The organism is Streptomyces sp. NPDC002577 (assembly GCF_053594815.1).
Map to the genome: position 1 here is coordinate 1 of NZ_JBSFWK010000036.1, position 57,671 is coordinate 57,671.

Consider the following 57,671-nt stretch of genomic DNA (forward strand, 5'->3'; position numbering starts at 1 on the left):
GGGTTACCCCCCCCCCCCCCCCCGCCGCCGCTCGGCGGGCGGCCGGCCCGGCCCCTGCTGGGGGCCGGGCCTCGCGCCGTTTCCGGTCACCACCGTTTCCGGTCACCACCGTTTCCGGTCACCACCGTTTCCGGTCACCACCGTTTCCGGTCACCACCGTTTCTGATCGCCGTCGGCCGGGAGCTCGGGCCGGGTCGGTTGTCGGTGGGGTCTGGTAGGAATGCTGCTGTGAGCAGCGAGAACGGGCAGGGTGCGGGCGCGGGGGGCGCGCCGCCGGAGCAGCTCGCGCTGATTCGGGAGAGTGTGCGCAAGGCAAAGGAGCCACGGGCCAAGCCGCGGACCTGGCGGGGGGCCGCGCTGGCCAGGGAGCGGCCGGTGGCGCGGGTGCTCGTCGACAAGGGCGTGCTGCACCTCGACCGGTACTTCGACTATGCGGTGCCGGAGGAGCTGGACGACCAGGCGCAGCCCGGGGTGCGGGTCCGGGTGCGGTTCGGTGCCGGGCGGCATCGGGTGCGCGAAGGGCGCCGCGAGGGCGGCGGACTCGTCGACGGGTTCCTCGTCGAACGGGTCGCCGAGTCGGAGTACTCCGGGCCGTTGGCCGCGCTCGCCCAGGTGGTGTCCACGGAGCCCGTGCTGAGCGAGGAGCTGCTCGGGCTCGCGCGGGCCGTCGCCGACCGGTATGCGGGCAGCGTTGCCGATGTGCTGCAGCTCGCTGTTCCGCCGCGCAACGCGCGGGCGGAGGCCAAGCCCTCACCGGACCCCCTGCCGGCGCCGCCGGCGCCCGAACCCGGATCGTGGGGGCGGTATGCGCAGGGGCCGGGTTTTCTGGATGCCCTCGCCAAGGGGATGTCACCGCGGGCGGTGTGGAACGCCCTGCCGGGGCCGGAGTGGGCCGACGAGCTGGCGCGAGCCGTCGCCGCGACGCTCGCATCGGGGCGCGGGGCCCTGGTCGTGGTGCCGGACGGCCGGGCCGTGGCCCGTGTCGATACCGCACTGACCGCGCTGCTCGGCACCGGACGGCACTCGGTCCTGACCGCCGATGCCGGGCCCGAGAAGCGGTACCGGCAGTGGCTCGCCGTGCGGCGCGGCTCCGTGCGGGCCGTCGTGGGTACGCGCGCGGCGATGTTCGCTCCCGTCCGCGACCTGGGACTCGTCGCGATCTGGGACGACGGGGACAGCAGCCACAGCGAGCAGCACGCGCCACAGCCCCACGCACGCGAGGTGCTGCTCCTGCGGGCCGCACACGAGAAGTGCGCCTTTCTGCTGGGGAGTTGGAGCTGCACCGTGGAGGCCGCCCAACTCGTGGACAGCGGCTGGGCGCTGCCCCTCGCCGCCGACCGCGAGCAGACACGGCGCGCGGCCCCTCTCGTACGCACGGTGGGGGACGCGGAGCTCGCACGCGACGAGGCGGCGCGGACCGCACGCCTGCCCACGCTGGGCTGGCAGGTCGTCAGGGACGCGCTGCGGCACGGGCCCGTGCTGGTGCAGGTGCCGCGGCGCGGCTATGTGCCGAGGCTGTCGTGCACGCAGTGCAGGGCCCCTGCCCGCTGCAGGCACTGCGCAGGGCCGCTGGAGGCCCAGGACGCCGGGCCGCTGCGGTGCGTGTGGTGCGGGCGGGACGAGACCGCCTGGCACTGCCCCGAGTGCGGGGGGTTCGGGCTCCGGGCCCGGATAGTCGGGGCCCGGCGTACGGCGGAGGAGCTGGGACGCGCGTTCCCCGCGGTGCCGGTGCGCACGTCGGGGCGCGAACACGTGCTGGACACGGTGCCGGCGGGCCCGGCCCTGGTGGTGAGCACGCCGGGCGCCGAGCCCGTCGCCGAAGGCGGCTATGCGGCAGCGCTGCTGCTCGACGGCTGGGCGATGCTGGGGCGGCCCGATCTGCGGGCGGGCGAGGAGGCACTGCGTCGGTGGATCGGGGCTGCCTCGCTCGTACGGGACCAGGGTGCGGGCGGGACGGTCGTGGTCGTCGCCGAGCCGACACTGCGGCCCGTGCAGGCGCTGGTGCGGTGGGACCCGGTCGGACATGCGGCGCGCGAGCTCGCCGAGCGCGCGGAGCTGGGCTTTCCTCCGGTGTCCCGGATGGCGTCGGTGTCGGGGACACCGGATGCCCTGGCGTCCTTCTTCGCCGGGGCCGAACTGCCCGGTGACGCCGAGGTGCTGGGCCCTGTGCCGCTGCCGGTGACGGGCCCCGGCCCTTCGCGCCGCCCGGGCGCGCCGCCGCCCGGCGAGCACTGGGAGCGCGCGCTCGTCCGTGTGCCGCCCGGCCGTGGAGCGGCACTGGCGTCCGCGCTGAAGAAGGCACAGGCTGCGCGCATGGCGCGGGGCGGAACGGAGCCGGTGCGGATTCGGGTCGATCCGCCGGACATCGGGTGACGTCGGCTTCCGGCCGGGGGCGGTGCGCCGGCGGGCGGTGCGCTGGTGCGCCGACTGTCGGTGGTGCTCGGGGCTCGTGCGCGGCTTCCCGGCCGGTGGGGGCTGGTGCGCCTACGACCGGTGGGTGGGTCGGGGCCGCGCCGGGATGTACTCCCCCAGTGCCTTAAGGGCCTGGGAGGTACCCCCAGCGGGCGCACATCCCGGCACGTCCCCTTCGGCACGTACGCGGCTAACGGCCGGTGGCCGGTTTCGGCTGGCCTGTGCCGCGCCATGCCTTCCAGACGGAGACACCGACATGCGTCTGCCTCCCGCCCCGCGCGCGGCTGGCGCGTGGGGCGGGAGGCAGACGCCGGGATCAGCCGTTGCGCGGGCCGGGGAAGGCCCCGGGACGCGCTTCGTCGCGCAGTCCGGGGCTGCCCGCCGTCGGCTGGGTCGGCATGGATCGTGCGGCGGGGACGGCCGGGATCGCCGTGCCCAGGGGAACGGCGCGGGCGCTCGACGACTCCGCCGCGCGCTCGGCGTTGGCCGCTGCCTGGGCCGCGGCCCGCCGGGCACCGTACCGCCGGTGCACCGCCTGCTTCGTCACCCCGAGGGCCGAGCCCACCGCGTCCCACGAGAAGCCCAGTGAGCGGTCGAAGTCCACAGCGGCCGTGACCAGGGTCTCGACGCTGTCCCGCAACTCCTGGGCGAGACGGACCGTCGGTGCGGGTGCCCGTCCGTAGACGACGAAGCCCGTGGAGGGGCCGGAGCGGCGCGGGCGGTAGACGTTGCCCAACTGGGCGGTGAGGGTGCGCAACGCGTCCACCTGCCGGCGGACCCGCTCGATGTCCCGCACCAGCAGGTGCAGGCTGGCCCGAGCCTGGGCGTCGTGGGTTGCATGGTCGGCCATGAACAAGCCTCTCGAACCGGCGTTGAAAGGGATCGGGCCGTGTCGGCGGCCCAAGGGGTCAACTCTTTCTTGACCAACGCGCCGAGCGGTGTGTGGTCACGCTGAAAGGGCGTAAGGGAATATGCGCAGGGCGCACATCTGCGCGTACGCCCCCGCGGTTCCCGCCCGACGCCGGAGGGTTCCTGCCTTGCGTCACCGACCGGCCACGCGGGGGCCTGCCTCCGGCCCATAGACTGGTGCGCTGCCGTCACAGACCCCGGCCCCCGGCCGGACACCTGTGGGCCTGCACGAGAGATGCGAGGTATTTCCGAGTGAAGCTGGTCTTCGCAGGCACCCCCGAGGTCGCCGTTCCCGCTCTGGACGCTCTGATCGCCTCCGGACGGCACGAGGTGGCCGCCGTCGTCACCCGGCCGGACGCACCCGCCGGGCGCGGCCGCCACCTGGTCGCGAGCCCGGTCGCCGTACGCGCCGAGGAGGCCGGCATCGAGGTGCTCAAGCCCGCGAAGCCGCGCGACGAGGACTTCCTGGCGCGGCTGCGGGAGATCGCGCCCGACTGCTGCCCGGTCGTCGCCTACGGGGCGCTGCTGCCCAAGGTCGCCCTCGACATCCCGGTCCACGGCTGGGTCAACCTGCACTTCTCGCTGCTGCCCGCGTGGCGCGGCGCCGCCCCCGTGCAGCACGCCCTCATGGCGGGCGACGAGATCACCGGCGCCTCCACCTTCCTCATCGAGGAGGGGCTGGACTCCGGGCCCGTCTACGGCACCGTGACGGAACAGGTGCGCCCCACCGACACCAGCGGCGATCTGCTCACCCGGCTCGCCTTCGCCGGATCCGGGCTGCTCGTCGCCACCATGGACGGCATCGAGGACGGCACGGTCAAGGCCGTGCCGCAGCCCGCCGATGGCGTCACCATCGCGCCGAAGATCACCGTCGAGGATGCACAGGTCGACTGGTCGGCGCCCGCGCTGCGCGTGGACCGGGTGGTGCGCGGCTGCACGCCGGCCCCCGGTGCGTGGACCGTCTTCCGCGGTGAGCGGCTCAAGCTCATTCAGGTTGCGCTCACCCCCGACCGGCAGGACCTCGCGCCGGGTGAGCTGTCTGTCGGCAAGAACAACGTGCACGTCGGGACCGGGTCGCACGCCGTGGAACTGCTGTGGGTGCAGGCCCAGGGCAAGAAGCCGATGAAGGCGGCGGACTGGGCCCGAGGTGTCCGGAGCGCAGCCGGCGAGCAGCTCGGGGGACAGGGCGTGCGGTAGGGCGTCCCGGTCCGCGGGGCGGGGCAGCGGGGCTTGGGCGTCCGCCCGCCCGCGACGCAGGACGAGGTGCACGTAGGCTTGACGGGTACGTCATCCAGGATCCGGAGCACCTTTTTCGTGAGCGAGTCACCTCGTCGTCCCCGTCCGCAGGGCAAGGGCAAGCCGTACCGCCGTCCCAAGAAGGACCCCGTCCGCATCCTCGCCTTCGAGGCGCTGCGCGCCGTCGACGAGCGCGACGCGTACGCCAACCTCGTCCTGCCCCCGCTGCTGCGCAAGGCCCGTGAGAAGGACGGCTTCGACGGGCGGGACGCGGCGCTGGCCACCGAGCTGGTGTACGGCACGCTGCGCAGGCAGGGCACGTACGACGCGATCATCGCGGCCTGCATCGACCGGCCGCTGCGCGAGGTGGACCCGCCGGTCCTGGACGTGCTGAGCCTCGGCGCGCACCAGCTGCTCGGCACGCGTATCCCGTCGCACGCGGCGGTCTCCGCGACCGTGGAGCTGGCGCGGGTCGTCCTCGGCGACGGGCGCGCCAAGTTCGTCAACGCCGTGCTGCGCAAGGTCGCCCAGCACGATCTGGACGGCTGGCTGGAGCAGGTCGCACCGCCCTACGACGAAGACCCCGAGGACCATCTGGCCGTCGTGCACTCGCATCCGCGGTGGATCGTCTCGGCGCTCTGGGACGCGCTCGGCGGCGGCCGGGCCGGGATCGAGGACCTGCTGGAGGCCGACAACGAGCGGCCCGAGGTGACGCTCGTCGCGCGACCGGGCCGCGCGACCGCCGAGGAGCTGCTGGGGGGCCTGGGCGAGGAGGCGGCCCTGGCAGGCCGCTGGTCCCCCTACGCGGTACGGCTCACGGAGGGCGGCGATCCCGGTTCGCTCGACGCCGTGCGGGAGGGGCGCGCCGGCGTCCAGGACGAGGGCAGCCAGCTCGTCGCGCTCGCCCTTGCGAACGCGCCCGTCGACGGGCCCGACCGGGCATGGCTCGACGGCTGCGCGGGCCCCGGCGGCAAGGCCGCGATGCTCGCCGGTCTCGCCGCCCAGCGGGGTGCCGTGCTCCTCGCCTCCGAGAAGCAGCCGCACCGCGCCGGACTCGTGGCCAAGGCGCTGGCCGGCAACCCCGGCCCGTACCAGGTCATCGCCGCGGACGGCACCCGCCCGCCGTGGCGCCCCGGCGCCTTCGACCGCGTCCTGATGGACGTGCCCTGCACCGGGCTCGGTGCCCTGCGCCGCAGGCCGGAGGCCCGGTGGCGGCGCCGCCCGGACGACCTGGAGGGTTTCGCGCCCCTGCAGCGCGCACTGCTGCGCACCGCCCTCGCCGCGGTCCGTGTCGGCGGCGTCGTCGGCTACGCGACCTGCTCACCGCACCTTGCCGAGACCCGCGCCGTCGTCGACGACGTGCTCAAGCACGACGGTGGTGCCGAGCTCATCGACGCCCGCCCGCTGCTGCCGGGCGTACCGGCGCTGGGCGAGGGGCCGGATGTACAGCTGTGGCCGCATCTGCACGGCACGGACGCGATGTATCTGGCGCTGCTGCGACGCACCGTCTGAGGGCCGGACGGTCGTCGCCGAGGGAGGCCGGACGGGCCCCGTCCGCCGCAGCCGCCCGGCGGCCGGCGGCGGTCCCTGACGTACTCACGGTCGTACTGAGGCACGGACCGAGGAGAGCAACCTGCACCGGGCATGGCAGGCTTGGGGCATGGCCGTGCAGATCAACCCCAGCATCCTGTCCTCGGACTTCGCCCGCCTCGCCGATGAGGCGAAGGCCGTCGAAGGCGCCGACTGGCTCCATGTCGACGTGATGGACAACCACTTCGTCCCGAACCTCACCCTCGGGGTGCCGGTCGTGGAGTCCCTGAGCCGTGCGACGGACACTCCGCTGGACTGCCATCTGATGATCGAGAACCCCGACCGCTGGGCCCCGCAGTACGTCGAGGCCGGTGCCGGCTCGGTGACCTTCCACGTCGAGGCGGCGGCCGCACCCGTGCGCCTCGCGCGCGAGATCCGTGCGAAGGGCGCCCGGGCCTCCATGGCCCTGAAGCCGGCCACGCCCATCGAGCCGTACGAGGACCTGCTCCCCGAGCTGGACATGCTGCTGGTCATGACCGTCGAGCCGGGCTTCGGCGGGCAGGCGTTCCTCGACATCATGCTGCCGAAGATCCGCCGCACCCGTGAGCTGATCAGCAAGCACGGCCTTGAGCTGTGGCTGCAGGTCGACGGCGGTGTCTCGGCCTCCACCATCGAGCGCTGCGCCGAGGCCGGCGCGGACGTCTTCGTCGCCGGTTCGGCGGTGTACGGAGCGGACGACCCGGCCGAGGCGGTACGTGTACTACGCACCCAGGCGGAGGCGGCGACCGCCACCGCCGGATGGGCGTGCAACCACTGACCGACGAGTACGTGAACGCCGCCCATCAGGGCTGATCAAGCACGCCGGATCTGCAAGGATGAACGGCGAATCCAGAGTGTGAACAGCAGTGAGGAGAGCGCCGTGACTGGCATGTCGGCGGGACGGCCAGCCCTGCGGATGGGACCCGCTGAGCTGGTGCAGGCGGCGGCCATGGCCCGTCGCTTCTACCTCGAGGGCAAGTCCAAGATCCAGATCGCCGAGGAGTTCGGCGTCAGCCGGTTCAAGGTGGCCCGGGTTCTGGAGACGGCGCTCGAGCGTGACCTCGTACGGATCGAGATCCGGGTGCCGGCCGAACTGGACGCCGAGCGCTCCGACGCGCTGCGCTCCCGGTACGGCCTGCGGCACGCCGTGGTCGTCGAGTCCCCGGCCGAGGCCGAAGAGTCGCCCGACCCCGAGAACCTCGGCGAGGTCGCGGCGGACCTCCTCGGCGAGCTCGTCAACGAGGGCGATGTCCTCGGCCTCGCCTGGGGCCGTTCGACGATCCACATGGCGGCCGCCCTCGACCGGCTGCCGCCCTGCACCGTCGTGCAGCTGACGGGCGTGTACGACGCCGGGACGGCCGAACGCGGCTCCGTCGAGGCCGTCCGGCGCGCCGCGCAGGTGTCCGGCGGGGACGCGCATCCCATCTACGCGCCGATGCTGCTGCCCGACGCGGCGACGGCCGCGGCGCTGCGCAACCAGACCGGCATCGCCCGCGCCTTCGAGTACTTCGACAAGGTCACCGTGGCCTGTGTGTCCATCGGGTCCTGGGAGGCGGGTATCTCCACGGTCCACGACATGCTCAGCGACGAGGAGCGCGCCCACTACGCGTCGCTCGGTGTCGCCGCCGAGATGTCGGCCCACCTCTTCGACGCGGAGGGGCGGCGGGTCGGCCGGGACCTGGGCGAGCGGTGCATAACTGTCGAGGCCGACCGGCTGCGGCGCATTCCCGAGGTCGTCGCCATCGCGGGCGGTCAGCGCAAGGCGCCGGCGATCGACGCGGTGCTTCGGTCGGGGCTGGTCACCAGCCTCGTCACGGACACGGCGGCTGCGGACTTCCTGATGACCGCCGGCCCCACGCCGCGGCCGGCCCTCGACCGGGCGGACCCGGACGGGCCGTGACCTTTGAGTTCTCCCCACCCCGGACGGGCTGGAATTCAGCCCGTCCGGCGCTTGAGGACCGGGGTCCGGGGCGGAGCCCCAGTTACGGGAAGGGGCGGGGTGGGGGAACGAGACAACCGAGGCGGTGCGAGATGACCGAGCACGGCTGGGCCACCGCCGTCCTCGACCTCACCGGGGTCGAGGACAAGGTGGAGTTCATGGAGCGCTGCGCACGGGCGCTGGAGCTGCCCGCATGGTTCGGGCGGAACTGGGACGCGCTTGCGGACAGCCTCACCGACGCCACCGTATGGCCGTCGGCCGCCGAACGCGGCCTGCTGGTGGTCGTCACGGGCTGGCAGACGTACGCCGCGGCACAGCCGGGGGAGTGGGCCGTCGCGCAGGAGGTCTTCACGGAGGCCGTGGACCGCATGCGGGAGCGGGGCCCGGCGCTGGCGGTGGTCCTGGCGCTCGGAGGATCCGACCAGCCCCTCATCGATATGACTGGATGATTGTCCCGCCCGCTGTACAGCCCTCCCATGGGACAATGAAGTACGTGCTTCTCCCCCTCGGCTGACCTGCCCGGGGGCCACTCTGATCGACTGGGATGTGCAGCACGTGCGTTTCCTCAACGACATCCAGCCCCCGTACGACCTGACGTACGACGACGTCTTCATGGTGCCCAGCCGCTCCGCGGTCGGCTCGCGGCAGGACGTGGACCTCGCGTCGCTGGACGGCTCCGGCACCACGATCCCGCTGGTCGTCGCCAACATGACCGCGATCGCGGGCCGCCGGATGGCGGAGACCGTCGCCCGTCGCGGCGGACTCGTCGTCATCCCCCAGGACATCCCGATCGAGGTCGTCACCGAGGTCGTCTCCTGGGTCAAGCAGCGCCACCTCGTGCTGGACACCCCGATCGTGCTGGCCCCGCACCAGACCGTCGCCGACGCGCTGGCCCTGCTGCACAAGAGGGCGCACGACGCCGGTGTCGTGGTGGACGAGGCCCACAGGCCCATCGGCGTGGTGACCGACGCCGACCTCAGCGGCGTCGACCGCTTCACGCAGCTGACCGAGGTCATGTCGAAGGACCTGTTTCTCCTCGACGCCGACATAGACCCGCGCCAGGCCTTCACCACGCTCGACGGCGCCAACCGCCGGTACGCCCCCGCCGTGGACGGCGACGGCCGCCTCGCCGGCATCCTGACCCGCAAGGGCGCCCTCCGCGCGACCCTCTACAAGCCCGCCGTGGACGGGCAGGGCAGGCTGCGCATCGCCGCCGCCGTGGGGATCAACGGGGACGTGGCGGGCAAGGCCAAGCAGCTCCTCGACGCGGGCGTCGACGCCCTCGTCGTCGACACGGCGCACGGTCACCAGGAGTCGATGATCACCGCGCTGAAGGCCGTGCGGGCGATCGACCCGCAGGTGCCGGTCGTCGCGGGCAACGTCGTCGCGGCCGAGGGCGTCAGGGACCTGATCGAGGCCGGTGCGGACATCGTCAAGGTGGGCGTGGGCCCGGGCGCCATGTGCACCACGCGCATGATGACCGGTGTCGGCCGCCCCCAGTTCTCCGCCGTCCTCGAGTGCGCCGCGGAGGCCAGGAAGTACGGCAAGCACGTGTGGGCCGACGGCGGTGTGCGGCACCCGCGCGACGTCGCCATGGCGCTGGCCGCCGGCGCGTCGAACGTGATGGTCGGCTCGTGGTTCGCGGGCACGTACGAGTCGCCGGGCGATCTGCAGCAGGACGCCGACGGGCGGCTCTACAAGGAGTCGTTCGGCATGGCCTCCGCGCGTGCCGTCCGCAACCGTACGAGCGAGGAGTCCGCGTACGACCGCGCCCGCAAGGCGCTGTTCGAAGAGGGCATCTCCACCTCCCGGATGTTCCTCGACCCGGTCCGTCCGGGCGTCGAGGACCTGATCGACTCGATCATCGCGGGCGTCCGCTCCTCCTGCACTTACGCCGGGGCCAACTCGCTCGAGGAGTTCGCCGAGAAGGCGATCGTCGGTATCCAGAGCGCGGCGGGCTACGCGGAGGGCCAGCCGCTGCACAACAGCTGGAACTGAGCCGGGACCGAGCCGCAACCGAGTCGTCGGAGCGCCGTGACGGCTCTCGACGGTGCGTGCCGCGACGGCTCCCGTGGTCCTGGCCTTGGGGGCCGTCGGACCCGTGTTCTACTTGACTGCCCGCACGCGCACCACCACGCCCGTCTTCCGGCCGCCCCGGCCGCCTGACGACCTCTCCCGGAAAAGTGATCCACCCGCAGTGCTGAACGATCTCGACGAACGCATCGTGCACGCCCTCGCCGAGGACGCCCGCCGCTCCTACGCCGACATCGGCCAGCTCGTCGGACTGTCCGCGCCCGCCGTGAAGCGGCGCGTGGACCGGCTGCGCGCCACCGGCGCCATCACCGGATTCACGGTCCGCGTCGACCCGGCCGCCCTCGGCTGGGAGACCGAGGGGTTCGTCGAGCTCTACTGCCGGCGCAACACCTCGCCCGAGACCATCCAGCGGGGTCTCGAGCGCTACCAGGAGGTCGTGGCCGCCTCGACCGTCACGGGTGACGCGGACGCCGTCGTGCAGGTGTTCGCCTCCGACATGCGGCACTTCGAGCGGGTCCTGGAGCGGATCGCGGGGGAGCCGTTCGTCGAGCGCACGAAGTCCGTGCTGGTCCTGTCGCCGTTGGTGCGCCGGTTCTCGTCGGGTTCGCCGGCGTAGGACACAGGTGCCGGTCGGCGCCATCTGGGCCGGACGCGCGAGCCCGTCTAGCATCGGTCCCATGACCTGGCGACATTGATCCACCAGCCGTGCCTCCCGAGGGCCGCCTCGGACGCCGTACCTCCGGTGTCCGAAACGTCCCTGTGGGAAGGCCTCATGACTCTTTCACCTGCGCGTGTGTCCGGCACCGGTGTCCGGCGGCTGACGACCACGCTGTACGGCTACGCGTTCCTCGACGACTTCGTCCTGCTCTACCCGGTGTACGCGCTGCTGTTCCGCGACACCGGTCTGACGGTCTGGCAGATCTCCTCGCTGTTCGCCGTGTGGTCGCTGACCGGTGTCCTGCTGGAGATCCCGTCCGGCGCCTGGGCCGACGCCGTGTCGCGGCGCCTGCTGCTGTGGCTCGGGCCGCTGCTCACCGCCGCCGGCTTCGCCCTGTGGGTACTCGCCCCGTCGTACTGGGCGTTCGCCCTCGGCTTCGTGCTCTGGGGTGCCAAGGGAGCCCTGAGCTCCGGCGCGCTGGAGGCGCTGGTGTACGAGGAACTCGACCGGCTCGGCGCGGTCGACCGGTACGCGCGCGTGATGGGCCGGGCACGGGCCGCCGGGCTGGTGGCGGTGACGGCTGCGATGGGGCTGGCCGGGCCGGTGTTCGCGGCCGGCGGCTATCCCGCCGTGGGGCTCGCCAGCGTGCTGGCCTGTCTGCTGGCCGCGTTCGCCGCGTACCGGTTCCCGGAGCACCACGTCGCGACCACCCCGCACGAGGCCGCGGACGACGAGCCCGGCGACGGGTGGGTCCGCACCCTGCGGGCCGGTCTCGCCGAGGCCCGCGGCGACCGGTCCGTGCGCGGTGCCCTGCTGCTCGTCCCTGCCGTCACCGCCGTGTGGGGCGCGCTCGACGAGTACACGCCGCTGCTGGTACGCGACACCGGCATATCCGAAGGCGCCGTACCGCAGTTGCTGCTGATGGTCTGGGCCGGGGCGACGGCGGGCGGGCTGCTGGCCGGCGTGGGACAGAGGCTCGGGACGTCCGGACTCGCCGGGCTGCTCGCGGGCTCCGCGCTGGCCCTGGCCGCGGGCGCGGCGGCGCGCACCCCCTCCGGCATCGCGCTGGTGGCCCTCGCCTTCGGCGGTTTCCAGCTGGCGAGCGTCCTGGCCGACGCCCGGCTCCAGCAGCGCATCGAAGGAACAGGACGGGCCACCTTGACCTCGGTCGCAGGGGTGGGCACGGACCTCACCACGGTCGCCGTATACGGCGCTTACGCGGTGATCGGATCGACCACCGCGCACAGCACCGTATTCGCGCTGATGGCGGTGCCGTACCTGGTCACGGCGCTGCTGCTGGCGTCCCGAGCGCATCCGTGACCTGCGGCTTCCGCCGCGCAACGAATCGCCGCCAGACCCCTGTACGACGCAACGATTCGTTCACCGATGCGCAACGGCTCCTGCTTGTGACGCCACGGCCGCCGCCCGTACGGTCTATCCGGCCCCCCAATCCCCGTCCCACGGTGAGGAATCACGCATGCGCACCGCCCTGCTCCAGAGCTCCGGCCGGCCCGGTTCGGTCGTCGAGAACCTCAAGGTCCTCGACGAGGCCGCGGGCCGGGCGGCAGCGGCGGGCGCAGGGCTGCTGGTGACGCCGGAGATGTTCCTGACCGGGTACGCGATCGGCGACGGCGTCGCCCGGCTCGCCGAGCCCGCCGACGGCGACTCCGCCGACGCGGTCGCGGAGATCGCCGGACGGCACGGGCTCGCGATCGCCTACGGCCATCCCGAGCGGTCCGGCGACCGGGTCTTCAACTCCGTCCAGCTCATCGCCGCCGACGGCACCCGCCTGGCGAACTACCGCAAGACCCACCTCTTCGGCTGTTTCGAACGCGACCACTTCACGCCTGGGGAGCAGCCGGTGGTGCAGGCGGAGCTGAACGGCCTCCGCGTCGGCCTGATGATCTGCTACGACGTGGAGTTCCCGGAGAACGTCCGTGCCCACGCCCTCGCGGGCACCGACCTGCTCCTGGTGCCCACGGCCCAGATGCACCCGTTCCAGTTCGTGGCCGAGTGCGTGGTCCCGGTGCGGGCCTTCGAGAGCCAGATGTACATCGCGTACGTCAACCGCGTCGGCCAGGAAGGGGAGTTCGACTTCGTCGGGCTCTCCACGCTGGCCGGGCCCGACGGGGTCGCCCGGGCGCGCGCCGGACGCGGTGAGGAACTGGTCCTCGTCGACGCCGACCCCGTCCTTCTCGCGGCTTCCCGCGAGGCCAACCCGTATCTGAAGGACCGCCGCCCCGGCCTCTACGGGTCCCTCGTCTGAACCCCAGACCTCCCCCTTTTTTTCTGATTTTTCAGACTTTTCGCGCAAGGAGTCCGTACCCCATGACGTCCACGGTGCCCAACGCCGTCCAGCACACCGGCGGCGCGCAGCCGCCGATCACCATGTTCGGGCCGGACTTCCCCTACGCCTACGACGACTTCCTCGCGCACCCCGCGGGCCTCGGGCAGATGCCCGCGACCGAGCACGGCACCGAGGTCGCCGTCGTCGGCGGCGGACTGTCCGGCATCGTGGCGGCGTACGAGCTGATGAAGATGGGCCTCAAGCCGGTCGTCTACGAGGCCGACCGGATCGGCGGGCGGCTGCGGACCGTGGGCTTCGACGGCTGCGACCCCTCGCTCACCGCGGAGATGGGCGCGATGCGCTTCCCGCCGTCCTCGACTGCGCTGCAGCACTACATCGACCTGGTGGGCCTTCAGACCCAGCCCTTCCCGAACCCGCTCGCCGAGGCCACCCCGTCCACGGTCGTCGACCTCAAGGGCGAATCGCACTACGCCGAGACGCTCGACGACCTGCCGCAGGTCTACCGGGACGTCGCCGACGCGTGGAACGCCTGTCTGGAAGAGGGTGCCGACTTCTCCGACATGAACCGGGCCATGCGCGAGCGCGACGTCCCGCGCATCCGCGAGATCTGGTCCCGGCTCGTCGAAAAGCTCGACAACCAGACCTTCTACGGCTTCCTCTGCGACTCGGAGGCCTTCAGGTCCTTCCGGCACCGCGAGATCTTCGGCCAGGTCGGCTTCGGCACCGGCGGCTGGGACACCGACTTCCCCAACTCCATCCTGGAGATCCTGCGCGTCGTGTACACCGAGGCCGACGACCACCACCGCGGCATCGTCGGCGGCAGCCAGCAGCTTCCGCTGCGGCTGTGGGAGCGCGAGCCGGAGAAGATCGTGCACTGGCCCTACGGCACGTCTCTCAAGTCGCTGCACGTGAACGGCGAGCCGCGCCCGGCCGTGACCCGGCTGCACCGCACCGCCGGCAACCGCATCACCGTCACGGACGCCTCCGGAGACATCCGCTCCTACCGAGCCGTGATCTTCACCGCCCAGTCCTGGATGCTGCTGTCCAAGATCGCGTGTGACGACGAGCTCTTCCCGATCGACCACTGGACGGCGATCGAGCGCACCCACTACATGGAGTCCAGCAAGCTCTTCGTACCGGTCGACCGGCCCTTCTGGCTGGACAAGGCCGTCGACGACAGGGGAAATCCGACGGGGCGGGACGTCATGTCGATGACGCTCACCGACCGTATGACGCGCGGGACCTACCTCCTCGACAACGGCCCCGACAAGCCCGCCGTCATCTGCCTCTCCTACACCTGGTGCGATGACAGCCTCAAGTGGCTGCCGCTGTCGGCCGGCGAGCGCATGGAGGTCATGCTCAAGTCGCTCGGCGAGATCTATCCGAAGGTCGACATCAGGAAGCACATCATCGGCAACCCGGTGACCGTCTCCTGGGAGAACGAGCCGTACTTCATGGGCGCGTTCAAGGCCAACCTGCCCGGCCACTACCGCTACCAGCGGCGCCTGTTCACCCACTTCGTGCAGGACCGCCTGCCCGAGGACAAGCGCGGCATCTTCCTCGCCGGTGACGACATCTCCTGGACGGCGGGCTGGGCCGAGGGCGCCGTCCAGACGGCGCTCAACGCGGTGTGGGGCGTCATGCACCAGCTGGGCGGGGCGACCGATCCGACGAACCCCGGCCCGGGCGACGTGTACGACGAGATCGCGCCGGTCGAACTGCCGGAGGACTGACGGGAAGCGGAAGCGGTCTCCGGGCGGGAAACCACGGGTCTCCCGCCCCCCGGCCGAGCTCCCGCACTGCTCAGCCCCCGGCCGAGCTCCCGTCCTGCTCAGACCCCGGCGGCCCGCGCCGCCTCGTACACCTCCGCTGCCACGTCCTTGAGCTCCTCCGCGTTCCGGACGGAGCTGCTGAGGTCGACGAAGATCTCGTCCAGACCGACCTCGGCATGCGCGACGAGGTCCTCGACGATCTGTTCGACGTTCCCCTGGAAGGGGGCGCGGTCCTCGCCTTCGTACGCCTTCGCCGAGTACCGCGTGTTCACCCGGAGCACGCTCTGGACCGGCTCCGTGCGGCCCTTCTCCGCTGCCGCGTCCTGCACCTGGCGCCACTGTGCGGCGAGCTGGTCGGCGCCCATGGCGGCCGGCATCCAGCCGTCGGCGCGCTCCACGAGCCGGCGCAGCGCGCGCGGGCTGCTCGCCGGGAGCAGGATCGGGATGGGACGGGCGGGCTTCGGGCCCACCTCCGACGGCGCGATCGTGGTCAGTGTTCCCTCGTACGACACGGGGTCCGGGCCCCAGACCGCCCGGCACACGTCGAGGAGTTCGTCGAGGACCTTGCCGCGCTGCTCGAACGGGGCCACCGACGCGGCTGCGTACTCGTCGTGAGACCAGCCCGTGCCGAGCCCGGCCACCACCCGGCCGTCGCTCGCGGCGTCCAGCGTGGCGAGGGAGCGGGCCAGCTGGAAGGGCACGTGCAGCGGGGCGATCAGCACGCTGGTGCCCAGCCGCGCGCGTTCGGTGACGGCGGCGGCCAGCGTCAGCGTCACCAGCGGGTCGGCCACCGAGCGGTACTGGTCGGGCCAGGGCAGGCCCGGGATCCCGTAGAGGCCCTGCGTCGCCGGCTCGGGGAACAGGATCCGCTCGAACACCCACAGGCTCTCGTACCCGATGGCCTCGGCCGCCTTCGCCACCGCGGGCACGTCGCGGCCGATGTCGTACTGCTTCATCTGCGGGAGTGCCAGTCCGAGTGGAATCGCCATGCCTGTGCTCCTTCGCATCAGTGACCGGTCGCTGTCGGCGGGCGCAGCGCTCGCCCGGCCGGCGCACACGGCGCGGTGTCGTCCGCGTCACCGTCCGGCTCGTCAACGTACAGCGCACACACAGATTCCCCATGTCGACGACCCGGCACGGCTGGATCTGTGCGTACGTCAAGGCTGGACCGGTACGGCGGCGGCCCGCCGCAGTGACCCGTCAGCCCGGCAGCGGAGTGAGCAGCATGCGGCCCACCAGCCCCACGCCCGTGTCGAGCCGCTGAGTGAACTCCTCCACGACCTCCGGGAGTTTGCGCAGTGCCCAGAGCGTCCGGGCCGCCGCCCATGCGCCGTCCCGCGCGCGTTCCAGACTCCACGAGCCGACCAGATGCGTCAGCGGGTCGGCGATCTGCAGCAGATCGGGACCGGGCATCAGATCTTCGCGGATGCGCTCCTCCAGCGACACGAGGAGGTCGCCCACGCGATCGAACTCGTCCTCCAGCTCGGCCGGTTCGCAGTCGAGCGTACGACAGGTGTCCACGACGGCGAGCGCCAGATCGTGCCCGATGTGCGCATTGATGCCCGCGAGTGCGAACTGCAACGGACGTACGCCGGGATGGCGCCGATACTCGAACAGCGGCCGCCAGCATGCCGGAGGGCGGCGTTCTTCGGCCACCGCGTCCACCGCCGCGAGATAGCGCTCGGCGAACCGAACGTCCAGGGTGGCGGCGGCGCGCGGGTCCGGGAACTCATCTGTGTCGATACGCCGGTCGACCTCTTCCGTGACGGTCAGGTAGACGTGGTTGAAGACCGCTACGCCGTCATCGACCGGCCACGCCGCGCCCAGCGCGCGCATCCGCGCCACCACCGCGTCGACCCCGTGCGGCGGCGAATATGTGAACTGTTCCAACTGCGCCATGGGGGCAGGGTCCCAGCCCTAGGCTGGCGCGGGTGCCGCCGGGCCGCGGGCTTCCCCAGAACGGGGGAACGCGCGCCGCTTCCTGCGGACCGGGCCAGGACATGACCTGGCACCGGCAGGCCAGGACATGGCCCCGCCCGGCACCGGCAGACATGGACCGACCACGGCGCAGGGGACCGCCGGACCAGGCCGTGGCGCGAGAGAGCGCCACGGAGAAGGGGGAACAGCACGTGTCAGGCCCACGCGCGCAGCGCCTGGCGGAACGCAGGAGGCGGCGCGGGCGCACCGGCCGCGCTGCCATGGCCGCGGCGGCATCGGTCGTGGTAGCGGTCGGCACGGTCACCGGCCTGGTCAACGCGCTTGACCAGGGCGGCGGAACGGACGAGGCGCGGCCGACGGTGACCAGGTCGCCGAGTCTGCTGCCGCTGCCCGCGGTGCCCAGCACGTCCCCGTCCACCATCTCGGCCTCGCCGTCGCCCTCCAAGTCCTCGCCCAAACCGTCGCCCAAGGCCAAGGTCACCACCAAGGCGCCGAAGACGTCCGCTCCCGCAGCGCCCGCTGTGTCCACGCGGCTGTATCTGCACAACGACTCGCAGGTGCTCGACTGGGTACGGGCCAACCGCGGCGATCCGCGGCGGCCGCTCATCGAGTCCCGGATCGCCGACCAGCCCGCTGCGGTGTGGTTCGCCGACTACACGCCTTCGACGATCACCTCACGCGTGCGTGCGGTCACGTCGAGGGCCGCGGCGAGCGGCCGGGTGCCGGTCGTCGTGCCGTACGCGATTCCGCAGCGAGACTGCGGGGGTGCGTCCCAGGGTGGGGCGCCCGACCTCGACGCGTACGACGCGTGGATCGACAAGTTCGCCGCCGGGCTCGGCTCCGGCGAGGTCATCGTGATCCTGGAACCCGACTCCCTCGCGCAGATCGACTGTCTCTCGGCGGGCGACCAGGCGGGGCGGTACGCCTCCCTGGCCCGCGCGGGCCGCGTCCTCAAGGCGGCGGACCCCCGGGCCAGGGTCTACTACGACGCGGGCCACTCCGACTGGAACCCGCCCGCCACACAGGCGGCCCGGCTGCGGCAGGCGGGCGCGGCGTCGGCCGCCTCCTCCGACGGCATCTTCACCAACGTCTCGAACTTCCACCGCACCACCGAGGAAGTGGCCTACGCCCGCCAGGTCCTGTCGGCGCTCGGCGGGCCGGCCGGCCTGGGCGCGGTCATCGACACCAGCCGGAACGGCAACGGTGCCCCGGCGGACGGCGAGTGGTGCGACCCGGCGGGCCGCAAGCTCGGCCAGGCGCCGACGTTGCATACCGGACTGGCCCGAATCGACGCCTACCTCTGGGTCAAGCTGCCCGGCGAGTCCGACGGCTGCAAGGGCGCACCGGGCACATTCACCCCGGACTACGCCTACGACCTGGTGACGGGCGGCTGACCCCCCGACGCGTCGCCGCCCCGTGGCGTTGATCGAGATCTGGGCGCCGGGCAGGCCGATCATGCCGTGGACAAGGACGGCGGTCCGAGGATGGGCGCTATGAACATCGCAACCTGTTTGCATCGCTGAATGGGGGGTGCGAACGAGCCCCCCGTACCATTGTCGACGTGGAACCCGGTACATCCCCGACGAGCGGCCAGGTCACGCGGATGACGGTCCGGGTTGGGGGCGACACCGGGTCGATTCGAACGGTTGACCACTGATCTTGTACTTTCCGTTCGGTAAGTACACGAACGGAGAGTGCTGAATGTCGGGTTTCGGGTGGAAGCTGCATGGCGATGGCCGGCATCTGAAACCAGGTGAGGTCGTCAAGCCGAACGAGCGGCTCACCTGGACCCGGACGGTCGGGTTGGGTGCGCAGCACGTCGTCTCGATGATCGGTGCCTGCTTCGTCGCCCCGGTGCTGATGGGGCTCAACCCGAGCCTCGGCCTCATGGCCTCGGGCGTCGCGACCCTGCTGTTCCTGGTCATCACGCGCGGACGAGTCCCCAGCTACCTGGGATCGTCGCTCTCCTTCGTCGGTGTCGCCGCTGTCATCGGCAGCCAGGGCGGTGGGCCGGCGGAACTCACCGGCGCGCTGTTCGTGGTGGGCCTCGCCCTGGCCGTGGTCGGTGTCGTGGTCCAGCGCCTCGGCGCGCGGGTCATCCACGCGGTGCTGCCGCCGGCGGTGACAGGCGCCGTCGTCATGCTGATCGGCTTCAATCTCGCTCCGGTGGCCGCGGGAACCTACTGGCCGCAAGACCAGTGGACGGCGCTCGCCACGATGCTGTTCACCGGTCTCGCGCTCGTCGTCCTGCGCGGATTCTGGTCACGTATCGCCATTTTCCTGGGCCTGGTCTTCGGTTATCTGCTCTCCTGGATCCTCGACCTCGCACTGGGCAAGATCCACTCTGCCGACGGCAGCGGCAAGGTCGTGGACCACTGGCGTCTCGACCTGAGCTCGGTCAAGGAAGCCGCCTGGATCGGCTTCCCCGACATGCACGCGCCCACGTTCAGCGCGTCGGCGATCGTCGTCGCCCTCCCCGTCCTGATCGCTCTGGTCGCCGAGAACACCGGCCACATCAAGGCGGTCGGCGAGATGACCGGCGACCCCCTCGACGACAAGCTCGGCACTGCCATCGCCGCGGACGGCGCGGCCACCATGCTCTCCACCGTCGCCGGTGGCCCGGCCACGACCACGTACGCCGAGAACATCGGCGTCATGGCCGCCACCCGCGTCTACTCGACCGCCGCCTACATGTGTGCCGCGTTCTTCGCGCTTCTCTTCGGCCTGTGCCCGAAGTTCGGGGCGTTCGTCGTGGCCATCCCGGGCGGTGTGCTGGGCGGCATCACCGTCATCCTCTACGGCATGATCGGCCTGCTCGGTGCCCAGATCTGGATCCGTAACAAGGTCGACTTCAGCCAGCCGCTCAACCTGATTCCGGCAGCCGCCGGCGTCATCGTCGGCATCGGCGGCGTATCGCTGAAGATCACCGACAACTTCGAGCTCAGCGGCATCGCCCTCGGCACCCTCCTGGTGCTCACCGGCTACCACTGCCTCCGTTGGCTCTCCAAGGCAGCGGGCACGCCGCAGGGGGCGCTGCTGGACGCGGGCACGACGAGGTACGACGACTCGGTGGCGTAGGCGGGGAACGCGCGCTGACGGAGACGTACGGGCGCGGGCGGGGCTCTTCGAGCCGCCGTTCGCGCCCGTTCCCGTTACCGGTTCTGTCGGGCCGGCGGAGTGTGGCGAGGCGTCGTTCAGGCGTCCTGCCGTCGGCTGCCGGTGCGCAGGAAGGTCGCGGCGATCAGGGCGCCGAGCAGGACGAGCGCGGCGTTGACGGCGATCGCGACGGCGACGCCGTGGTGGATGGCGGCGGCGGTGGTGGCGCCGGCGGTGGCCGAGGTGACGACCGCGGACATGATCGGCGTACCCATGGTGATGCCGACCTGCTGGGACATCGAGGTGAGCCCGGTGGCGAGGCCCTGCTCCCGGTCGGGCAGGCCGCTGGTGGCGGTGACCATGAAGCCGACGATGGTGAGCATGTTGCCGACCCCGCCGAAGAAGGTGGCGGGCAGCAGCAGTGCCATGGACGGGCCGGTCGAGGTGCCGAGAAACAGGAGCGCGGCGGTGCAGACGGTCTGGATCAGCCCCCCTGCGACCAGCGCGGTCAGGGTCGAGGTCTTCGCGATCACCTTCGGCGCGACGAGGCCGCCGAGGACGGTGCCGAGCCCCAGGACGCCGAAGGAGATTCCGGCGGCGAGCGGGGAGAAGCCGAGGGTCTTCTGCAGGTAGAGCGTGAGCAGGTAGACGAGTGAGGTCTCGGTGACGAAGGCGACCAGGCCGAGGACATTGCCCCAGGCGACATTGCGGCGTGAGAGGACGTCCAGCGGGACCAGCGGCTCGGTGACGTTGCGTTCGATCAGGACGAACACCGCGAGCAGCACCGCGCCGGAGATCAGGCCGGTCAGGGCGTGCGCATCGGTCCAGCCGTACTCGCCGGCCTGGGTGAGCCCGTAGACCAGGCCGAGCAGGCCCAGGGTGACGGCCAGGGCGCCGGGCAGGTCCAGCCTCGGACGGATGGCCGGCTCGGACTCCTTGATGACGGTCGGGGCGATCGCAACGACGACGAGGGCGACGGGCAGGTTGATGAAGAACGCCCAGCGCCAGGAGAACAGGTCGGTCAGGATGCCGCCGAGGATGGCGCCGGTGGTGAAACCGGCCGACATCAGCGCGCCGTTGATGCCCAGCGCCTTCTGCCGCAGCGGGCCCTCGGGGAACGAGGTGGTCAGCAGGGACAGGCCCGCCGGGGTGGCGGCGGCGGTGGCCAGACCCTGCGCGACGCGGGCGGCGATGAGGATCTCCGGGCTGGTGGCCAGGCCGCCGGCCAGCGAGGCGAGCCCGAGCAGTGCCAGGCTGCCGAGGAAGATCTTCTTACGGCCGACCAGGTCGCCGATGCGGCCGAAGAAGAGCGTGAAACCCGCAGCGCACAACGCGAAGGCGGTGGCGATCCACTGCAGGTTCGCCAGGGAGAAACCAAGGCTGTCGCCGATCGCGGGCAGCGCCACGTTCAGGATCGAGAAGTCGACGGCCAGCATGAACTGGGCCACCAGCAGCACCGCGAGGACGAGCTTCGACCTGCCGGTCAGCGGCTGGGACTGATCCGGTGCTGCAGCAGCATGCACCGTGCGTCGCGACGCCGTCTTCGGCGTGGACATGGCGATCACTTCCTTTCATCTCCGCCCGCACGCCGACATCGGAGCCGAGAGACGGCGGAGAGAGGGGGCCGAGGAGATCACGGATGGAACAGTTAATGGCACTGTGGTTCCGTTACGGTGGCGAAGGTAGCACGACTGCAGTCGTAAGGGAACTGGGGTCCCGTTATGCTGGGCGTGGCATCGTGGAGCGCTGCTCGAAAGGAGGTCGCATGTCCGCCACCCCTGCCCCCGGCACCGTCCGCCCCGGCGGCCGCACCGCCCGCGTCCGCGAGGCGGTCCTGCAGGCCACCGGCGACGCCTTGGCCCAGGACGGCTTCGAGGCACTCGACTTGGCGGACATCGCGCACCGCGCCGGCGTCGGCAAGACCACCCTCTACCGACGCTGGGGCACCCCCGGCGCCCTTGCCGCGGACCTGCTCGCCGACATGGCCGAGCAATCCCTGCCGCGCACGGACACCGGTTCCCTCGAAGAAGACCTCACGGCGAACGCGCGCCTGGTCGTCAAAACCCTGACCGACCCCCGTCAAGCGCGCCTGTTCAAAGCCCTGATCGCCGCATCCCTCTGCAACGAACAGGCCGCCGAAGCCCTCCACCGTTTCTACGACGTACGCATCGCCGAATGGGCCGGCTGTGTCACCGACGCCATCCGGCGCGGCGAACTCCCCGACGACACCGACCCGCACGCCGTCATCGCCGCCGTATCGGCCCCGCTCTACTACGCCTTCCTCAACACCGGACGCACCCCGACCACCCTCGACGCCGACCGCGCCGCGCGCGCCGCCACCGCCGCCGCGCGCGTCGGCACCTGGACACAGCTGCCCGTGAAGTCGCCCGCCGCCTCACCCGGGGCCAAGGGCGAGAAGAGCCTGCCCCAGCCTCCCGCCGCTCCGGTCAGGCTTCCGCAAGCGGACTGAACTCAGAGGTCGTACGAAAGCCTCGTCATGCAGGTGCACGTGCGGCAGGGAACCGTTGTACTTCCGCCATGGTCGACTACCTGCAAAGGGACACCTCCGACCGGCTTCAGTACTTCACCCACCGTGGCTTCCGCGGCGCCAGGCCCTTGGCTCGCCACCAGCTGCCCTACGACACACCGCAGATCCTGAACGTCGAGGAACGAGAGGGCGTCCTCATCACCTACGAGCGCGAGTTGACCGGGGCACCGCTCCGGCCGGGCTCCGCAGTCCGGCCACCCGAACGGGACGTGCCCTCCAGAGAAACCGATGCCCTCCTCACCGTTCTGTCCGGCCTCGCCACCGTCCCAGGCACCGAAGCCATGCGACGCCTCACGGTGCAAGGCGACGACCGCCCGTTCTGGAGGGGCCATACGCGCTTCCCCGACGCCCGCGCCGCCTGTGAGCGAACGGCGCTACGGGACTTCAGCGCAGCCAATGACCGGCGACCTTGCGCAGACCGTCGAGGAATCGGTGCCGCCGTCCGCTCAGGGGCGCGGATCAGGCGCGGTCGTAGGCGTCGGTGCGCCGGACCGGGTGCTCTCCCGGACGCTCGTGCGCAGCACGCCCGCGAACGCGACCAGGCCGAACGCCAGCACGGTCACCACCCCGAAGGAGACCACCAGGCTGGTCGCCTGGGCGAGCGAACCGATCGCCGACGGCGCGATCAGGCCTGACGTGTACGTGATGGTGGCGACGCCCGCGATGGCCTGGCTCGGGTTGGGCCCGCTGCGTCCGGCCGCAGCGAAGGCCAGCGGTACGACCACCGCGATGCCGAGGCCCATCAGCCCGAACCCGGCCATCGCGACCACCGGGTTGGAGGCCGCGACGACCAGCAGACCGCCGAGGGTGGCCAGCGCCCCGCCTGCGCGCACGGTGCGTACCGCGCCGAACCGGTTCACCACCGCGTCGCCCGCGATCCGGGCGACCGCCATGGTGAGCGTGAAGCCCGTGGTGCATGCGGCCGCGAGGCCCGCCGACGTGTCGAGCACGTCGCGAAGGTAGACCGCGGACCAGTCGAGGCTCGCGCCCTCCGCGAACACCGCGCAGAACCCCACCGCGCCGATCAGCAGCGCCGACTTCGGCGGCAGGGCGAACCGGGGCGGCGGCGCCTCGCCCTCCGTGGGCCGCAGATCCAGTACGCCCTGGCAGGCGGTCAGCCCGGCGGCCGTGAGGACCGCCGAGGCCAGCAGGTGGTGGAGGCGGGCATCTGAGCCCAGATGGGCGGCGAGCGTGCCGGCCGCGGAGCCGATCAGGGCGCCCGCACTCCACATGCCGTGCAGCCCGGACATGATCGACTTGCCGAGCCGGTTCTCGACCTCGACGCCCAGCGCGTTCATCGCGACGTCCGCCATGCCGGCCGCCGCTCCGTACACGAAGAGTGTCGCGCACAGCGTGAGCAGGTTCGGGGAGAGCGAGGGCAGCGCGAGCGCGAGCGTCCAGAGCGTGATGAGGCCGCGCAGGGCGGTACGGGCGCCGAAGCGGTGGCTCACCCAGCCGGCCACGGGCATCGCCGTGGCCGCGCCCAGGGCGGGGAAGGCCAGGGCTACACCGAGCTGTCCCGCGCTCACCGACGCATGGTCCTGGATCCAGGGCACGCGGGTCGCGAACGAGCCCGTGACCGCGCCGTGCACGGTGAAGACGGCGGCCACTGCGTACCGCGCGCGACTCACCTGGCGCTTGTCGTAGAGCACGTCACTCATGCGGTGGTACCTCCCCGATTCACCGGTGTTTTCCCTTCCCTCACCGTCGGCTCCCTGCCCATCGCCGCGTAAGCTAACAGAACTATTAGGGACCCTGCCTGATAATTATCGGCAGGGAAAGCCCCGTGCACGACCGAGTCGCGGCAGAGCGCGACGACGAGCACGACGAGAAGGCGAGCGATGGCGATCTGGAAGGATCCCGGCATGCCCGCATCACCGAGTACCGCCAGGGCCATCAACGACCGGCTCGCGCTCCGCCTGCTGCAGCGACAAGGCCCGCTGACGGCAGGCCAGTTGAAACAGCTGACCGGCCTGTCCAGGCCCACGGTCGCCGACCTCGTCGAGCGGCTGCAGAGCGCCGGGCTGATCACGGTGGTCGGCGAGGCGGGCGCCGAGCGCCGGGGGCCGAACGCACGGCTCTACGGGATCATCGCCGACCGGGCGCATCTCGCCGCCCTCGACGTACGCACCGACGGCCTCAGCGTCGTCGTCGCCGACCTGCTCGGCAGCGTACTGGCCGAGGCGTCCGTGCCGATCGGCGGCGACACCGGCACCGGGTCCGCCGTGGAACAGGCCGTCGCCCTCGTCGAGCGCACCGTCAAGGAGGCCGGCGCGGAGCGGCTGCACAGCATCGGCGTCGGCGCGCCCGGCCTGATCGACCCGGCGACCGGCGAACTGCGCGACTCCACCGGACTGCCCGCCTGGCACCGCCGCCTCGCGGGCACCCTCGAGGAACGGCTCGCGGCGCGCGTGCTCGTGGAGAACGAGACCAACCTCGCCGCCCTCGCCGAACAGCGCGACGGCGCCGCCGCCGACCGGGACACCTTTGTCCTGCTCTGGCTCGGCCACGGCGTGGGCGCCGCCGTCGTGCTCGACGGCGCCCTGCGCCGCGGCGCCTCGGGTGGCACCGGCGAGATCGGCTTTCTGCCGGTGCCCGGCACGGCCGGACTGCCGTCGGCGACCGCCTGCGACGGCGGCTTCCACTCCCTTGCCGGTGCGGCGGCGATCGCCGAACTGGCCGTGGAACACGGCCTGTTGGCACCGCCGGCCCCGGTCTCGCATGAGCCACCGGCTGCGGCACTCGTTCGGCAGGCGGCCGCGGCGGAGCGGGGCGAAGGGCGCGCCTTCCTCGACGCTCTCGCCGGCCGGCTCGCCATCGGCGTGGCCTCGGTGACGGCGGTCCTCGACCCCGGATGCGTCGTCCTCGGCGGCGAGGTCGGACATGCGGGTGGCGAGGCTCTGGCCTCTCGTGTCGCGGACCGGCTCGCCTCGATGTCACCACTGCGCACAGAGGTCCGCGCGAGCGTACTGGGGGGTGCGGCGGTGCTGCGGGGCGCACTGCTCACCGCCCGCGACGCCGCGCAGGAGGAGTTGTTTCCGGGGCAGGGATGAGGCGACACCTGTGCCCGGCCGTGGAGCGGCGTCTGTGAGCCAACCCACAGCAACCCGCTCGCATGAGTGACGATCAGCCGTGGCACACTGTCCGTGTACCAGAAGCAGCGCACTCCGGGGTCGGTGAAAGTCCGAACCGGCGGTTAAAGTCCGCGACCCGGCCGCATCCAGTGGCCGGTTGACCAGGTGAAATTCCTGGACCGACGGTTAAAGTCCGGATGGGAGGCAGTGCGCGGCGGGCGGACACATCCATGTGTACGCCGCCGTCGGTCCGTCCAGCGAGGACGGCCGCCGTCCGGCGCTCCCCGTGGAGTCACGCTCGTAGATTCTGTCGTCATCGACAGCCCCGGAGTCCGTGCCCGAAGAGGCAGGAGGACCCGGTGGCCCCCACCGCAGCCGAAGCAGCAGCGATGCGTCGCGCCATCGCGCTCGCCGCACGCGGACTAGGCTCCACCAGCCCCAATCCCGTCGTGGGCGCCGTCATCCTCGATGCCTCGGGCGAAGTCGTCGGCGAGGGCTTCCACCAGCGTGCGGGCGGCCCGCACGCCGAGGTCCACGCCCTCCGGGCGGCCGGTGACAAGGCCCGCGGCGGCACCGCCGTCGTGACCCTCGAACCGTGCAACCACACCGGCCGTACGGGCCCGTGCGCCCAGGCACTCATCGACGCGGGCATCGCCCGCGTCGTCTACGCGGTCGGCGACCCGAACCCCTCGGCGACGGGCGGTGCGGAAACCCTGCGCCGCGCCGGCATCGACGTCGACGGCGGCCTCCTGGCCGAAGAGGCGGAGGCCGGCAACATCGCCTGGCTCACCTCCGTACGCCTCGGCCGCCCCCACGTCACCTGGAAGTACGCGGCCACGCTCGACGGCCGGATCGCCGCCGCCGACGGCACGAGCCGCTGGATCACCTCCGCCGAGTCCCGCGCCGACGTGCACCGGCTGCGCGCGGAGTGCGACGCGGTCGTCGTCGGCTCCGGCACCGCCCGCACCGACGACCCGCACCTCGCGGTGCGCGGTATCGACGGGGCCGTCCAGCCGCTGCGCGTCGTCCTCGACACCCACGCCACGATCCTGCCGACCGCCCGCGTCCTCGACGACGCGGCGCCCACGCTGGTCGCCGTCGCCGAGGACGCCGACACGCGCCATCTGCCGGGCGTCGAACTGCTCCGGCTGCCCCTGCACGACGGCCGTATCGGCGTGCACGACCTGCTCACGAACCTGCACCTGCGCGGCATTCGGTCCGTGCTGCTCGAAGGCGGCCCGACTCTCGCCGGAGCCTTCGTCGCCGGGGACGCCGTCGACCGCGTCATCGGCTATCTCGCACCCGTTCTGCTCGGCGCGGGGCCCGGGGCCCTCGCCGAGGCCGGAATCACCACCATCGCCGACGCGTTGAGGCTCGACGTCACCGAGACCGTGCGCATCGGGCCCGATCTGCGTATCACCGCCACCCTCGCAACGAAGGAGCACTGAACGTGTTCACCGGAATCGTCGAAGAGCTGGGAGAGGTCACCGCCGTCGAGAATCTCGGCGACGCCTCCCGCTTCCGGCTGCGCGGCCCCGTCGTCACCGAAGGCGCCAAGCATGGCGACTCCATCGCCGTCAACGGCGTCTGTCTGACGGTCGTCGAGCACGAGGGCGACGAGTTCACGGCGGACGTGATGGCGGAGACGCTGAACCGGTCGAGCCTCGGCGCCCTCGCCGCCGGCTCCCGGGTCAACCTGGAGCGGCCCACCGCGGTCGGCACGCGCCTCGGCGGGCACATCGTGCAGGGTCACGTCGACGGCACCGGCGAGATCCTCGAGCGCAAGCCCTCCGACAACTGGGAGATCATCAAGATCTCGCTGCCCGCGGACCTCTCCCGGTACGTCGTCGAGAAGGGCTCCATCACCGTCGACGGCGTGAGCCTCACCGTCGTCGACGCCGGCCCGGACTACTTCACCATCAGCCTCATCCCGACCACGCTCGCCCTGACGACGCTCGGCATCAAGCAGCCCGGCGCCCCGGTCAACCTCGAGGTGGACGTCATCGCCAAGTACGTCGAGCGGCTGCTGGCCCACAACAACCCCACCGAGAACGGCGAGAACGCCGAGGCCAAGGAGAGCACCCGGTGAACTGGCTGAACTCCGAGGCGTTCACCGTCCTCGGCCAGCAGATCAAGTGGTCCGACATGATCGGCAACACGGTCGGCCTCATCGCCCTGGCGCTCGGCTGGCGCCGCTCCATATGGACCTGGCCCGCCCAGCTCCTGTCCGGCGTCATCCTCCTCGCGGCCTTCGCCTCCGCCCACCTCTCGGGCAGCGCCGGCAAGCAGCTGGTCGTCATCGTGGTGGCCGTGTTCGGCTGGCTGCAGTGGAACCGCGGCAGGCAGCAGGCCCAGGACGGCTCGATCGCCGTGCGGTTCGCCACCTGGCGTGAGCGCGGTTACCTGGCCGGCGGCGCCGCGCTCGGCACCCTGGCGGTCGGCGGCCTGTTCACGGCCTTCCCGACGCTGTCGTGGGACCCGTGGCCCGACGCGTACATCTTCGTCGGCACGATCGTCGCCATGTACGCCCAGGCGCGCGGCATGGTCGAGTTCTGGTTCGCCTGGCTGCTCGTCGACGTCGTGGGCGTCCCGCTCAACTTCGCCAACGGCTTCGCCTTCTCCGGCTTCGTCTACATCGTCTACGGCGCTCTCGTCCTGTGGGGCATGCGCGACTGGTGGCTGCGCTCCCGTGAGGCCGGCCGGCCCATCCCGGAAGGAGCTACGGCATGACATCGACTCTCTGGTACGGCACCGACGAGGTCGAGGACTTCACCCTCGACCCGGTCGAGCAGGCCATCGCGGACATCGCGGCAGGGCGGCCGGTCGTCGTCGTGGACGACGAGGACCGGGAGAACGAGGGCGACCTCGTGATCGCCGCCGAGAAGGCCACGCCCGAGATCGTCGCGTTCATGATGAGCGAGTGCCGCGGGCTGATCTGCGCCCCCATGGAGGGCGACGAGCTCGACCGCCTCGAGCTGCCGCAGATGGTCCAGCACAACACCGAGTCGATGCAGACGGCCTTCACGGTCTCCGTCGACGCGTCCGCCGCGCACGGTGTCACCACCGGCATCTCCGCCGCGGACCGCGCCACCACGCTGCGGCTGCTGGCCGACGGCGTGGCCGGCCCCGCCGACTTCGTGCGCCCCGGACACATCTTCCCGCTGCGCGCCAAGCCGGGCGGCGTGCTCGTCCGCAACGGCCACACCGAGGCCGCCGTCGACCTCGCGCGCCTCGCGGGACTGCGCCCCGCCGGAGCGATCGTCGAGATCGCCGGCGAGGACGGCACCATGCTGCGCCTGCCCGAACTGATCCCGTTCGCCCGCAAGCACGGCCTGTCGATCATCTCCATCGAGGACCTGATCGCCTACCGCCGCTCCTCCGAGCCGACGGTCCGCCGCGAGGCGGAGGTCCAGCTCCCCACCGCCTTCGGCGACTTCACGGCGTACGGCTACCGCTCCACGGTCGACGGAGTCGAGCACATCGCGCTCGTCCACGGCGACATCGGCGCCGGCGAGGACGTACTCGTCCGCGTCCACTCCGAGTGCCTGACGGGCGACGTCTTCCACTCGCTGCGCTGCGACTGCGGCCCCCAGCTGCAGGCGTCCATGCAGCGCATCACCGCCGAGGGCCGTGGCGTCGTCGTCTACCTGCGCGGCCACGAGGGCCGCGGCATCGGCCTGATGTCCAAGCTGCGCGCCTACGAGCTCCAGGAGCGCGGCCGCGACACGCTCGACGCCAACCTCGAACTCGGCCTGCCGGCCGACGCCCGGGACTACGGCGCGAGCGCGCAGATCCTCAAGGACCTCGGCGTACGGGGCCTGCGGCTGCTGACCAACAACCCGGACAAGACGGACGCGCTCGTCCGCCACGGACTCAAGGTCACCGGCCGCGAGCCGATGCCCGTCCAGGCAGGCGAGCACAACCTCCGCTATCTGCAGACCAAGCGCGACCGCATGGGCCACGACCTGCCCTGGCTCGACACCGCCCCGGCGTCGTCGCCCTGCGGCAGCCAGTGATCCCGCACCACCCAGTCACACCCACATCGACAAGTACGACACCTACGAGGAGCAGCGCGTGAGCGGCAAGGGCGCACCAGAACTGAGCGTGAAGAACTGCAGCGACCTGCGGGTCGCGGTCATCGCCGCCCAGTGGCACGAGAAGGTCATGGACGGGCTCGTCGACGGCGCCCTGCGCGCCCTGCGCGAGCTCGGCATCGACGAGCCCACCCTGCTGCGCGTGCCGGGCAGCTTCGAGCTTCCGGTCGTCGCCAAGGTCCTGGCGTCGCGCGGCTACGACGCCGTGGTCGCGCTCGGCGTGGTCATCCGCGGCGGCACCCCCCACTTCGAGTACGTGTGCCAGGGCGTCACCCAGGGCCTCACGCAGGTGTCGATCGACACCGGTGTGCCCATCGGCTTCGGCGTGCTGACCTGCGACACCGAGGAGCAGGCGCTGGACCGCGCGGGCCTCGAGGGCTCCAACGAGGACAAGGGCCACGAGGCGGTCACCGCGGCCGTCGCGACGGCGATGACGCTCCGCACCGTCTCCGAGCCCTGGCGCTAGGGGGAGCGCGCGGCCGCGTAGAGTAGGCACCACCATGTCCAAGAAGACGTTCGAGGAGCTCTTCACCGAGCTCCAGCACAAGGCAGCCAACGGCGACCCCGCCACCTCCCGTACCGCCGAGCTGGTCGGCAAGGGTGTCCATGCCATCGGCAAAAAGGTCGTCGAGGAGGCCGCCGAAGTGTGGATGGCCGCCGAGTACGAGGGCAAGGAGGCGGCCGCCGAGGAGATCTCGCAGCTCCTGTACCACGTGCAGGTGATGATGGTCGCCCGCGGCATCTCCCTCGACGACGTCTACGCCTACCTGTAGCCCGGCAGACGCACAGACCAGCAGACCCGCACCCCAGCTCCGTACCGAACACCCCTTCGCACCAAAGGAATCCGACCTCATGCTGCGCATCGCCGTCCCCAACAAGGGTTCACTGTCCGGCCCTGCGGCGGAGATGCTGCATGAGGCCGGATACCAGCAGCGCAGGGACTCCAAGGAGCTGGTGATCGTCGACCCGGACAACGAGGTCGAGTTCTTCTATCTGCGCCCGCGCGACATCGCGATCTACGTGTCGTCCGGCCGCCTCGACATCGGTATCACCGGCCGCGACCTGCTGATCGACTCCGGCGCCAGCGCCGAGGAGATCCTCCCGCTCGGCTTCGCCCGCTCCACCTTCCGCTACGCCACCAAGCCGGGCACGGCGAAGGGCGTCGAGGACCTGGGCGGCATGACGATCGCCACCTCGTACGAGGGCATCGTCGCCAAGCACCTCGCGGACAACGGCGTCGACGCGTCCGTGGTCCACCTGGACGGCGCCGTCGAGACCGCCATCGAGCTCGGCGTCGCGCAGGTCATCGCGGACGTCGTGGAGACCGGGACGTCGCTGCGCAACGCCGGCCTCGGCGTCATCGGTGAGCCGATCATGAAGTCGGAGGCCGTCGTCATCCGCCGCACCGGCGCGGACGCCGACGAGCCGAAGGTCCAGCAGTTCCTGCGCCGCCTCCAGGGCGTCCTCGTCGCACGTACCTACGTGATGATGGACTACGACTGCCGCGCCGAGCACCTGGAGAAGGCCGTCGCGCTCACCCCCGGTCTCGAATCGCCGACGGTCTCCCCGCTGCACAACGAGGGCTGGGTCGCCGTCCGCGCCATGGTCCCGGCCAAGGAGGCGCAGCGGATCATGGACGACCTGTACGCACTCGGGGCGCGGGCCATCCTCACCACGGCCATCCACGCCTGCCGCCTCTGAAGGATCCGGTAGCCATGACTGAGATGCGGGATGTGCCGGCCGTGCCGGATACGCCTGCCGGGCCCGCCGCGCCCGCGCTGCCCGTCACCTTCCGGCCGTCCCGCACCCGGGCCGTCCTGCTGACCGCCGCACTCGCGATCTTCGTGGTCCTCACGGTGATCGCGATGATGCTGCCGAAGCTCGGCCCGGGGGAGCGGCTCAGCTTCGTCTTCACCGGCGCGCTGCTCTCGGGTGTCCTCGTCCTGCTCAGCAGGCCCAAGGTCGCCGCCGACGAGTCCGGCGTCACCATTGTGAACATCGTCACCCGGCGGCGCCTTGACTGGGCCGAGATCCTGCATGTCAACCTCCGGGTGGGCGACCCCTGGGTGTTCATCGACCTCAGCGACGGCACCAGCCTGCCGGCCCTCGGTATCCAGCCCGGCATCGCCAGGGAGCACGCGATCCGCGACGCCCGCGCCCTGCGGGCACTTGTCGAGACGCGGAGCGTCGGCACCTCGCAGAAATAACTGCAATCCGGACAATTCGCCCAAATGGCGCCAGGGGTCGGCGTGGGGGAACAGTCGACGTGAGGAACATCAGTGCCGACTCGGGGGGTTCACCCTGACGTACCGGGGCTTGTCTTGATTAATCTGTTGACGGGGTGCGCTGTATGCCGCCCCGCCCCTCCGTCGGCTGCCCGGCCGGCGTGGGGGTTCCTGCTATCCGAGGAGTGACCCTCTCCGGCGATGGACGGTTCGTCCTGTAGTACCTGCGCCGCCCTCTCCCGACCCCCTGCGGACCTCGTCCGCGTCGGTCCGGAGGCGGTGGCATGACCATCCCCCTGCTGCTTCTCGCGGCTGCCTTCCTCCTGATTCTCGCCAACGGATTCTTCGTCGCGGCCGAGTTCGGCCTCGTCACCGTCGAGCGGCCGGACGCCGAGCAGGCAGCCGCAGCCGGCGACCGACGAGCACGCACCGTCGTGGACGCCCTCAGGGAGCTCTCGTTCCAGCTCTCGGGCACCCAGCTCGGCATCACCATCACCTCCCTGGTCGTCGGCATGCTCGCCGAACCGGCCCTGGCGGAGCTCCTCTCCGGCCCGTTCACGGCCGTCGGCGTGCCCGAGGGCGCGGTCTCCGGCGTCTCCGTGGTCGTCGGCATGCTGCTGGCCTCCGCCGTGCAGATGGTGATCGGCGAGCTCGTGCCCAAGAACTGGGCGGTGTCACGGCCCCTGCAGGTCGCGCGGTTCGTCGCCGGCCCGCAGCACGTCTTCTCGCGGCTGTTCAGGCCGGTCATCGCCGGGCTGAACGCGGTAGCCAACCGGCTCGTACGCACGCTGGGCGTCGAGCCCGCCGACGAGCTGGCCTCCGCCCGCACCCCCGACGAACTGGTATCCCTGGCCCGGCACTCCGCCCAGGCAGGCGCGCTCGAACAGGACACCGCCGACCTCTTCGTACGCACGCTCTCCCTCGCCGATCTGACCGCCCAGCATGTGATGACGCCCCGCGTGAAGGTCAGCGCGCTGCAGTCCTCGGCGACCGCCGAGGATGTGGTCAACCTCACCCGCGCCACGGGTCTGTCCCGCTTCCCGGTCTACCGGGAGCGCATCGACGAGATCATCGGCATGGTCCACCTCAAGGACGCCCTGGCCGTGCCGTCCGCCGACCGGCGGCGCACGCCCGTGGTCGGCATCGCTCAGGCACCCCTGCTCGTCCCCGAGACCCTGCCCGTGCAGCCCCTCCTGGAGCGGCTGCGCAGCGAACAGCCGATAGCCATAGTGGTCGACGAGTACGGCGGCACGGCCGGTGTCGTCACGCTCGAGGACATCATCGAGGAGCTCGTCGGCGAGGTCCGCGACGAGCACGACGGACACGACCTGCCCGAACTCGCCCCGGCCCCGCCCGAGGACGGCCGACCGGCCTGGGACGCCGACGGCAGCTGCCGCGTCGACACCCTGCAGCGCATAGGACTCGACGTGCCGGAGGGACCGTACGAGACCGTCGCCGGACTCGTCGCCGATCTGCTCGGCCGGATCCCCGTACCTGGCGACCGCGCCGAACTCCCCGGCTGGCGGTTGTCGGTGCGGCAGGTCGGGCACTACCGCGCGGAGCGCGTCCGCATCGTCAGGACCGCGGATGCCGAGTCCGTCGCGACCGCGGGGGCGGAGGCCGCCCGATGAGCCTGCTCCAACTTCTGTTCGCCGTCCTGCTCGTGCTCGCCAACGGATTCTTCGTCGGCGCCGAGTTCGCGCTGGTCTCCGTACGCCGGAGCCAGATCGAGCCCCTGGACTCCACACGGGCCCGCCAGGTCCTCTACGGCCTGGAGAACCTGCCGCAGATGATGGCGGCCGCCCAGTTCGGCATCACCATCTGCTCACTGACGCTGGGCGCGGTCGCCGAGCCGACCGTGGCGCATCTGCTCGAACCGGCCTTCGAGGCCATCCAGCTGCCCGAGGGCATGATCCACCCCCTCGGCTACGTCATCGCACTCGCCGTGGTCGTCTTCATGCACCTCGTCATCGGCGAGATGGTCCCGAAGAACCTCGCCATGGCGGCCCCAGAGAAGACAGCGCTGTGGCTGAGCCCCGGCCTGGTCGCCTTCGCCCGGGTGTGCGGGCCGGTCACCGTGGGCCTGGGCGCCTGCGCCCGACTGGTCCTCAAGCTCTTCCGGGTCGAGCCCAAGGACGAGGTCGAGGCCGTCTTCACCAGCGTGCAGCTGGGCCGGCTCGTGGAGGACGCCGGCCAGGCGGGTCTCCTCGACCCCGAGGAGCAGGAGCGTCTGGAGGACGCCCTCGAACTCGGCTCGCGCCCGGTGACGGACGTTCTGCTGGACCGCGCCTCACTCGTGACCGTGGGCCCCTCGGTCACCCCGGGCCAGGTCGTCGCCCTCACCGCCTCCACCGGCTACTCCCGCTTTCCGGTGGTCGCAGAGGGGGGCGCCTTCATGGGCTACCTCCACGTGAAGGACGTACTGGACCTGGAGGACAGCGACCGCGCCGTGCCGCAGCAGCTCTGGCGGCCCATGACGACGCTCCGTGCGGAGCTGCCGCTCGACGACGCCCTGACCGTGATGCGGCGCGCCGCGACGCACCTTGCGCAGGTCGCCGACGCGTCGGGGCGTGTGCTGGGGCTTGTGGCGCTCGAGGACGTGCTGGAGCTGCTGGTGGGCGAGGTACGGGATCCGGCGCACCGGGGTACCGAGGCGGCGCCGGCGCCCCGGGTCACCGAACCCCGGACGGGGGCTCCGGAAGGGGCGCTGGCGGGCTGAGACCGGCGTTCGCCTCACACCCCTGTCGGGCCGCCGGGACCGCGGCCCGACAGAACCTCCCCGTACGCCTGCATGAGGTCCGGCAACCGCAGTGTCGCCAGATCGTCGCGGGTCGGCGTCGCCGTGTACCCGGACAGCCGCAGGTCCCGGTACGCGCAGCTCTTCTCGTAGAGGGTGCGCAGGAAGCGGCCGTTGCCGAGCTCGTCGATCCAGCCCTGGTCGACGACGTGCCCGCTGATGGAGCGCAGCTCGTCCAGCGCCTCCTCGTCCCACACGTCGCCGTTCTCGGCGGCGAGTACCTCGCCGATGGAGGTCAGTTCGAGCGGGCGGTACGACGGGAAGTCGACGCGGGTGGTGAAACGCGAGCTCAGCCCGGGGTTGGCGGCGAGCAGGCGGTCCATGCCCTCGGGGTAGCCCGCGAGGATGACGACGAGGTGGTCGCGGTTGTCCTCGGCCCGTTTGAGGAGCACCTGCAGGGCCTCGTCGCCGTACGCGTCGCCCTTGCCGTAGCCCGAGTTGGACAGGGCGTACGCCTCGTCGACGAAGAGGACGCCGCCGATCGCCGAGTCGATCAGCTCATTGGCCTTGACGGCGGTCTGGCCCAGGTATTCGCCGACGAGATCGGCGCGCTGGGCCTCGACCAGATGGTCACCGCCGAGCAGCCCGAGCGCGTAGAAGACCCTGCCTAAGATGCGGGCCACCGTGGTCTTGCCGGTTCCCGAGGGGCCCGAGAAGACGAAGTGCCGCTTCGGCGGCTGGACGGGCAAACCCTGCCCGGCGCGCAGCCGCGCCATGTTCAACTGCGCCGACAACGCCTTCACCTGGCGCTTCACCGGCTCGAGGCCCACCATGCGCTCCAGCTCGGCGAGTGCTTCCTCGAGCAGCGCGGAGTCGGCGGGCCCGGCCGGCAGCTGCGGACCCGGCTGCACCGGCACGACGGCCTTCTCACGCACCCTGTCGGTGACGTCCTGCACCGTGGACGGGGCCGAGGGCACCACCCCGGGAGGCGGCAGGTCGGGTTCGCTCACCTTGAGGTCGCGGCCCTCCGTACCGACCAGCGAGTCGCCGCCGTCGGGCCCGTCCACCGTGTCCTGTCCGAGGCCGGTGAGGGTGATCGACGCGAGGTCGGCCGTCTCGTCGTAGCCGTCCCCTTCCGCGATGGCCGCGAGTCGCGCCGAGGTGTCCATGAAAGCGGGGTCGACCCGGTGCACCGCCCGGTACAGCGGCAGCGCCGCCGCGCTGCGCCCGGTGCCCTCGTGCGCCCGCGCCAGCCAGTAGCGCAGCTCCTTGCGCTGCGGCTGCTCGCTGCGGCAGCGCATCAGTGCGGCGGACAGCAGCGGTTCCGCCTGGGCGTACGTCTCGAGCCGGACCCGCGCCATGCCCGCGAACAGGCCCGCCTCGATGCCGAGGATGGGATCGTCGATCAGCGGGTCGGTGTGCCGGACGAGTTGGTCCCAGTCCTTGACCAGATAGGCGCGGCACGCGTGCAGGAACCGCACCTGCGGATCGGCGTCGACCGGCGGCAGCCCGGCCAGGGCCCGGTCCAGTTCGGGGACGTGGCGGCCGTCCAGCCAGTGGGAGGCGTGCGCGAGCAGCAGGTCGCGCGGGGACTCCAGGACGGGCTGCACCCACCACCCCAGCCAGTACCAGGAGTTCAGCGCCCGGCGGTGCCTGGTGCGCTGTTCGCCGAAGCGGTCCCGGTGCCGGAACATCCGTAGCAGCGCCGTCGTGGTGTCGATGCGCAGAGCGTGCAGCCCCAGCCAGCCGTCGGCCATGCCCGGGTCCATCCGTACGGCGTCCCGGAACTCCTCCTCCGCCTGCGGATACGCGCCCATCGTGTAGGCGTCGACCCCGCGCAGCCAGGCGAGGTCCGCCGGGCCGGGTGAACCCTGCGTACCGAAGTCCATCAAGTCCCCCACATACCGTGCCCCCGTGGTGCCGCCGAGCCGGTGCCCGCCGACAGCCCTCGTCGAACCGCATTGCCGTGGACGGGAGTTGACCCGGTGCGATGAGCAGCCGTCCGAAGGTCGCACCGAGAGGCATGGTACCTGCGGGGGATCGCGGGCCGAAGGGTGGCGCCACGGAGGATCGGGCAGGTGGGAGCAGAGAGGGCGCACAGGCGAATGGTGACCGAGGGTGAGCGGATTGCGGCGCGGCGCAGGCACCGAAAGGCGAAAAAGGACAGAACGAAGCCCCCGGTCACGGGGGAACAACCAGGGGCTTCGCGTCTGTGGGGCAGCCTCGAAAGGCCGCACATTGAGAACGTAAGTCCTGTACGACGTGTCGGTCAAGCAGAGTTGAGGACACTCTCCGAAAGTCGTGGGAGCGGCCTGCCGAGGCTTTCAGCGCACCATGAACGGTCCATCACGAAGCGTGACGGCTCGAGTTGATTCTGCGGTCGCAGCAGGTCCCCGCAGCATCTCGTATCCCTCAGGGCACTGCCGTACCAGGAGGTCGGCGAAGGGGCGGGACGGGTCGTCGGCGAAGTGCTGCAGTTCGGCGGCGACCCATCCTTCCCAGAACTCCCTCTGCTCCGGACCGTCCCGTCGGCGGCCTCTGTCCCACGACTCCTCCGCCGGGTGATCCATCCACAGCAGAAGCGCCAGCATCGGCCGCAGCTCCCAGCGGCCCGCGCCGACACCCTCGACGAGGACCACGGGTGCGGGCTCCAGGGCGCGTGCGGTGCCGAAGCGGCGGGTGTGCCAGTCGTAGGGGAGGTAGCGCGCGGTCTCGCCTCTCGACAGCGGCTGGATCACCTGCTCACCCAGCCGCTCCGTCCAGCCGAACAGCTCCTCGTGCGTCGCGATGTCGTCGAGGCGGAGCACCGGGGCTCCGCCCAGCGCCTCGGACAGCCGCACGGCGAACGTGGACTTTCCGGACCCCGCGTGTCCGTCCACGCCGACCAGCCGCACCGGACCGCACGAAGGGGGCAGCGCCCGAAGGGCCCGGGTCAGTCGGAGAAGCGGCGGTCGCATGGTCATCGCCTCAAGCCTACGGGCCGCGCGGCGCCGGAATGTTCAGAGGTCAAGGCCAATATTGGTGGGCGTGGCTGCCTCCGATGTGCTGGCAGAACATGCGTGGCACCGGTCATAGTTGGGCCACTGTCGTGAACCTGACCTACCTCTTCCGGATCCGACGCCACTGGGGGACCCCGTCCATGACCAGATCCCACCCGATGTCCCGCAGGACCGTGCTCACGGCCGCCATCGCCGCCGCGGCGGCCGGCGGCACCGGCAGCGCGTCCGCCGCCACCGCCGCTCCATCCGCCTCCGTCGGCAGTGCCAGGGGCGCCGCCACGTCCCTGGTCGACAACCGCGCCTGGACCTCGTACACGGACTGGCGCAGCGGCACCTCCGACGGCACCCGGGTGGTCGCGGGGGCCCGTCCGGGCGTGGTGATCGGCCGGCCGGCGGGCACCACCGACTACACGGACCCGCACACCGGGCAGAACGCGATCTGGGAGTACGCCCAGTGGACCTCGCCCGTCCACCGACTCTCCGTGCCCTCGACCGAGGCCATCGCGTCCTGGAACGCGCACACACCGGCCGGCACCTGGCTCCAGGTCGAACTGCAGGGCACCTACACCGACGGCACGGACACCCCCTGGTACGTGATGGGGCGCTGGGCCTCCGGTGACCAGGACATCAGGCGCACATCGGTCGACGACCAGAGCGACGGCAAGAGCAGCATCTGGACGGACACCTTCGCGATCGACGACCCGGCGTCCGGGCTCCGCCTCGTCTCGTACCGGCTCCGCCTCACCCTCTACCGCAGGCCAGGCAGCAACGTCACGCCCACGGTATGGAGGCTCGGCGCGATGGGCTCCGACATCCCGGACCGTTTCACCGTCCCGGCCTCGACGCCGGGGCTCGCGACGGAACTGATCGTTCCGCGGTACTCGCAGAGCATCCACGCCGGTCAGTACCCCGAGTACGACAACGGCGGCGAGGCCTGGTGCAGCCCCACCTCCTCACAGATGATCATCGAGTACTGGGGCCGGAAGCCGACGACCGAGGACCTGGCCTGGGTCGACCCCTCGTACGCCGACCCGCAGGTGTGCCATGCGGCGCGTTTCACCTACGACTACCAGTACGAGGGCTGCGGCAACTGGCCGTTCAACGCCGCCTACGCGGCGACCTACAAGGACCTGCAGGGCGTCGTCACCCGGCTCGGCTCGCTGACCGATCTGGAGACGCTGATCGGTGCGGGGATCCCGGCGATCACCTCGCAGTCGTTCCTGAAGGAGGAGCTGACGGGGGCCGGTTACGGCACGTCGGGGCATCTGATGACCGTGATCGGCTTCACCGCGGACGGCGACGTGGTCGCCAACGATCCGGCGTCGCCGAGCGACGAGGCCGTACGGCGCGTCTACAAGAGGCGGGAGTGGGAGAACATCTGGCTGCGGACCAAGCGGTACAACTCCACCGGAAAGGTGGTCTCCGGTACCGGTGGCGTCTGCTACCTGTACTTCCCGGCGCGGCCGACCCCGCAGCAGGTGAGGGCACTGGCCGCGGTGGGTGTGGGCTGAGGGCTCGTCCCCGGCGTGCCCCGGCGCGTGAGCGATGTCTCTCCGGCTGGGGGCCCGCAGGGGGACGTTTCGGTGGCAAGGTGGACAGATCACCGGGGGAGTCCACTGCCCTACGACCGTCAAGCGAGCTGCCATGACCTCGACCTCCGCCACCGCCGGCCGCACCCGTACCCGCACCGGCGGTCCCGACGACGGGCCCAGGATCCTGGAGCACGTCCTGGGCTGGGTCCTGGTCGTGGTTCTCGCGATGTTCGTCACGCAGGCCGGACTCATGTGACCGGACCCGTTGACCGGGTCTGCATGGCCATACCGATGTGAACCGTGATGCTCTGCCTCCGATCGGGCATACTCACCGCGCCACAGCCGCTGATCAGCCGTTCCGTGATCCGGAAGGGCAGCATCGGCTGAGGCGTGCCGAGTTTTCCGGGGTCGGTGACCCGCGGCTGCCGCCGACGGGTCAGGACCCCGCCGGCGGCGCCGCCCCCGTCTGTGCGCGCGTCCGCCGCAGTGCCCGACAGGGAGGAGAGCGTCGCCATGCACGACCGCGCCCCGCAGCCGGTGGACCGTCAACTGCCCACGGACGAGGCCCGGGACCTGTTCTCGCTCGTACGTGACCTCGTCCAGCGTGAGATCGCCCCGAAGGCGGCCGAGGAGGAGGACGCCGGGCGCTTCCCGCGCGAAGTCTTCACGCTGCTCTCCGGGTCCGGACTGCTCGGACTGCCCTACTCCTCCCAGTACGGCGGCGGTGACCAGCCGTACGAGGTCTATCTCCAGGTCCTCGAGGAGCTCGCCGCAGCGCGCCTGACCGTCGGCCTCGGCGTCAGCGTCCACTCCCTCTCCTGTCATGCGCTCGCGGGCTACGGCTCCAGGGACCAGCAGGCCGAGCACCTGCCCGCCATGCTCGGCGGCGGCCTGCTCGGTGCGTACTGTCTTTCCGAGTCCGCCTCCGGTTCCGATGCCGCGTCCCTGCGTACGAAGGCCGTGCGGGAGGGTGACACCTGGGTGCTGACCGGTACCAAGGCATGGACCACCCATGGCGGCGTCGCCGACTTCTACACGGTGTTCGCCCGCACCGGTGGCGAGGGCCGGCACGGCATCACGGCGTTCCTGGTGCCCGGGGACGCCGAGGGCCTCAGTGCCGCGGCGCCGGAGAAGAAGATGGGCATGAAGGGCTCGCCCACCGCTCAGCTGCACTTCGACGGGGTGCGGGTGCCGGACAGCCGCCGGATCGGCGAGGAGGGGCAGGGCTTCGCGATCGCCCTGTCCGCACTCGACTCCGGACGGCTCGGCATCGCGGCCTGCGCGATCGGCGTGGCCCAGGCGGCGCTGGACGCGGCCCTGGCGTACGCCACCGAGCGCCGGCAGTTCGGCCGGCGGATCGCCGACTTCCAGGGCCTGCGGTTCATGCTGGCCGACATGGCCACGCACATCGAGGCGGGCAGGGCCCTCTGTCTCTCGGCGGCCCGCCTGCGCGACATGGGCAGGCCGTTCTCCAAGCAGGCCGCTATGGCGAAGCTGCTGTGCACCGACACCGCGATGAAGGTCACCACCGACGCCGTCCAGGTGCTCGGCGGCTACGGCTACACCGCTGACTTCCCCGTCGAGCGTTACATGCGTGAGGCCAAGGCGCTGCAGATCGTGGAGGGCACCAACCAGATTCAGCGGATGGTCATCGCCCGTCACCTGGCGGGACCCGAGTCCCGCTGAACTGTCCGGCCCTGACGAGAGGCGCCGCGAGACGCACCCACTCCGGGTCGTGGCGCCCCGGCAGCGTCTTGCCGCGGTTGGCCCAGGAGGTCATCAGGGCGCGGTAGATGGGCGGGTCCGGCATCTGGGGCGGCCGGGGAACCGATTCTGCCGACATGGGGAGAGCGGGGACCAGGAGGCGGCGACGGCGGCCTGTCGCGTGCGGAGGCGTCATGCCTGATCCAACGCCTGGGAGGGCAGACAGGTCACCGGTATGAGGAATCGACTCTGCGTTCAGGGGCAGCGGGTGAGGCTGGGCGTTCACGGACGGCGGGTGAGGCTGGGCCGTCCCATTCGGGCTGCGGCCTCCGCTTGCGCGGCTCCGGACGCACTGATCCTGCACCACGGCATTCTCTCCGCGATGGTGCAGGACAGATACGGGGGGCTGATCGGCTGAGGCTACGCGGCAGGGCGGCGGATCGCCGAGATCCGGATGGGGCGCGAGCCCGGGCCGCCGACGTGCGAGAACGGCTGCGTCCGCCAGTCGAGCCCCTGAGGGAGCGTCAGGAGAAGGCCCATCTCCTGCTCCTCGGCCTCCAGCGACTCGTCCGCGGGCCGTGCGTCGGATGCCCAGCGGCCCGTGCCGGGGCAGACCGTGAGCCCGAACGGGTTCCACGGGGACGCGCACAGTGCATGCTCCGGCAGGACGTCCTCGTCCGCCAGAAGGGCGATCGGCTGGGCGCAGTCCGGGCAGATCACCCGGTACATCTCCAGAGTGTCGTAGGTGTCGAGCTCGTCCTCGACCGGTTCGACGCCCTCCGGTGCGGGCTCGATGACCGGCTGCTGCCTGCTGCGGGCAGGCCGACCGGGACGCTTCAGACTCTGCATGAACTCCCCCTCGGGTGGGCCGTCAAGGCGCTGCGGCCTGGACCACAGCAAGCACTTCCCGCCTGGTCGTACGGGTAATCGCGCCCAACCCGCGGACACGGCCACAGTCCTGTGGCGTTCGTCACATGCCGGGTGCAGGTGCCGAAACCTCGAACGACGAGGGGCTGATTGGTGGCCGGAAGACCGGAAACCAGGGGAAAACGGTGGATGGTCCAGTGGGTGTGCCATCGTCCGCATAGCCGAGCGTGTATCCGGGAGGATCATGCGCACTGTAGCTTTTGCGCCATGGAGGAGCTGGACCGTCAGATTGTGCAGCTGCTCGTCAAGGACGGGCGGATGAGCTACACCGACCTGGGCAAGGCCACTGGTCTGTCCACGTCGGCCGTGCACCAGCGGGTGCGCCGGCTGGAGCAGCGCGGCGTCATCCGCGGCTATGCCGCGGTCGTCGACCCCGAGGCCGTCGGGCTGCCGCTCACGGCCTTCATCTCGGTGAAGCCGTTCGACCCCAGTGCGCCGGACGACATCGCGGACCGGCTCGCCGGCGTCCCGGAGCTCGAGGCCTGTCACAGCGTCGCCGGTGACGAGAACTACATCCTCAAGGTGCGCGTGGCGACCCCGCTCGAACTGGAAAACCTCCTCACCCGCATCCGCTCCCTGGCCGGCGTCTCGACCCGCACGACGGTGGTCCTCTCCACGCCGTACGAGGCGAGACCTCCGAAGATCTGAGTCAGTTGTTGTGGGCAGGCGTTCCGCAGGGCGACGGGGGTACCTCCCATGCCCTTAAGACAATGGGGGAGGGTGGGCACACCCCACGCCTTACGGCGCCCCGACGTGCAACCCGAGTAAGGCGGCAGTGATCCAGGGGGAGACACTGTCCCCATGAGCAAGAGCCCAACCAGTCGCAGAGACCATCGCACCGTGCTGCTGCGCCGCGGCGACATCCACACCCCCGCCGACCCCTTCGCCACCGCGATGGTCGTCGAGCGCGGACGCGTCGCCTGGGTCGGCTCCGAGGGGGCCGCCGACGCCTTCGCGGACGGTGTCGACGAGGTGATCGACCTCGACGGTGCCCTGGTCACCCCGGCGTTCACCGACGCCCACGTCCACACGACGGCGACCGGGCTCACCCTCACCGGCCTCGATCTGACCGGCGCCCGCTCCCTCGACGAGGCCCTCGCACTCGTACGCGAGCATGCGGCTGCACGTCCGTACGACCGGGTCCTCCTCGGCCACGGCTGGGACGCCGCCCGCTGGCCGGGCGGGCGAGCGCCGTCCCGCGCCGAGCTCGACGAGGCGACCGGCGGCCGCCCGCTCTATCTTTCCCGGATCGACGTGCATTCCGCGGTCGTCAGCACGGCGCTGCTGGACCTCGTGCCGGACGTCGCCGAGCGCGCCGGGTACCAGCCCGACGGGCCGCTCACCCGCGACGCCCACCACGCTCTGCGCGCCGCCGCCCAGGCCGCGGTCACCCCCGAGCAGCGCACCGAGGCGCAGCGTGCGGCCCTGCGGCAAGCGGTCTCGCTCGGCATCGGCTCCGTGCACGAGTGCGCGGGGCCGGACATCTCCAGTGAGGACGACTTCACCGGGTTGCTGCGGCTGGCCGCGGAGGAGCCCGGGCCGCGCGTCGTGGGCTACTGGGGCGAGCAGATCGCGGACGCCCGAGGCGCCGAGAAGATCAGGGCTCTGGGCGCGATCGGCGCCGCGGGCGACCTGTTCGTCGACGGCGCCCTCGGCTCGCACACCGCGTGCCTGCACGAGCCGTACGCCGACGCCGGGCACACCGGCGCCGCGTACCTGGATGCCGCAGCGGTCGCCGAACACGTCGTCGCCTGTACCGAGGCGGGACTGCAGGCGGGCTTCCACGCCATCGGGGACGAGGCCGTCACCGCGGTCGTCGAGGGTGTGCGCGCCGCGGCCGACAAGGTGGGTCTGGCCCGTATCCGTGCTGCCCGGCACCGCGTGGAGCACGCCGAGATGCTCATCCCGGAGACCATCGCGGCCTTCGCCGAACTCGGCCTCACCGCCTCCGTCCAGCCGGCCTTCGACGCCTTGTGGGGCGGCGAGGACGGGATGTACGCCCAGCGTCTCGGCGCCGCACGCGCGCGTGGCCTCAATCCGTTCGCGGCCCTGCTGCGCAGCGGCGTCCCGCTGGCCTTCGGCTCCGACAGCCCCGTCACGCCGCTCGACCCGTGGGGCACGGTCCGCGCCGCGGCCTTCCATCGCACGCCCGAGCACCGTGTCTCGGTGCGCGCCGCGTTCACCGCCCATACGCGCGGCGGCTGGCGGGCCATCGGCCGTGACGACGCGGGGATCCTGGTGCCCGGCGCGCCCGCGGACTACGCCGTGTGGCGCACCGGCGACCTGGTCGTCCAGGCGCCCGACGACCGCGTCGCACGCTGGTCCACCGATCCCCGTTCCGGCACCCCTGGCCTGCCGGATCTCTCTCCGGGCAGCGAACTGCCCGTCTGCCTGCGCACGGTGGTGTCCGGACGGACGGTGTTCGTACGGCCGGACGAGTGATGTACCGGGGAGGCGCGCAGTCGATCTTGGCGTGCCGTCCCGTCGTGCGACCTGCGCATCCTCGCCACTGACCTGCCATTTCCGGGAATCGCGGCAGCTCGAAGGGCTGTTGACAGACGGCCGAGGTCGGCCGGTAGGTTCGGCCGGGTCCACCACTGGACGTCCGACGGGGAACCTCCACGCAGTCGTCGAACGCGGCTGGGTCATGGGGTGGTGTGCCGCACCGGCGCACCACCACTGGGAGCCAGTCCCAGCGCCCGCGCCTCGGGGGCGAGGGAACGTTCCTGCCGGATGGGGGTCCCTCCCTGCTCCCAAGAGTCTGGGGGACGGTGCGACCCGGGTGGGGCCCGGATGCTCAGTAGACAACGGCTTTCGGTAGATCCGCAGCCAGCGGGTCCCAGGTCGGCCCGAAGGGCGCCGGGCCCCGATCCGCCGCGGCCCCGCCGGAGGTGCGGACTCCCGCGTGGTCTCCCGCGGCCTCTTGCCCTTCTCTTGCCGGATTCTTGTCGTATCGACACCCCCACGGGAGCCTGCTGACCACGATGGCGCAGGCAGCGGCCACTATGGTGGAGCCCTGCGTACGGATGTGAAGGGGCAGCAGTGAACGACGGTGATGAGAGCGCCCGGGCGGCGGCCCGGGGGCGGCAGTTCGGTCCGCTCGGCACGGCCTTGGTGATCATCCCGACGTACAACGAGGCGGAGAACATCAAGTCGATCGTCGACCGCGTGCGGGCCGCCGTGCCCGCGGCGCACATCCTCGTCGCGGACGACAACAGCCCCGACGGCACCGGCGAACTCGCCGACGAGATCGCCGGCGGTGACGACCACGTCCATGTGCTCCACCGCAGGGGAAAGGAAGGCCTCGGCGCGGCCTATCTCGCGGGCTTTAGCTGGGGACTCGAGCGCGACTACGGCGTACTGATCGAGATGGACGCCGACGGCTCGCACCAGCCCGAGGAACTGCCCCGGCTGCTCACCGCGCTCAAGGGTGCCGACCTCGTGCTCGGTTCCCGCTGGGTGCCCGGCGGCCGTGTCGTGAACTGGCCTCGCTCCCGCGAGTTCCTCTCCCGCGGCGGCAGCACGTACTCGCGGCTGCTGCTCGACGTCCCGATCCGGGACGTCACCGGCGGCTACCGCGCCTTCCGCCGCGAGACCCTCGAGGGCCTCGGTCTTCGCGAGGTCGCCTCGCAGGGGTATTGCTTCCAGGTCGACCTGGCACGCCGTGCCGTCAAGGGGGGCTACCACGTCGTCGAGGTGCCCATCACCTTCGTCGAGCGTGAGCACGGGGACTCCAAGATGAGTCGGAACATCGTCGTCGAGGCGCTGTGGCGGGTCACGGCGTGGGGCATGGAGGAGCGGGTCGGCCGCGTGCTGGGCCGCAAGCGCGCCTGAGTCCGGCTGCTCCGCCGTGCCCCGGTGCCGGGGTGCCGCTCCCTGTCGGCCGCCCGCTTACGCGGGGCTGAGCCCGGCACCGGCACACTGGAAGCATGATGACTGGTGCGACGCCTCCCCCGAACACCGCCCGGCCCCGGCGCTCCCGGCCGCGTTCCTATCTGCCGCTCGCCATCGCCGCGTGGCTGGTACTGGAGATCTGGCTGCTGACCGTCGTGGCGGACGCTGCGGGAGGGTTCACCGTCTTTCTGCTGCTGATCGCCGGGATCGTGGTGGGCTCCCTGCTCATCAAGCGCGCCGGGCGGCGGGCCTTCCGGCGCCTGAGTGAGGCGCTGCAACAGCAGCAACAGCAGACGGCCGCGGTCCCGCCAGGAGACCGGCGCGGCAGCGGCAACGCGCTGACGATGCTCGGCGGGCTGCTGCTGATCATGCCCGGTCTGATCTCCGACGCTCTGGGCCTGCTCTGCCTGGTGCCGCCGGTCCAGAAGTTCCTGAGCCGGTACGCAGAGCGCACGTTCGAGCGGCGGCTGCAGGCCGCCCCTCCTGGCAGTCTCGGAGACGCCTTCCAGCAGGCCCGTATACGCCGCCCCGATGGCAAGGTCGTCCAGGGCGAGGTCATCCGCGACGACGCACCGCCCGCCTCCCGCCCGGACACCGGACCGCGCCCGCCGCTGACGCCGTGACGGCGGCCGGCTCCCAGGTTCTGACGGGGGTCGGACCCTCACGCTCAGACGGGGGCCCGGTCCCCAGCTCTGACGGCGGCGCGTCGCCGATGCCCTGACCGCGGTCCGCCCCCTCTGCCGGGCCCGGCCCTCACGCCCTGACGGCGGCCCGCCGCTCACGTCCTGACCGCGGCTCGGCCCGCATGGCCAAGCAGCCCGCCCGGGCCCGGGCCCGGGCACGCAAAGCAGCCGCGGCTGCCACACCGATGTGTGGCAGCCGCGGCTGTGCGCCTTCGGCGGTCGCGCCCGGCCCTCCGGGTCAGGCGGACTTGCGGCTGTCCCGCGGGTGCACGGCGATGTTCATGGCGCCGGAGCGCAGAACGGCGAGCCGCTCCTCGAGAACCTCTTCCAGCTCCTCGCGAGTGCGCCGCTCCATCAGCATGTCCCAGTGCGTACGCGCAGGCTTCGCCTTCTTCTCCTCAGGGCCGTCGCCATCCACCAGGAGTGCCGTGGTCCCACAGACCTTGCACTCCCACTCCGGCGGGATCTCCGCCTCGACCGAGAAGGGCATCTCGAAGCGGTGCCCCTTCTCGCATGCGTACTCCACGGCCTGGCGCGGGGCCAGGTCGATGCCGCGGTCCGTCTCGTAGCTGGTCACCACGAGGCGCGTGCCGCGAAGAGCTCGCTCACTCATGAATCGTGCCTCCCGGGCTTGTCGCCCACAGGACAGGTGTCGCTGTCGTCGTCATCCGGTCAACGTCCGGTCGGCGGTAAAGATTCCCGATCTGGGTCATGCGTCGCCGTCGTAGCCGCCCCTTTTTGTACCCACCGACGCCCGGTTTGTCACATCTGGCAGCAGATGTCACCCAGCGCTGATAGAGCTTTGTCGCGCAGTAACGGTCCGCCTGGCAGGCCAAACGCGTACACTACCGCCCTTTGCCGCCCGGTGCTAAATCCGTTCCGGAACGGGATTGCCGGCGTCCAGGACCGCGCGCCGCACGGGAACGCGCGCGAGCAACACGAAACCGATCACGAAGAAGAGCACCAGAGAGAAGATCGCGTCGCGATAACTCCCGGTCAGCTGGTATGTGAGCCCGAAGAGCAGCGGGCCGAGCCACGACATCCCGCGGTCGCTCATCTCGTACGCGGAGAAGTACTCGGCTTCCTTTCCGCTCGGCACCAGATGTGAGAAAAGTGACCGTGACAGCGCCTGGCTGCCGCCGAGCACCAGCCCGATGCCCGCGGCGAGCACGAAGAACCAGGCGGGCGTGCGCGCGGGCAGGAAGTATCCGGCCCCGATGGTGACGGTCCAGGCGATCAGCGAACCGAGGATGGTCCGCTTTGCGCCGTACCTCTGGGCCAGCCGGCCCATGCCGAGCGCGCCCGCCACGGCCAGCACCTGCACCAGCAGCACCGCGGCGATCAGCGTCGACTGACCGAGCTCCAGTTCCTCCGATCCGTAGACCGAGGCCTGCGAGATCACGGTCTGGATTCCGTCGTTGTAGACGAGATACGCCAGAAGGAACGCGAGCGTGTGAGGATGCCGGCGCATGTGGCGTACGGTCGCGGCCAGCTGCCGCCAGCCGTGGGCGGACGCCTCGGCGTCCGGCGTCCCGCGGTCGCGCAGCCGCCGCAGCGGGACCAGGGTGAAGGCGCCCCACCACACGCCCGCCGAGGCGAGACAGATGCGTACCGCCGTTCCCTGCGACACCCCGAAGCTGTCGTGGGCCGTGAAGAGCACCAGATTGGCGACCAGGACGAGCGAGCCGGAGGCGTAGCCGAAGGCCCAGCCGCGCGAGGACACGGCGTCGCGCTCCTCGGGAGCCGCGATCTGCGGCAGATACGAGTTGTAGAGCACCATCGAGACCGCCAGCGACGCGTTGGCGACCATCAACAGCGCACCGCCGAGCAGATAGCGGTCGCCGGACAGGAAGAACATGCCCGCGGTCGCTGCCGCGCCCAGATAGGCGGCGGCCGCGAGCAGCGGCTTCTTGCGGCCCGTACGGTCGGCTGCCGCGCCTGCCAGCGGCATCAGCAGGATCGAGAGGATCACGGACGCGGACACGGAGTACGCGAAGAAGGATCCGGCGCGGACCGGGATGCCCAGCGGATGCACGAAACCGTCCGCGTCCGCGGCGGCCTTGGCGACCTCGGTGAGATAGGGACCGAGGAACACCGTCAGCACGCTCGTCGAGTACACCGAGCACGCCCAGTCGTAGACGTACCAGCCGCGCTGTTCGCGCCGCCGGGCGGCCTTCTCGTCGCCGCCGTCGGACGCCGTCTGCACGGCACCGGTTCCCGGTCCTGTCCCCACCCGTGGCCTCGCTTCGCCCTCGGTCGCCCCGTACGCGGACGGGCGCGGCGTGCGGGGAGCCGTCAGACCCAGATCCCGCGGTCCTTCATCACGTCGCGCAACGTCTCGATGTGATCGGTCATGATGCCATCCACGCCGAGGTCGAGGAGCCGGTGCATCCGCTCGGCCTCGTTGACCGTCCAGACGTGCACCTGCAGCCCACGTGCGTGGGCCTCACGGATGAAGCGGTGATCGACGACGCGGACGCCGGACTGGGCTTCGGGGACCTGGGCGCAGACCGCGGACCGGCGCACCGCCGCCGGGATGCCGATCGACCGCAGGCGCAGCCCCAGCACACCCCGCGTGCCGTACGACGTCGCGAGGCGCGGGCCCCCGAGGCGCTGCGCCCGGGCCACCCGTGCCTCGGAGAAGGAACCGACGCAGATGCGGTCCCACACGCCCGTGCGCTCGATCAGGTCCATCAGCGGGAGCAGCGCGGGCTCCGCCTTGATGTCGACGTTCCAGCGCACGTCGGGGAAGGCTTCGAGGAGCTCATCGAAGAGGGGGACCGGTTCGCTGCCCGCCACGCGCGCGTGCCGCACGTCGCTCCACGGAAGATCCGCGATGCGGCCGCCCGCGTCCGTCACCCGGTCCAGCGTCGCGTCGTGGAAGGCCACGAGCCTGCCGTCGGAGGTCGCGTGCACATCGGTCTCGATGTAGCGATAACCCAGCTCGACCGCGTGCCGGAAGGCGGCCATGGTGTTCTCCAGGCCGCCGGCCGCTCCGCCGCGGTGGGCGAACGCGATGGGCCCCGGATGGTCGAGATACGGGTGGCGTATGGCGGTGGTCACGCACGGAGTATCGCTCGGTTCGGTGGCGAACCGGCAACGACTGCGCTGCCCCCGGATGCCGTGGGGACGGCGAAGACGCGCAGGAAAACCTGGGCGAGGGGGCCGATCGCCAGCGCGTACAGCACCGTTCCGACCCCGACCGTGCCGCCGAGGACGAAGCCGGTCACCACGACCGCCACCTCGAGGGCCGTGCGGACCAGGCGGATGGACCGGCCGGTGCGCCGGTGCAGGCCCGTCATCAGGCCGTCCCGCGGGCCAGGCCCGAACTTCGCCGCGATGTAGAGGCCGGTCGCCACTCCGTTGAGCGCGATTCCGCCCACGAGCAGCGGGATCCGTACCGCCAGGCTGTGCACGCCGGGGACCAGTGCGAGGGTGCCGTCCATCGCGATGCCGATCACGAACACGTTCGACACGGTGCCGAGGCCCGGACGCTGCCGCAGCGGGATCCAGAGCAGCAGCACCGTGGCACCCACGATGATCGACACGACGCCGATCGTCAGCCCCGTCAACTCGGCGAGGCCCTGGTGCAGCACGCCCCACGGCTCCAGCCCCAGACCCGACTCCACGAGGAGCGCGGAGCTCACGCCGTACAGCGTGAGACCGACGTAGAGCTGGATCAGCCTTCGTACGAGATGCCTCTTCGGCGCGGGAGGAGGCGATGCCGGCGCAGGGCCGGTGGGCTCTGACTCCTCGGACTCCTCGTGCTTCTCGGCGCTCTCGGGCCTCTCAGGGCTCTCGGAGCTCGCGCGTGCGGACGGCGTGGACAAGAGATGCCCCCCTGGTGGTAGTAGTGGACTGGTCTGTGACACTCTGTGGCTTGGCAATGCACGCCATCCATGGCCAATTCGGGGAAGGTGGACTGGAAATCATGGCGCACTGGACCTCGGCGGTGGGCGCGGTGCAGCTCGCCCGGCTGATCACCTCCCAGCAGGACCGCCCCGCGGGTCCCGGCACCCGCCGGCCACCGGCGTACCGTGCGCTCGCCGACGGCATCCGGGTGCTCGTCCTCGAAGGGCGCGTTCCGGTGGCCGCGCGCCTGCCCGCCGAGCGCGAGCTGGCCCTCGCGTTGTCCGTCAGTCGCACCACGGTGGCCGCGGCCTACGAGGAGCTGCGCAACGAAGGGTTCCTGGAGTCCCGCAGGGGAGCGGGCAGCTGGACCGCCGTACCGGCCGGGAACCCGCTGCCCGCGCGCGGTCTCGAGCCCCTGCCGCCCGAGGCCCTCGGCTCCATGATCGACCTCGGCTGCGCCGCGCTGCCCGCCCCCGAGCCCTGGCTCACCCGCGCCGTCCAGGGCGCACTGGAGGAGCTGCCGCCATACGCGCACACGCACGGCGACTACCCGGCGGGCCTGCCCGCCCTGCGCGAGATGATCGCCGACCGGTACACCGCGCGCGGCATACCGACCATGCCTGAACAGATCATGGTGACCACCGGCGCGATGGGAGCGATCGACGCGATCTGCCATCTCTTCGCGGGCCGAGGCGAGCGCATCGCCGTGGAGTCGCCCAGCTACGCCAACATCCTGCAGTTGATGCGGGAGGCTGGCGCGCGGCTCGTTCCCGTCGCCATGGCCGAAGAGCTCGCCGGCTGGGACATGGACCGCTGGCGCCAGGTGTTCCGCGATGCCGCGCCCCGGCTCGCCTATGTCGTCGCCGACTTCCACAATCCGACGGGAGCTCTGGCCGACGAGGACCAGCGGCGCCGGCTCGTCGACGCCGCCCGCGCGGCGGGCACCGTGCTTGTCGCCGACGAGACCATGAGCGAGCTCCACCTGGACCCCGGCCTCGAGATGCCGCGTCCCGTCTGCGCGTTCGATCCCGCGGGCTCGACGGTGATCACGGTCGGCTCGGCGAGCAAGGCGTTCTGGGCCGGCCTGCGTATCGGCTGGGTTCGGGCCGCGCCCGATGTGATCCGCAGTCTGGTGGCGGCGCGCGCCTACGCGGACCTGGGCACCCCCGTCCTTGAACAGCTTGCCGTCAACTGGCTGCTGAGCACCGGCGGCTGGCAGGAGGCCGTCGACCTCCGCCGCGGCCAGGCCCGGGACAACCGAGACGCCCTGGTCGCAGCCCTGCGGCGCGAACTGCCCGACTGGGACTTCGAGATCCCGTCCGGCGGGCTCACGCTGTGGGTGCGCGCGGGCGGCCTGTCAGGGTCGCGTCTCGCCGAAGTGGGCGAGCGGGTGGGCGTGCGCGTCCCCTCCGGCCCCCGCTTCGGGGTCGACGGCGCCTTCGAGGGGTACGTACGGCTGCCGTTCACCGTCGGCGGCGCCGTCGCCGACGAGGCCGCCACACGGCTCGCGGCCGCGGCGCGCCTGGTCGAGAGCGGCGCGACGACCGGGACGGAGGCGCCGCGGACGTTCGTCGCCTGAGCGCCGGGTTCCTCAGCGCTCCGCCCCCGACGCCCCTGCGACATGTGCACCGGCGACTGCCGAATCGGCGACCGCGGAACCGCTGACAGGTTCGCGGGATACCGGCTGGGAGACATTGGACGCGGACACGGGCGAGCCGGTGGCCGATGACCCCGAAGGCGACTGGGCTGCCGGTGCCCCCGAAGGTGCTCCGGCCACCGGCCCCAACACCGGCGACTTGGCCGCCGGTGACGCGCCGACCCGTGACCCGCGGGCCCCCGGACTCGCGGCGACCGCTTCCACGGCGCGACCCTGGGCTGCTGCCACCGCGACGGATCCGGCATCCTCGGCCGCCCTCTCCGCGGCCGAGATGCCGGTGGCCGCTGCGGCGGCGACAGGCACGCGCGCGTCGACCGTTGCCTCGTCCGGCCGTGCGGCAGAGGCCGCTGCCCCGATGGGCACGGCTTCGCCCAGGCGCTCTCGGGCAGCCGTCTCCACGAGGGGCGGCGCGAAGGGGTCTGCGACAGCCCCCGCTCCGACGGGCTCCAGCCCTCCGCCAGCCGCTACGGGGACAGCCGCGCCCGCCTCGTCCGTCCGGTCCGCGGCCGCTCCGAGACGCTGCGGCAGCAGCTCCATCACCGCCGTGCGGTGGGACTCGCTGGTCGCGTCGTCGTACGGGTCCGGTGTGGCCGGGACCTGCAGCCGGTGCACCGGGCCCGCGCCCAGTCGGGCGTAGCCCCGGCCGGGGGCCATGTCCTTCGTGGGGGTGGTGTGCGGAGGCACCCCGAGAACGCCCTCGATCTGCTCCGGCGTGGCGGGGCCGAGGACGACCCGCGCGCGCGTGTGCTGGCGTACCGCGTCGCTCAGGGCGTCGAGACTGTCGAACTGGTCCGCGACCACGACGGTCACGTTGGCCGCCCGGCCGTGCCGCAGGGGCACCTGGAGCAGGTTCTGCGGATCCCTGCGGCCGTCCGCAGCCGCAAGGTGCCCCAGGATGCTCGGCCGGTCGAGGAGGACCCACAGCGGGCGCTTGGTGTCGGCCGGTGCCGGCTGACCCGCCTGGCGCGCCCGGTTCGCGGCGATCAGGCGCCTCTCCGTCTCGTGTGCCGCCCACTCCAGGGCCCCGGACGCCCCGGCGAGCCCGCACTCGACGGCCAGGACTCCGCGCCGTCCCGTCAGACAGGCGTACTCGCCGGTGCCACTGCCCTCCACGATCAGCACGTCGCCGTCGTGTTGCAGGGCCTGCAAGGCGATCGAGCGCAGCAGGGTCGTCGTGCCGCTGCCGGGCTGGCCGACGGCCAGCAGATGCGGCTCGGTGGAGCGGATGCCGGTGCGCCAGACGACCGGCGGCACGTCGCGCCGTCCGCCGCCGTCCGCCACGGGCAGCGTCCGCGGAACCCCCGTCGGGTCGGTGAAGCCGAGCACCGTCTCACCCGGCGTCGTGACGAAGCGCTGGGCCGCGATGTGGGTGGGCAGCGCCGACAGGACCGACACGGTCAGCTGGTTGCCCTCCTCGTCCCAGTCGAAGCGGTACTCGCGGCCCCGGCCCGACTTGGCGTGCACCAGGTGCTCGATCCGCTCGCGGGACTCGGCCTCGCCGTCCGTGAAGTACGCGGGGTAGCGGATCTCGAGGCGGGAGATGCGGCCTGCCTCGTCGAACTCGTGGGAACCGAAGGCCTTGTCCCACTCGCCGCCGTGCGCGTACAGCGGGCTCGGGTCCTCGGGCACCGAGAAGTACGGGACGAGCGCTTCGTAGAGCGAGGTGAGCCGCTTCAGCTGTGGTGCGCCCGGGCTGCTCGCGGACCTGGTCGCACTGTCCCGGCCTGCCCAGGCAGCGGCCGCCAGCAGTACGACGCCCGTCAGCAGCGGACCGTAGGGGACCAGGGCGACGACGAGCAGCAGGGAGCTCACCAGGAACAGCAGCGGCCCGCGCCGGTCCTTCGGGGCCGCAGCCCACTTGCGCAGCCCGGCGGCGGCCAGCCGGTGCAGCCCACGGGTGATCGTGAGCAGCGGGTGGAGGACGTCGCCGGCCGCGTGGGCCGCCGACCGCGCCAGTTCCCGGCCTCGGGCGGACCGGGTGCCGCCGTTGCTCAGCATGTGGGGGAGTACACGCCGGGACACGTCTGTCTCCTGGGGGTGCGTTCGAGGGGGTGCGTACCGGGCGGGAGCGTCAGAAATTGATCCCGCCCAGCAGGCTCGCCAGGCTCGCACCACCGGCCTTGATGCTGGGGGCGACTGCCGTGCTGGACATGTAGAAGCCGAAGAGCCCGCAGACGACCGCGTGCCTGCCCTTGAGCCCGTCCTTGCGGCAGAAGAGGACGACGACGGTGCCGAGCAGTACGACGCCCGAGATGGAGAGAATCATGAGAGGTCTCCTGGTCAGTGGGGACAGTCAGGTCAGTCACCATGAGTACTTCCAGGCTCACAGGATGTATCTATACGATAAAAGGTGCAACTGGGTGAAATTACGCTGTTTTCCATCGACTGGCAGGGTCCCGCTCGGTCACCTGGCGGGCTTCGGGATGCGGGTGGCCTCGCGATGATCTTTGCCTCCGCCCGGGCCGGTCATGTGCCCGCGCGGGCAGTACGCTGGCGATTCATCCGTACGGGTGCTCGGCTGCGCCTCCTCGCGCGCCCGGAATGCGCACTCTCGCAGCGTGCGTACACACGTCATCACACACCGTGCACGCCGACAACGCACACGCAGTCGAAAGGTGGTCCGAGCCGATGACCGAAGCCCCCGACCCGGAGGTCGTGGAGCTGGCGACCAGGATCTTCGATCTGGCGCGCCAGGGCCGGACGGAGTCGCTCGCCGCATACGTCGACGCGGGCGTCCCGGCGAACCTCACCAACGACAAGGGCGACTCACTCGTGATGCTCGCCGCCTACCACGGCCACGCGGACGCGGTCCGCGCCCTGCTCGAGCGCGGCGCCGAGCCGAACCGGGCCAACGACCGAGGGCAGACACCGCTTGCGGGCGCCGTCTTCAAGGGCGAGGCGGCCGTGATCCGGGCACTGCTCGACGGCGGCGCCGACCCTTCCGCGGGCACACCGTCGGCGGTCGACACGGCCCGGATGTTCGGCAAGACCGACCTGCTCGAACTCTTCGGGGCGCACTGAGTCGCGAGACGGAAGCGTTCGGGGCGCACTGAGCGGTCGGAAATGTGGTCGCGACGGACAGAACCGCTGGGTCATCATGACGACGTGGTTCACGGACGCGACGACTGGGCAGGTGTTGCCGCACCGCGCGGACCGTAGCGGTCCGCTCCCGGCGGGCCACCGACGAGAGGCAGAGGAAAATGGTCTACAGCAAGCAAGAGACGGCGGGCGCCCCGACGTGTTGTCGCGCGGCCAGGTAGTGCGGTATCCCCGGTTGCGTCGACGCTTGATGTGAGGCTCTTTCCATGTTCGATCCGGTCATAGCGCCCAGCGGTACGCTGCTCGGCCTGCTCCAGCGGGGCCGCGGCGACGGCACACTGCACGCACTCACCGCACCGCGAACCGAGGCGCTCGCGGCGCTGAACCACTGCGTGCTGCACGACCCCCGCCACGACTGGCAGGTGGAGAACCGCTCGCTCTACTACGCGCGACTCTTCCTCGACCTCCGCGGGGAGCTCGACGAGATCGAGCGGCATCTCTTCGCCCCGGACGACGTCCTCGAGACGGACGAGTCCCGCACCGGGCTCGCCCTCGCGGTGCTCGGCCACCTCGCCTCCTACGGCAGGCGCGACGCGCTCGAACTGCTGCGGCGGTACGCGGCGTACGGCACCAGCTGGGCCTGGGCGCTGGACGAGCTCGCTCTGCGCGACGACGACGCCGGGCTGCGCGGCCTGGCCGTGCCCGTCCTCGCCCGCTTCCCGTCGACCCCCGAGGGGGACGCCGAACTGGCCGCCGCGGTCCGGGACGCCTTCGAACCGCGCCCCTGGCGGCTGTGGGCCGACGACCCGCGGGAAGGGATCGCCGCCCGGGTGCGGGCGGCAGGGGAGAAGGGCTCGTTCGACCGCTGGCAGCGGCAGCTCACCCCGACCGGGCCGCGTCCGGGATGGAGTGTCCAGGCGGTCTTCGACTGGGCCCAGCAGGGTATCGAGCGCGGCGCGGCCCTCCACGTCCCGGCCGCGCGCTGCCTCACCGCCGTCGCAGGCCCCGACGACCGGCCGGCGATCGTCGAGGCCGCGCGCAGCGGCAACGACGGGGCACGCTGCACCGCACTGCGCTATCTGGCCGCCGCCCAGGATCCCGCGGCGCTCGACCTGATCGAGGCCGCCGTGGACAGCCCGTCGCGGCTCGTGGTGGACGCGGCCGTCGATGCCTTCGAACGGATGCGCAGCGTCGCCGCGGTGGAACGGGCCAGGCGCTGGGCGGGCCGCCCCGACATCCTCGGCGCGGCCGCCGGGCGGATGCTCGCCTGCCGGGGCGGTACGGGGGACAGCCACCTCGTCCTGGCCGCGCTGCGGGAGACGGTGCGCGGCGACGGCCCGGACGACGCGGCGCTGGGCACCCTCGTCGACGGGACCGGACGGCTCGGCATCGTCTGCGCCGCCCCCGTGCTGCGGCACATCTACCGCGAAACCGCCTCCTCCCATCTCCGCGGCCGCGCCGCCCGCGCCCTGGCCGCCACCGATCCCTCCTTCGCCGCGGGCTTCGCCGTCGAGTGCCTGTGGGACTGCGAGGAATCCACCCGCGAACTGGCCGCGCGGCACGCCGAGACCGGCGACGTGCGCGTCGTGGAACAGCTCAGAAGGCTCGCCGCCGACCCGGCCGAGGAGGCCGAGGTACAGACCGCGGTGCGCAGCAGGATCGGGCCCGACGCATCGGCCGTGTAGCGGCCGATCGCGGGACGGGCTGAAATTCAGCCCGTCTGGGGGCACCTCGAGGCGAACTCTCATTCGACGTTTCCCGGCAGGAAAGATCCACGTTGACGTGGCCACGTCCCGCACGTGGACAACACGGGTATGCGTGTCGTCATCGTCACCGAGTCCTTCCCGCCCGACATCAACGGCGTGTCCCACTGCGCCCTGCAGACCGCCCGGCACCTGGCCGCACGCGGTCATGACCCGATCGTCGTCGCCCCCGCCTCCGGGGCCGGCACCGGGCCCGACGCCTCCGCGCCGTGCCCCGTCATCCGGGTACCGTCCCTTCCGCTCCCTGGCTATCCGCAGGTCAGGGTGGCGCTGCCGAGCCGCAGGGTGGCAGCGGCACTGATCTCGCACCGGGCCGACGTCGTCCATCTGGCGAGCCCCTTCGTGCTGGGGGTGCGCGGGATGGCCGCCGCCGCGCGCCTGGGGATCCCCGCCGTCGCCGTCTACCAGACGGATCTGGCCGGATACGCGCGCACCTACATGGGCGCAGGCGAGGCCGCCGCCTGGCGGCGCATACGCAGCGTCCACGCCGCGGCCGACCGCACCCTCGCGCCCTCCACGGCCGCCCTGCGCGACCTCGAGGAGCACGGAATCCCCCGCGTGCGGCTGTGGGCCCGCGGTGTGGACACCGACCGCTTCCGGCCGTCGCTGCGCGACGAGGCCATACGCAGGGAGCTCGCCCCCGGCGGCGAACTGATCGTGGGATACGTGGGACGGCTCGCCCCCGAGAAGCAGGTCGAGCTGCTCGCCGGAGCCGCCCGCCTCGACGGGGTCAAGGTGGTCGTCGTCGGTGACGGCCCGAGCGAGAGCACGCTGCGCGAGGCCATGCCGAACGCCGTCTTCCTCGGCCGCCGCACGGGCGACGAGCTGGCGCGGATCTTTGCCTCGCTGGACGTCTTCGCGCACACCGGACCGTATGAAACGTTCTGCCAGACCGTGCAGGAGGCCATGGCGAGCGGTGTCCCCGTCATCGCCCCCGCGGCCGGCGGACCGCTCGACCTCGTCGACCACGGGCGGACGGGTCTGCTCGTGCCCCCGCGCGACGAGGATGCCGTGCGTGACGCGGTGTCGTCCCTCGCCGCCGACTCCGCTCGGCGTGCGGCGTACGGGGCCG

The 57,671-nt window shown here is 71.7% G+C and carries 48 protein-coding genes, 2 pseudogenes and 1 riboswitch (1 of these 51 running past the window's edge); of the genes and pseudogenes, 36 read left to right on the top strand and 14 right to left on the bottom strand.

Annotated elements, in window-relative coordinates; all coding sequences use genetic code 11:
* The first annotated feature begins 228 nt into the window (after positions 1-228).
* On the top strand, positions 229-2,373 hold the full coding sequence (locus ACWD4J_RS32215) for a primosomal protein N' (RefSeq protein ID WP_451399004.1): 2,145 nt from the start codon (positions 229-231) through the stop codon (positions 2,371-2,373).
* 355 nt (positions 2,374-2,728) lie between these two features.
* On the opposite strand, the gene ACWD4J_RS32220 is transcribed toward ACWD4J_RS32215, so the two are convergent.
* Positions 2,729-3,262: a hypothetical protein gene (locus ACWD4J_RS32220; protein WP_451399005.1), complete on the bottom strand. Its 534-nt coding sequence runs from the start codon at positions 3,260-3,262 to the stop codon at positions 2,729-2,731.
* A gap of 311 nt (positions 3,263-3,573) precedes the next feature.
* Here ACWD4J_RS32220 and fmt point away from each other — a divergent pair, with 311 nt between their 5' ends.
* From fmt to ACWD4J_RS32270, 10 genes are all read left to right on the top strand, one after another.
* Positions 3,574-4,518 (top strand): methionyl-tRNA formyltransferase, encoded by a 945-nt coding sequence (fmt, locus tag ACWD4J_RS32225; protein WP_451399006.1) that lies wholly within the window; start codon positions 3,574-3,576, stop codon positions 4,516-4,518.
* A gap of 117 nt (positions 4,519-4,635) precedes the next feature.
* Complete coding sequence (locus tag ACWD4J_RS32230; protein ID WP_451399007.1) at positions 4,636-6,069, top strand: RsmB/NOP family class I SAM-dependent RNA methyltransferase; 1,434 nt, start codon at positions 4,636-4,638, stop codon at positions 6,067-6,069.
* A gap of 148 nt (positions 6,070-6,217) precedes the next feature.
* Positions 6,218-6,904, top strand: a complete 687-nt coding sequence (rpe, locus tag ACWD4J_RS32235) for a ribulose-phosphate 3-epimerase (RefSeq protein ID WP_451399008.1) — start codon at positions 6,218-6,220, stop codon at positions 6,902-6,904.
* A 78-nt stretch (positions 6,905-6,982) separates the two neighbouring features.
* On the top strand, positions 6,983-8,026 hold the full coding sequence (locus ACWD4J_RS32240) for a sugar-binding transcriptional regulator (RefSeq protein WP_451399009.1): 1,044 nt from the start codon (positions 6,983-6,985) through the stop codon (positions 8,024-8,026).
* A gap of 131 nt (positions 8,027-8,157) precedes the next feature.
* Complete coding sequence (locus ACWD4J_RS32245) at positions 8,158-8,514, top strand: barstar family protein (RefSeq protein WP_451399010.1); 357 nt, start codon at positions 8,158-8,160, stop codon at positions 8,512-8,514.
* A gap of 106 nt (positions 8,515-8,620) precedes the next feature.
* Positions 8,621-10,063, top strand: coding sequence for a GuaB1 family IMP dehydrogenase-related protein (locus tag ACWD4J_RS32250; RefSeq protein WP_451399070.1), 1,443 nt, complete (start codon positions 8,621-8,623; stop codon positions 10,061-10,063).
* A 199-nt stretch (positions 10,064-10,262) separates the two neighbouring features.
* Positions 10,263-10,715 (top strand): Lrp/AsnC family transcriptional regulator, encoded by a 453-nt coding sequence (locus ACWD4J_RS32255; RefSeq protein WP_451399071.1) that lies wholly within the window; start codon positions 10,263-10,265, stop codon positions 10,713-10,715.
* A 156-nt stretch (positions 10,716-10,871) separates the two neighbouring features.
* Positions 10,872-12,077: an MFS transporter gene (locus ACWD4J_RS32260; protein ID WP_451399011.1), complete on the top strand. Its 1,206-nt coding sequence runs from the start codon at positions 10,872-10,874 to the stop codon at positions 12,075-12,077.
* Between the two features lie 157 nt (positions 12,078-12,234).
* Positions 12,235-13,023, top strand: a complete 789-nt coding sequence (locus ACWD4J_RS32265) for a carbon-nitrogen hydrolase family protein (protein ID WP_451399012.1) — start codon at positions 12,235-12,237, stop codon at positions 13,021-13,023.
* A gap of 62 nt (positions 13,024-13,085) precedes the next feature.
* Positions 13,086-14,798 (top strand): flavin monoamine oxidase family protein, encoded by a 1,713-nt coding sequence (locus tag ACWD4J_RS32270; RefSeq protein ID WP_451399013.1) that lies wholly within the window; start codon positions 13,086-13,088, stop codon positions 14,796-14,798.
* A gap of 98 nt (positions 14,799-14,896) precedes the next feature.
* Here the strand turns inward: ACWD4J_RS32270 and ACWD4J_RS32275 are convergent, their stop codons facing one another.
* On the bottom strand, positions 14,897-15,826 hold the full coding sequence (locus ACWD4J_RS32275) for an LLM class F420-dependent oxidoreductase (protein WP_451399014.1): 930 nt from the start codon (positions 15,824-15,826) through the stop codon (positions 14,897-14,899).
* A gap of 211 nt (positions 15,827-16,037) precedes the next feature.
* On the bottom strand, positions 16,038-16,736 hold the full coding sequence (locus ACWD4J_RS32280) for a DUF5995 family protein (RefSeq protein WP_451399015.1): 699 nt from the start codon (positions 16,734-16,736) through the stop codon (positions 16,038-16,040).
* Between the two features lie 299 nt (positions 16,737-17,035).
* Between ACWD4J_RS32280 and ACWD4J_RS32285 the strand changes: the two genes are divergently transcribed.
* Both ACWD4J_RS32285 and ACWD4J_RS32290 read left to right on the top strand, forming a co-directional pair.
* The gene (locus ACWD4J_RS32285) at positions 17,036-18,169 is read left to right on the top strand and encodes a glycoside hydrolase family 6 protein (RefSeq protein WP_451399072.1); all 1,134 of its coding nucleotides are present in this window, start codon (positions 17,036-17,038) and stop codon (positions 18,167-18,169) included.
* Between the two features lie 307 nt (positions 18,170-18,476).
* Positions 18,477-19,853, top strand: a complete 1,377-nt coding sequence (locus ACWD4J_RS32290) for a uracil-xanthine permease family protein (RefSeq protein ID WP_451399016.1) — start codon at positions 18,477-18,479, stop codon at positions 19,851-19,853.
* A 116-nt stretch (positions 19,854-19,969) separates the two neighbouring features.
* Here ACWD4J_RS32290 and ACWD4J_RS32295 read toward each other — a convergent pair whose 3' ends face one another.
* Positions 19,970-21,427 carry an MFS transporter gene (locus ACWD4J_RS32295; RefSeq protein WP_451399017.1) on the bottom strand — a complete coding sequence of 486 codons (1,458 nt, stop codon included), beginning with the start codon at positions 21,425-21,427 and terminating at the stop codon, positions 19,970-19,972.
* Positions 21,428-21,636: 209 nt separating this feature from the next.
* On the opposite strand from ACWD4J_RS32295, the gene ACWD4J_RS32300 reads away from it, so the two are divergent.
* A complete protein-coding gene (locus ACWD4J_RS32300) occupies positions 21,637-22,341 on the top strand; it encodes a TetR/AcrR family transcriptional regulator (protein WP_451399018.1) in 705 nt (234 codons plus the stop codon).
* A gap of 524 nt (positions 22,342-22,865) precedes the next feature.
* On the opposite strand, the gene ACWD4J_RS32305 is transcribed toward ACWD4J_RS32300, so the two are convergent.
* Positions 22,866-24,080 carry an MFS transporter gene (locus ACWD4J_RS32305; protein WP_451399019.1) on the bottom strand — a complete coding sequence of 405 codons (1,215 nt, stop codon included), beginning with the start codon at positions 24,078-24,080 and terminating at the stop codon, positions 22,866-22,868.
* Positions 24,081-24,245: 165 nt separating this feature from the next.
* On the opposite strand from ACWD4J_RS32305, the pseudogene ACWD4J_RS32310 reads away from it, so the two are divergent.
* From ACWD4J_RS32310 to ACWD4J_RS32360, 11 genes and pseudogenes are all read left to right on the top strand, one after another.
* Positions 24,246-25,472, top strand: a pseudogene (locus ACWD4J_RS32310) (ROK family transcriptional regulator); the annotation flags it as partial.
* A gap of 105 nt (positions 25,473-25,577) precedes the next feature.
* Positions 25,578-25,708, top strand: a riboswitch (FMN riboswitch).
* A 174-nt stretch (positions 25,709-25,882) separates the two neighbouring features.
* A complete protein-coding gene (gene ribD / locus ACWD4J_RS32315) occupies positions 25,883-26,941 on the top strand; it encodes a bifunctional diaminohydroxyphosphoribosylaminopyrimidine deaminase/5-amino-6-(5-phosphoribosylamino)uracil reductase RibD (protein WP_451399073.1) in 1,059 nt (352 codons plus the stop codon).
* Positions 26,942-26,943: 2 nt separating this feature from the next.
* Positions 26,944-27,582, top strand: a complete 639-nt coding sequence (locus tag ACWD4J_RS32320; RefSeq protein WP_451399020.1) for a riboflavin synthase — start codon at positions 26,944-26,946, stop codon at positions 27,580-27,582.
* Positions 27,579-28,223: a nicotinamide mononucleotide transporter family protein gene (locus ACWD4J_RS32325; protein WP_451399021.1), complete on the top strand. Its 645-nt coding sequence runs from the start codon at positions 27,579-27,581 to the stop codon at positions 28,221-28,223. Before ACWD4J_RS32320 ends, ACWD4J_RS32325 begins: the two co-directional genes overlap by 4 nt.
* Positions 28,220-29,509, top strand: a complete 1,290-nt coding sequence (locus tag ACWD4J_RS32330) for a bifunctional 3,4-dihydroxy-2-butanone-4-phosphate synthase/GTP cyclohydrolase II (protein ID WP_451399022.1) — start codon at positions 28,220-28,222, stop codon at positions 29,507-29,509. The genes ACWD4J_RS32325 and ACWD4J_RS32330 overlap by 4 nt, the downstream gene beginning before the upstream one ends.
* Before the next feature lie 58 nt (positions 29,510-29,567).
* Complete coding sequence (gene ribH / locus ACWD4J_RS32335) at positions 29,568-30,053, top strand: 6,7-dimethyl-8-ribityllumazine synthase (protein WP_451399023.1); 486 nt, start codon at positions 29,568-29,570, stop codon at positions 30,051-30,053.
* Positions 30,054-30,087: 34 nt separating this feature from the next.
* Positions 30,088-30,360, top strand: coding sequence for a phosphoribosyl-ATP diphosphatase (locus ACWD4J_RS32340; protein WP_351289664.1), 273 nt, complete (start codon positions 30,088-30,090; stop codon positions 30,358-30,360).
* A 79-nt stretch (positions 30,361-30,439) separates the two neighbouring features.
* Entirely contained in the window at positions 30,440-31,288 is an 849-nt protein-coding gene (hisG, locus tag ACWD4J_RS32345) for an ATP phosphoribosyltransferase (RefSeq protein WP_451399024.1), read from the top strand.
* 14 nt (positions 31,289-31,302) lie between these two features.
* Entirely contained in the window at positions 31,303-31,794 is a 492-nt protein-coding gene (locus ACWD4J_RS32350; RefSeq protein ID WP_451399025.1) for a PH domain-containing protein, read from the top strand.
* A gap of 302 nt (positions 31,795-32,096) precedes the next feature.
* On the top strand, positions 32,097-33,443 hold the full coding sequence (locus ACWD4J_RS32355; protein ID WP_451399026.1) for a hemolysin family protein: 1,347 nt from the start codon (positions 32,097-32,099) through the stop codon (positions 33,441-33,443).
* Positions 33,440-34,531 carry a hemolysin family protein gene (locus tag ACWD4J_RS32360; RefSeq protein ID WP_451399027.1) on the top strand — a complete coding sequence of 364 codons (1,092 nt, stop codon included), beginning with the start codon at positions 33,440-33,442 and terminating at the stop codon, positions 34,529-34,531. The genes ACWD4J_RS32355 and ACWD4J_RS32360 overlap by 4 nt, the downstream gene beginning before the upstream one ends.
* 14 nt (positions 34,532-34,545) lie before the next feature.
* On the opposite strand, the gene ACWD4J_RS32365 is transcribed toward ACWD4J_RS32360, so the two are convergent.
* Positions 34,546-36,438, bottom strand: coding sequence for an AAA family ATPase (locus tag ACWD4J_RS32365; RefSeq protein ID WP_451399028.1), 1,893 nt, complete (start codon positions 36,436-36,438; stop codon positions 34,546-34,548).
* 435 nt (positions 36,439-36,873) lie between these two features.
* On the bottom strand, positions 36,874-37,512 hold the full coding sequence (locus ACWD4J_RS32370) for a uridine kinase family protein (RefSeq protein ID WP_451399029.1): 639 nt from the start codon (positions 37,510-37,512) through the stop codon (positions 36,874-36,876).
* Between the two features lie 176 nt (positions 37,513-37,688).
* Between ACWD4J_RS32370 and ACWD4J_RS32375 the strand changes: the two genes are divergently transcribed.
* From ACWD4J_RS32375 to ACWD4J_RS32385, 3 genes are all read left to right on the top strand, one after another.
* On the top strand, positions 37,689-39,059 hold the full coding sequence (locus tag ACWD4J_RS32375) for a peptidase C39 family protein (protein ID WP_451399030.1): 1,371 nt from the start codon (positions 37,689-37,691) through the stop codon (positions 39,057-39,059).
* Between the two features lie 133 nt (positions 39,060-39,192).
* Positions 39,193-39,336, top strand: coding sequence for an SCO1431 family membrane protein (locus tag ACWD4J_RS32380; RefSeq protein ID WP_451399031.1), 144 nt, complete (start codon positions 39,193-39,195; stop codon positions 39,334-39,336).
* A 257-nt stretch (positions 39,337-39,593) separates the two neighbouring features.
* The gene (locus tag ACWD4J_RS32385) at positions 39,594-40,766 is read left to right on the top strand and encodes an acyl-CoA dehydrogenase family protein (protein WP_451399032.1); all 1,173 of its coding nucleotides are present in this window, start codon (positions 39,594-39,596) and stop codon (positions 40,764-40,766) included.
* A 438-nt stretch (positions 40,767-41,204) separates the two neighbouring features.
* On the opposite strand, the gene ACWD4J_RS32390 is transcribed toward ACWD4J_RS32385, so the two are convergent.
* Entirely contained in the window at positions 41,205-41,633 is a 429-nt protein-coding gene (locus tag ACWD4J_RS32390) for a hypothetical protein (protein WP_451399033.1), read from the bottom strand.
* Positions 41,634-41,918: 285 nt separating this feature from the next.
* Between ACWD4J_RS32390 and ACWD4J_RS32395 the strand changes: the two genes are divergently transcribed.
* The 4 genes from ACWD4J_RS32395 to fxsA all read left to right on the top strand — a co-directional run bounded on the left by ACWD4J_RS32395 (position 41,919) and on the right by fxsA (position 46,228).
* Positions 41,919-42,359, top strand: coding sequence for an Lrp/AsnC family transcriptional regulator (locus ACWD4J_RS32395; protein ID WP_451399034.1), 441 nt, complete (start codon positions 41,919-41,921; stop codon positions 42,357-42,359).
* Between the two features lie 153 nt (positions 42,360-42,512).
* Entirely contained in the window at positions 42,513-44,153 is a 1,641-nt protein-coding gene (locus ACWD4J_RS32400) for an amidohydrolase (protein WP_451399035.1), read from the top strand.
* Between the two features lie 600 nt (positions 44,154-44,753).
* A complete protein-coding gene (locus tag ACWD4J_RS32405) occupies positions 44,754-45,545 on the top strand; it encodes a polyprenol monophosphomannose synthase (RefSeq protein WP_451399036.1) in 792 nt (263 codons plus the stop codon).
* A gap of 95 nt (positions 45,546-45,640) precedes the next feature.
* Positions 45,641-46,228 (top strand): FxsA family membrane protein, encoded by a 588-nt coding sequence (gene fxsA, locus ACWD4J_RS32410; RefSeq protein ID WP_451399037.1) that lies wholly within the window; start codon positions 45,641-45,643, stop codon positions 46,226-46,228.
* 298 nt (positions 46,229-46,526) lie between these two features.
* Here the strand turns inward: fxsA and ACWD4J_RS32415 are convergent, their stop codons facing one another.
* The 4 genes from ACWD4J_RS32415 to yczE all read right to left on the bottom strand — a co-directional run bounded on the left by ACWD4J_RS32415 (position 46,527) and on the right by yczE (position 49,971).
* A complete protein-coding gene (locus ACWD4J_RS32415; protein WP_067283835.1) occupies positions 46,527-46,901 on the bottom strand; it encodes an RNA polymerase-binding protein RbpA in 375 nt (124 codons plus the stop codon).
* 255 nt (positions 46,902-47,156) lie between these two features.
* Positions 47,157-48,494: an MFS transporter gene (locus tag ACWD4J_RS32420; protein WP_451399038.1), complete on the bottom strand. Its 1,338-nt coding sequence runs from the start codon at positions 48,492-48,494 to the stop codon at positions 47,157-47,159.
* A gap of 89 nt (positions 48,495-48,583) precedes the next feature.
* Complete coding sequence (locus ACWD4J_RS32425; RefSeq protein WP_451399039.1) at positions 48,584-49,351, bottom strand: glycerophosphodiester phosphodiesterase; 768 nt, start codon at positions 49,349-49,351, stop codon at positions 48,584-48,586.
* Entirely contained in the window at positions 49,348-49,971 is a 624-nt protein-coding gene (gene yczE / locus ACWD4J_RS32430; RefSeq protein WP_451399074.1) for a membrane protein YczE, read from the bottom strand. Before yczE ends, ACWD4J_RS32425 begins: the two co-directional genes overlap by 4 nt.
* A gap of 248 nt (positions 49,972-50,219) precedes the next feature.
* Between yczE and ACWD4J_RS32435 the strand changes: the two genes are divergently transcribed.
* Positions 50,220-51,719: an SCO1417 family MocR-like transcription factor gene (locus tag ACWD4J_RS32435; RefSeq protein WP_451399040.1), complete on the top strand. Its 1,500-nt coding sequence runs from the start codon at positions 50,220-50,222 to the stop codon at positions 51,717-51,719.
* 570 nt (positions 51,720-52,289) lie between these two features.
* Here the strand turns inward: ACWD4J_RS32435 and ACWD4J_RS32440 are convergent.
* A pseudogene (locus ACWD4J_RS32440) lies at positions 52,290-53,819 on the bottom strand (ATP-binding protein); the annotation flags it as partial.
* A gap of 49 nt (positions 53,820-53,868) precedes the next feature.
* Positions 53,869-54,063, bottom strand: a complete 195-nt coding sequence (locus tag ACWD4J_RS32445; RefSeq protein WP_451399041.1) for a hypothetical protein — start codon at positions 54,061-54,063, stop codon at positions 53,869-53,871.
* 362 nt (positions 54,064-54,425) lie between these two features.
* On the opposite strand from ACWD4J_RS32445, the gene ACWD4J_RS32450 reads away from it, so the two are divergent.
* From ACWD4J_RS32450 to ACWD4J_RS32460, 3 genes are all read left to right on the top strand, one after another.
* Entirely contained in the window at positions 54,426-54,818 is a 393-nt protein-coding gene (locus tag ACWD4J_RS32450; protein WP_451399042.1) for an ankyrin repeat domain-containing protein, read from the top strand.
* A gap of 284 nt (positions 54,819-55,102) precedes the next feature.
* The gene (locus tag ACWD4J_RS32455; protein ID WP_451399043.1) at positions 55,103-56,521 is read left to right on the top strand and encodes a HEAT repeat domain-containing protein; all 1,419 of its coding nucleotides are present in this window, start codon (positions 55,103-55,105) and stop codon (positions 56,519-56,521) included.
* 129 nt (positions 56,522-56,650) lie between these two features.
* A protein-coding gene (locus ACWD4J_RS32460) for a glycosyltransferase family 4 protein (protein WP_451399044.1) crosses the window boundary here: on the top strand, positions 56,651-57,671 show its 5' portion. 104 nt of this gene lie beyond the right edge of the window; 1,021 of the gene's 1,125 nt are visible here — the first part of the coding sequence; it begins with the start codon at positions 56,651-56,653; its stop codon lies beyond the right edge, outside the window.

Excerpts from the sequence above, each read along its gene's own strand:
- ACWD4J_RS32220 (WP_451399005.1), bottom strand. The coding sequence starts at position 3,262 with ATGGCCGACCATGCAACCCACGACGCCCAGGCTCGGGCCAGCCTGCAC.
- rpe (WP_451399008.1), top strand. The coding sequence starts at position 6,218 with ATGGCCGTGCAGATCAACCCCAGCATCCTGTCCTCGGACTTCGCCCGC.
- ACWD4J_RS32245 (WP_451399010.1), top strand. The coding sequence starts at position 8,158 with ATGACCGAGCACGGCTGGGCCACCGCCGTCCTCGACCTCACCGGGGTC.
- ACWD4J_RS32260 (WP_451399011.1), top strand. The coding sequence starts at position 10,872 with ATGACTCTTTCACCTGCGCGTGTGTCCGGCACCGGTGTCCGGCGGCTG.
- ACWD4J_RS32265 (WP_451399012.1), top strand. The coding sequence starts at position 12,235 with ATGCGCACCGCCCTGCTCCAGAGCTCCGGCCGGCCCGGTTCGGTCGTC.
- ACWD4J_RS32270 (WP_451399013.1), top strand. The coding sequence starts at position 13,086 with ATGACGTCCACGGTGCCCAACGCCGTCCAGCACACCGGCGGCGCGCAG.
- ACWD4J_RS32275 (WP_451399014.1), bottom strand. The coding sequence starts at position 15,826 with ATGGCGATTCCACTCGGACTGGCACTCCCGCAGATGAAGCAGTACGAC.
- ACWD4J_RS32280 (WP_451399015.1), bottom strand. The coding sequence starts at position 16,736 with ATGGCGCAGTTGGAACAGTTCACATATTCGCCGCCGCACGGGGTCGAC.
- ACWD4J_RS32285 (WP_451399072.1), top strand. The coding sequence starts at position 17,036 with ATGGCCGCGGCGGCATCGGTCGTGGTAGCGGTCGGCACGGTCACCGGC.
- ACWD4J_RS32290 (WP_451399016.1), top strand. The coding sequence starts at position 18,477 with ATGTCGGGTTTCGGGTGGAAGCTGCATGGCGATGGCCGGCATCTGAAA.
- ACWD4J_RS32295 (WP_451399017.1), bottom strand. The coding sequence starts at position 21,427 with ATGTCCACGCCGAAGACGGCGTCGCGACGCACGGTGCATGCTGCTGCA.
- ACWD4J_RS32300 (WP_451399018.1), top strand. The coding sequence starts at position 21,637 with ATGTCCGCCACCCCTGCCCCCGGCACCGTCCGCCCCGGCGGCCGCACC.
- ACWD4J_RS32305 (WP_451399019.1), bottom strand. The coding sequence starts at position 24,080 with ATGAGTGACGTGCTCTACGACAAGCGCCAGGTGAGTCGCGCGCGGTAC.
- ribD (WP_451399073.1), top strand. The coding sequence starts at position 25,883 with ATGCGTCGCGCCATCGCGCTCGCCGCACGCGGACTAGGCTCCACCAGC.
- ACWD4J_RS32330 (WP_451399022.1), top strand. The coding sequence starts at position 28,220 with ATGACATCGACTCTCTGGTACGGCACCGACGAGGTCGAGGACTTCACC.
- ACWD4J_RS32340 (WP_351289664.1), top strand. The coding sequence starts at position 30,088 with ATGTCCAAGAAGACGTTCGAGGAGCTCTTCACCGAGCTCCAGCACAAG.
- hisG (WP_451399024.1), top strand. The coding sequence starts at position 30,440 with ATGCTGCGCATCGCCGTCCCCAACAAGGGTTCACTGTCCGGCCCTGCG.
- ACWD4J_RS32350 (WP_451399025.1), top strand. The coding sequence starts at position 31,303 with ATGACTGAGATGCGGGATGTGCCGGCCGTGCCGGATACGCCTGCCGGG.
- ACWD4J_RS32355 (WP_451399026.1), top strand. The coding sequence starts at position 32,097 with ATGACCATCCCCCTGCTGCTTCTCGCGGCTGCCTTCCTCCTGATTCTC.
- ACWD4J_RS32360 (WP_451399027.1), top strand. The coding sequence starts at position 33,440 with ATGAGCCTGCTCCAACTTCTGTTCGCCGTCCTGCTCGTGCTCGCCAAC.
- ACWD4J_RS32365 (WP_451399028.1), bottom strand. The coding sequence starts at position 36,438 with ATGGACTTCGGTACGCAGGGTTCACCCGGCCCGGCGGACCTCGCCTGG.
- ACWD4J_RS32370 (WP_451399029.1), bottom strand. The coding sequence starts at position 37,512 with ATGACCATGCGACCGCCGCTTCTCCGACTGACCCGGGCCCTTCGGGCG.
- ACWD4J_RS32375 (WP_451399030.1), top strand. The coding sequence starts at position 37,689 with ATGACCAGATCCCACCCGATGTCCCGCAGGACCGTGCTCACGGCCGCC.
- ACWD4J_RS32380 (WP_451399031.1), top strand. The coding sequence starts at position 39,193 with ATGACCTCGACCTCCGCCACCGCCGGCCGCACCCGTACCCGCACCGGC.
- ACWD4J_RS32385 (WP_451399032.1), top strand. The coding sequence starts at position 39,594 with ATGCACGACCGCGCCCCGCAGCCGGTGGACCGTCAACTGCCCACGGAC.
- ACWD4J_RS32390 (WP_451399033.1), bottom strand. The coding sequence starts at position 41,633 with ATGCAGAGTCTGAAGCGTCCCGGTCGGCCTGCCCGCAGCAGGCAGCAG.
- ACWD4J_RS32395 (WP_451399034.1), top strand. The coding sequence starts at position 41,919 with ATGGAGGAGCTGGACCGTCAGATTGTGCAGCTGCTCGTCAAGGACGGG.
- ACWD4J_RS32400 (WP_451399035.1), top strand. The coding sequence starts at position 42,513 with ATGAGCAAGAGCCCAACCAGTCGCAGAGACCATCGCACCGTGCTGCTG.
- fxsA (WP_451399037.1), top strand. The coding sequence starts at position 45,641 with ATGATGACTGGTGCGACGCCTCCCCCGAACACCGCCCGGCCCCGGCGC.
- ACWD4J_RS32415 (WP_067283835.1), bottom strand. The coding sequence starts at position 46,901 with ATGAGTGAGCGAGCTCTTCGCGGCACGCGCCTCGTGGTGACCAGCTAC.
- ACWD4J_RS32435 (WP_451399040.1), top strand. The coding sequence starts at position 50,220 with ATGGCGCACTGGACCTCGGCGGTGGGCGCGGTGCAGCTCGCCCGGCTG.
- ACWD4J_RS32445 (WP_451399041.1), bottom strand. The coding sequence starts at position 54,063 with ATGATTCTCTCCATCTCGGGCGTCGTACTGCTCGGCACCGTCGTCGTC.
- ACWD4J_RS32450 (WP_451399042.1), top strand. The coding sequence starts at position 54,426 with ATGACCGAAGCCCCCGACCCGGAGGTCGTGGAGCTGGCGACCAGGATC.
- ACWD4J_RS32455 (WP_451399043.1), top strand. The coding sequence starts at position 55,103 with ATGTTCGATCCGGTCATAGCGCCCAGCGGTACGCTGCTCGGCCTGCTC.